The sequence below is a fragment of the Thermolongibacillus altinsuensis genome, assembly GCF_004341205.1.
GTDB classification, from domain to species: domain Bacteria; phylum Bacillota; class Bacilli; order Bacillales; family Anoxybacillaceae; genus Thermolongibacillus; species Thermolongibacillus altinsuensis.
On sequence record NZ_SLUL01000005.1, the window covers coordinates 1 to 56,028 of the forward strand.

66 protein-coding genes and 1 pseudogene (1 of these 67 only partly in view) are annotated in these 56,028 nt (G+C 40.1%); 52 read left to right on the plus strand and 15 right to left on the minus strand.

Annotated features, from left to right (window positions below):
• Positions 1-250: 250 nt before the first annotated feature.
• From EDD69_RS05605 to EDD69_RS05620, 4 genes are all read left to right on the plus strand, one after another.
• Positions 251-706 (plus strand): TlpA family protein disulfide reductase, encoded by a 456-nt coding sequence (locus EDD69_RS05605; RefSeq protein ID WP_132947981.1) that lies wholly within the window; start codon positions 251-253, stop codon positions 704-706.
• Positions 707-961: 255 nt separating this feature from the next.
• The gene (locus EDD69_RS05610; protein ID WP_132947982.1) at positions 962-2,290 is read left to right on the plus strand and encodes a cytochrome ubiquinol oxidase subunit I; all 1,329 of its coding nucleotides are present in this window, start codon (positions 962-964) and stop codon (positions 2,288-2,290) included.
• A gap of 16 nt (positions 2,291-2,306) precedes the next feature.
• Positions 2,307-3,320 (plus strand): cytochrome d ubiquinol oxidase subunit II, encoded by a 1,014-nt coding sequence (locus tag EDD69_RS05615; RefSeq protein WP_132947983.1) that lies wholly within the window; start codon positions 2,307-2,309, stop codon positions 3,318-3,320.
• 54 nt (positions 3,321-3,374) lie between these two features.
• Positions 3,375-4,040, plus strand: coding sequence for a potassium channel family protein (locus EDD69_RS05620; protein WP_132947984.1), 666 nt, complete (start codon positions 3,375-3,377; stop codon positions 4,038-4,040).
• Positions 4,041-4,097: 57 nt separating this feature from the next.
• Here the strand turns inward: EDD69_RS05620 and rnjA are convergent, their stop codons facing one another.
• Together rnjA and EDD69_RS05630 are read right to left on the minus strand one after the other, a co-directional pair.
• Positions 4,098-5,765 carry a ribonuclease J1 gene (gene rnjA, locus EDD69_RS05625; RefSeq protein WP_132947985.1) on the minus strand — a complete coding sequence of 556 codons (1,668 nt, stop codon included), beginning with the start codon at positions 5,763-5,765 and terminating at the stop codon, positions 4,098-4,100.
• Positions 5,766-5,767: 2 nt separating this feature from the next.
• A complete protein-coding gene (locus EDD69_RS05630; protein WP_132947986.1) occupies positions 5,768-5,977 on the minus strand; it encodes a DNA-dependent RNA polymerase subunit epsilon in 210 nt (69 codons plus the stop codon).
• A 444-nt stretch (positions 5,978-6,421) separates the two neighbouring features.
• Here EDD69_RS05630 and EDD69_RS05635 point away from each other — a divergent pair, with 444 nt between their 5' ends.
• Positions 6,422-7,198 (plus strand): Cof-type HAD-IIB family hydrolase, encoded by a 777-nt coding sequence (locus tag EDD69_RS05635; RefSeq protein WP_132947987.1) that lies wholly within the window; start codon positions 6,422-6,424, stop codon positions 7,196-7,198.
• Positions 7,199-7,221: 23 nt separating this feature from the next.
• Here the strand turns inward: EDD69_RS05635 and def are convergent, their stop codons facing one another.
• Entirely contained in the window at positions 7,222-7,776 is a 555-nt protein-coding gene (def, locus tag EDD69_RS05640; protein WP_132947988.1) for a peptide deformylase, read from the minus strand.
• Between the two features lie 49 nt (positions 7,777-7,825).
• Between def and EDD69_RS05645 the strand changes: the two genes are divergently transcribed.
• The 6 genes from EDD69_RS05645 (at position 7,826) to EDD69_RS05670 (ending at position 13,968) form a co-directional block, all read left to right on the plus strand.
• Positions 7,826-8,452: a YkyA family protein gene (locus EDD69_RS05645; protein WP_132947989.1), complete on the plus strand. Its 627-nt coding sequence runs from the start codon at positions 7,826-7,828 to the stop codon at positions 8,450-8,452.
• Positions 8,453-8,760: 308 nt separating this feature from the next.
• Positions 8,761-9,867 carry a pyruvate dehydrogenase (acetyl-transferring) E1 component subunit alpha gene (gene pdhA, locus EDD69_RS05650; protein ID WP_132947990.1) on the plus strand — a complete coding sequence of 369 codons (1,107 nt, stop codon included), beginning with the start codon at positions 8,761-8,763 and terminating at the stop codon, positions 9,865-9,867.
• A gap of 3 nt (positions 9,868-9,870) precedes the next feature.
• A complete protein-coding gene (locus EDD69_RS05655) occupies positions 9,871-10,848 on the plus strand; it encodes an alpha-ketoacid dehydrogenase subunit beta (RefSeq protein WP_132947991.1) in 978 nt (325 codons plus the stop codon).
• Positions 10,849-10,922: 74 nt separating this feature from the next.
• Positions 10,923-12,218 (plus strand): dihydrolipoamide acetyltransferase family protein, encoded by a 1,296-nt coding sequence (locus EDD69_RS05660; protein ID WP_132947992.1) that lies wholly within the window; start codon positions 10,923-10,925, stop codon positions 12,216-12,218.
• A 4-nt stretch (positions 12,219-12,222) separates the two neighbouring features.
• Positions 12,223-13,632: a dihydrolipoyl dehydrogenase gene (lpdA, locus tag EDD69_RS05665; protein ID WP_132947993.1), complete on the plus strand. Its 1,410-nt coding sequence runs from the start codon at positions 12,223-12,225 to the stop codon at positions 13,630-13,632.
• 93 nt (positions 13,633-13,725) lie between these two features.
• Entirely contained in the window at positions 13,726-13,968 is a 243-nt protein-coding gene (locus tag EDD69_RS05670) for a hypothetical protein (RefSeq protein WP_132947994.1), read from the plus strand.
• On the opposite strand, the gene EDD69_RS05675 is transcribed toward EDD69_RS05670, so the two are convergent.
• The gene (locus tag EDD69_RS05675; protein WP_132947995.1) at positions 13,956-14,348 is read right to left on the minus strand and encodes a DUF1885 family protein; all 393 of its coding nucleotides are present in this window, start codon (positions 14,346-14,348) and stop codon (positions 13,956-13,958) included. The two genes, EDD69_RS05670 and EDD69_RS05675, sit on opposite strands and share 13 nt — an antisense overlap.
• A gap of 174 nt (positions 14,349-14,522) precedes the next feature.
• On the opposite strand from EDD69_RS05675, the gene EDD69_RS05680 reads away from it, so the two are divergent.
• The gene (locus EDD69_RS05680; protein WP_132947996.1) at positions 14,523-14,822 is read left to right on the plus strand and encodes a DUF3055 domain-containing protein; all 300 of its coding nucleotides are present in this window, start codon (positions 14,523-14,525) and stop codon (positions 14,820-14,822) included.
• A gap of 142 nt (positions 14,823-14,964) precedes the next feature.
• Positions 14,965-15,084, plus strand: coding sequence for a GapA-binding peptide SR1P (locus EDD69_RS05685; RefSeq protein ID WP_132947997.1), 120 nt, complete (start codon positions 14,965-14,967; stop codon positions 15,082-15,084).
• A 79-nt stretch (positions 15,085-15,163) separates the two neighbouring features.
• Here EDD69_RS05685 and EDD69_RS05690 read toward each other — a convergent pair whose 3' ends face one another.
• Positions 15,164-16,642 carry an aminotransferase class I/II-fold pyridoxal phosphate-dependent enzyme gene (locus tag EDD69_RS05690; protein WP_132947998.1) on the minus strand — a complete coding sequence of 493 codons (1,479 nt, stop codon included), beginning with the start codon at positions 16,640-16,642 and terminating at the stop codon, positions 15,164-15,166.
• 207 nt (positions 16,643-16,849) lie between these two features.
• Here EDD69_RS05690 and EDD69_RS05695 point away from each other — a divergent pair, with 207 nt between their 5' ends.
• From EDD69_RS05695 to EDD69_RS05710, 4 genes are all read left to right on the plus strand, one after another.
• A complete protein-coding gene (locus tag EDD69_RS05695) occupies positions 16,850-17,809 on the plus strand; it encodes an NAD(P)H-dependent flavin oxidoreductase (RefSeq protein WP_132947999.1) in 960 nt (319 codons plus the stop codon).
• Between the two features lie 27 nt (positions 17,810-17,836).
• Positions 17,837-18,112 (plus strand): UPF0223 family protein, encoded by a 276-nt coding sequence (locus tag EDD69_RS05700; RefSeq protein WP_132948000.1) that lies wholly within the window; start codon positions 17,837-17,839, stop codon positions 18,110-18,112.
• A 112-nt stretch (positions 18,113-18,224) separates the two neighbouring features.
• Positions 18,225-18,413 carry a hypothetical protein gene (locus EDD69_RS05705; RefSeq protein ID WP_132948001.1) on the plus strand — a complete coding sequence of 63 codons (189 nt, stop codon included), beginning with the start codon at positions 18,225-18,227 and terminating at the stop codon, positions 18,411-18,413.
• Between the two features lie 100 nt (positions 18,414-18,513).
• Positions 18,514-19,305, plus strand: coding sequence for an inositol monophosphatase family protein (locus EDD69_RS05710; RefSeq protein ID WP_132948200.1), 792 nt, complete (start codon positions 18,514-18,516; stop codon positions 19,303-19,305).
• Positions 19,306-19,327: 22 nt separating this feature from the next.
• On the opposite strand, the gene EDD69_RS05715 is transcribed toward EDD69_RS05710, so the two are convergent.
• On the minus strand, positions 19,328-19,510 hold the full coding sequence (locus tag EDD69_RS05715) for a DUF5325 family protein (protein ID WP_132948002.1): 183 nt from the start codon (positions 19,508-19,510) through the stop codon (positions 19,328-19,330).
• A 247-nt stretch (positions 19,511-19,757) separates the two neighbouring features.
• On the opposite strand from EDD69_RS05715, the gene typA reads away from it, so the two are divergent.
• The 3 genes from typA to EDD69_RS05730 are packed head-to-tail and all read left to right on the plus strand — an operon-like array spanning position 19,758 to position 22,213.
• Positions 19,758-21,599 carry a translational GTPase TypA gene (typA, locus tag EDD69_RS05720; protein WP_132948003.1) on the plus strand — a complete coding sequence of 614 codons (1,842 nt, stop codon included), beginning with the start codon at positions 19,758-19,760 and terminating at the stop codon, positions 21,597-21,599.
• 18 nt (positions 21,600-21,617) lie between these two features.
• Complete coding sequence (locus EDD69_RS05725; RefSeq protein ID WP_132948004.1) at positions 21,618-21,914, plus strand: YlaH-like family protein; 297 nt, start codon at positions 21,618-21,620, stop codon at positions 21,912-21,914.
• Positions 21,915-21,919: 5 nt separating this feature from the next.
• A complete protein-coding gene (locus EDD69_RS05730; protein ID WP_132948201.1) occupies positions 21,920-22,213 on the plus strand; it encodes a hypothetical protein in 294 nt (97 codons plus the stop codon).
• A gap of 15 nt (positions 22,214-22,228) precedes the next feature.
• Here the strand turns inward: EDD69_RS05730 and EDD69_RS05735 are convergent, their stop codons facing one another.
• Complete coding sequence (locus tag EDD69_RS05735) at positions 22,229-22,429, minus strand: YlaI family protein (protein ID WP_132948005.1); 201 nt, start codon at positions 22,427-22,429, stop codon at positions 22,229-22,231.
• Between the two features lie 103 nt (positions 22,430-22,532).
• Between EDD69_RS05735 and EDD69_RS05740 the strand changes: the two genes are divergently transcribed.
• Positions 22,533-22,988 (plus strand): pyridoxamine 5'-phosphate oxidase family protein, encoded by a 456-nt coding sequence (locus EDD69_RS05740; protein WP_132948006.1) that lies wholly within the window; start codon positions 22,533-22,535, stop codon positions 22,986-22,988.
• Between the two features lie 39 nt (positions 22,989-23,027).
• On the opposite strand, the gene EDD69_RS05745 is transcribed toward EDD69_RS05740, so the two are convergent.
• Positions 23,028-23,627, minus strand: a complete 600-nt coding sequence (locus EDD69_RS05745; protein WP_132948007.1) for a YhcN/YlaJ family sporulation lipoprotein — start codon at positions 23,625-23,627, stop codon at positions 23,028-23,030.
• A gap of 127 nt (positions 23,628-23,754) precedes the next feature.
• Between EDD69_RS05745 and EDD69_RS05750 the strand changes: the two genes are divergently transcribed.
• Entirely contained in the window at positions 23,755-25,086 is a 1,332-nt protein-coding gene (locus EDD69_RS05750) for a PhoH family protein (RefSeq protein WP_132948008.1), read from the plus strand.
• Between the two features lie 45 nt (positions 25,087-25,131).
• Here the strand turns inward: EDD69_RS05750 and EDD69_RS05755 are convergent, their stop codons facing one another.
• On the minus strand, positions 25,132-25,632 hold the full coding sequence (locus EDD69_RS05755; protein ID WP_132948009.1) for a peptidyl-prolyl cis-trans isomerase: 501 nt from the start codon (positions 25,630-25,632) through the stop codon (positions 25,132-25,134).
• Positions 25,633-25,885: 253 nt separating this feature from the next.
• On the opposite strand from EDD69_RS05755, the gene EDD69_RS05760 reads away from it, so the two are divergent.
• From EDD69_RS05760 to pyc, 3 genes are all read left to right on the plus strand, one after another.
• Positions 25,886-26,176 carry an Fpa/YlaN family protein gene (locus EDD69_RS05760; protein ID WP_132948010.1) on the plus strand — a complete coding sequence of 97 codons (291 nt, stop codon included), beginning with the start codon at positions 25,886-25,888 and terminating at the stop codon, positions 26,174-26,176.
• A 104-nt stretch (positions 26,177-26,280) separates the two neighbouring features.
• Complete coding sequence (locus tag EDD69_RS05765; protein WP_132948011.1) at positions 26,281-27,492, plus strand: FtsW/RodA/SpoVE family cell cycle protein; 1,212 nt, start codon at positions 26,281-26,283, stop codon at positions 27,490-27,492.
• Between the two features lie 68 nt (positions 27,493-27,560).
• Positions 27,561-31,004 (plus strand): pyruvate carboxylase, encoded by a 3,444-nt coding sequence (gene pyc, locus EDD69_RS05770; RefSeq protein WP_132948012.1) that lies wholly within the window; start codon positions 27,561-27,563, stop codon positions 31,002-31,004.
• Positions 31,005-31,046: 42 nt separating this feature from the next.
• On the opposite strand, the gene EDD69_RS05775 is transcribed toward pyc, so the two are convergent.
• Complete coding sequence (locus tag EDD69_RS05775) at positions 31,047-32,000, minus strand: COX15/CtaA family protein (RefSeq protein ID WP_132948013.1); 954 nt, start codon at positions 31,998-32,000, stop codon at positions 31,047-31,049.
• A 507-nt stretch (positions 32,001-32,507) separates the two neighbouring features.
• On the opposite strand from EDD69_RS05775, the pseudogene cyoE reads away from it, so the two are divergent.
• The 7 genes and pseudogenes from cyoE to EDD69_RS05810 all read left to right on the plus strand — a co-directional run.
• Positions 32,508-33,347, plus strand: a pseudogene (gene cyoE, locus EDD69_RS05780) (heme o synthase); the annotation flags it as partial.
• A 79-nt stretch (positions 33,348-33,426) separates the two neighbouring features.
• Positions 33,427-34,497, plus strand: coding sequence for a cytochrome c oxidase subunit II (gene coxB, locus EDD69_RS05785; RefSeq protein WP_132948015.1), 1,071 nt, complete (start codon positions 33,427-33,429; stop codon positions 34,495-34,497).
• Positions 34,498-34,526: 29 nt separating this feature from the next.
• Complete coding sequence (gene ctaD / locus EDD69_RS05790; RefSeq protein ID WP_132948016.1) at positions 34,527-36,395, plus strand: cytochrome c oxidase subunit I; 1,869 nt, start codon at positions 34,527-34,529, stop codon at positions 36,393-36,395.
• Complete coding sequence (gene ctaE, locus EDD69_RS05795) at positions 36,395-37,015, plus strand: cytochrome c oxidase subunit III (protein WP_132948017.1); 621 nt, start codon at positions 36,395-36,397, stop codon at positions 37,013-37,015. The genes ctaD and ctaE overlap by 1 nt, the downstream gene beginning before the upstream one ends.
• A 4-nt stretch (positions 37,016-37,019) precedes the next feature.
• The gene (ctaF, locus tag EDD69_RS05800; RefSeq protein WP_132948018.1) at positions 37,020-37,352 is read left to right on the plus strand and encodes a cytochrome c oxidase subunit IVB; all 333 of its coding nucleotides are present in this window, start codon (positions 37,020-37,022) and stop codon (positions 37,350-37,352) included.
• Positions 37,353-37,440: 88 nt separating this feature from the next.
• Positions 37,441-38,331 carry a cytochrome c oxidase assembly factor CtaG gene (gene ctaG, locus EDD69_RS05805; RefSeq protein ID WP_132948019.1) on the plus strand — a complete coding sequence of 297 codons (891 nt, stop codon included), beginning with the start codon at positions 37,441-37,443 and terminating at the stop codon, positions 38,329-38,331.
• A gap of 24 nt (positions 38,332-38,355) precedes the next feature.
• Complete coding sequence (locus EDD69_RS05810) at positions 38,356-38,820, plus strand: DUF420 domain-containing protein (protein ID WP_132948020.1); 465 nt, start codon at positions 38,356-38,358, stop codon at positions 38,818-38,820.
• 24 nt (positions 38,821-38,844) lie between these two features.
• On the opposite strand, the gene ytvI is transcribed toward EDD69_RS05810, so the two are convergent.
• On the minus strand, positions 38,845-39,903 hold the full coding sequence (gene ytvI / locus EDD69_RS05815; RefSeq protein ID WP_132948021.1) for a sporulation integral membrane protein YtvI: 1,059 nt from the start codon (positions 39,901-39,903) through the stop codon (positions 38,845-38,847).
• Between the two features lie 43 nt (positions 39,904-39,946).
• On the opposite strand from ytvI, the gene EDD69_RS05820 reads away from it, so the two are divergent.
• Positions 39,947-40,222 carry an Asp23/Gls24 family envelope stress response protein gene (locus EDD69_RS05820; RefSeq protein WP_132948022.1) on the plus strand — a complete coding sequence of 92 codons (276 nt, stop codon included), beginning with the start codon at positions 39,947-39,949 and terminating at the stop codon, positions 40,220-40,222.
• A gap of 6 nt (positions 40,223-40,228) precedes the next feature.
• On the opposite strand, the gene EDD69_RS05825 is transcribed toward EDD69_RS05820, so the two are convergent.
• On the minus strand, positions 40,229-40,591 hold the full coding sequence (locus EDD69_RS05825) for a YugN family protein (protein ID WP_132948023.1): 363 nt from the start codon (positions 40,589-40,591) through the stop codon (positions 40,229-40,231).
• A gap of 174 nt (positions 40,592-40,765) precedes the next feature.
• Here EDD69_RS05825 and safA point away from each other — a divergent pair, with 174 nt between their 5' ends.
• The 8 genes from safA to EDD69_RS05865 all read left to right on the plus strand — a co-directional run bounded on the left by safA (position 40,766) and on the right by EDD69_RS05865 (position 44,905).
• Positions 40,766-41,341 carry a SafA/ExsA family spore coat assembly protein gene (gene safA, locus EDD69_RS05830; protein WP_132948202.1) on the plus strand — a complete coding sequence of 192 codons (576 nt, stop codon included), beginning with the start codon at positions 40,766-40,768 and terminating at the stop codon, positions 41,339-41,341.
• A 12-nt stretch (positions 41,342-41,353) separates the two neighbouring features.
• Positions 41,354-41,770 (plus strand): CBS domain-containing protein, encoded by a 417-nt coding sequence (locus EDD69_RS05835; RefSeq protein ID WP_132948024.1) that lies wholly within the window; start codon positions 41,354-41,356, stop codon positions 41,768-41,770.
• Positions 41,771-41,902: 132 nt separating this feature from the next.
• On the plus strand, positions 41,903-42,922 hold the full coding sequence (locus EDD69_RS05840; protein ID WP_132948025.1) for a CAP domain-containing protein: 1,020 nt from the start codon (positions 41,903-41,905) through the stop codon (positions 42,920-42,922).
• A 75-nt stretch (positions 42,923-42,997) separates the two neighbouring features.
• A complete protein-coding gene (gene ylbD / locus EDD69_RS05845) occupies positions 42,998-43,363 on the plus strand; it encodes a YlbD family protein (protein WP_132948026.1) in 366 nt (121 codons plus the stop codon).
• Positions 43,364-43,374: 11 nt separating this feature from the next.
• Complete coding sequence (locus EDD69_RS05850) at positions 43,375-43,614, plus strand: YlbE-like family protein (RefSeq protein ID WP_132948027.1); 240 nt, start codon at positions 43,375-43,377, stop codon at positions 43,612-43,614.
• Between the two features lie 49 nt (positions 43,615-43,663).
• Positions 43,664-44,083 carry a hypothetical protein gene (locus EDD69_RS05855; protein ID WP_132948028.1) on the plus strand — a complete coding sequence of 140 codons (420 nt, stop codon included), beginning with the start codon at positions 43,664-43,666 and terminating at the stop codon, positions 44,081-44,083.
• A 75-nt stretch (positions 44,084-44,158) separates the two neighbouring features.
• Positions 44,159-44,608, plus strand: coding sequence for a YlbF/YmcA family competence regulator (locus EDD69_RS05860; RefSeq protein ID WP_132948029.1), 450 nt, complete (start codon positions 44,159-44,161; stop codon positions 44,606-44,608).
• A gap of 24 nt (positions 44,609-44,632) precedes the next feature.
• Positions 44,633-44,905 (plus strand): YlbG family protein, encoded by a 273-nt coding sequence (locus EDD69_RS05865; RefSeq protein WP_132948030.1) that lies wholly within the window; start codon positions 44,633-44,635, stop codon positions 44,903-44,905.
• A gap of 79 nt (positions 44,906-44,984) precedes the next feature.
• Here the strand turns inward: EDD69_RS05865 and EDD69_RS05870 are convergent, their stop codons facing one another.
• A complete protein-coding gene (locus tag EDD69_RS05870; protein ID WP_132948031.1) occupies positions 44,985-45,374 on the minus strand; it encodes a DUF7147 family protein in 390 nt (129 codons plus the stop codon).
• 333 nt (positions 45,375-45,707) lie between these two features.
• Between EDD69_RS05870 and EDD69_RS05875 the strand changes: the two genes are divergently transcribed.
• The 4 genes from EDD69_RS05875 to coaD all read left to right on the plus strand — a co-directional run bounded on the left by EDD69_RS05875 (position 45,708) and on the right by coaD (position 48,689).
• Positions 45,708-47,063: a hypothetical protein gene (locus tag EDD69_RS05875; protein ID WP_132948032.1), complete on the plus strand. Its 1,356-nt coding sequence runs from the start codon at positions 45,708-45,710 to the stop codon at positions 47,061-47,063.
• A 321-nt stretch (positions 47,064-47,384) separates the two neighbouring features.
• Positions 47,385-47,540 (plus strand): hypothetical protein, encoded by a 156-nt coding sequence (locus tag EDD69_RS15275; RefSeq protein ID WP_165871735.1) that lies wholly within the window; start codon positions 47,385-47,387, stop codon positions 47,538-47,540.
• A 65-nt stretch (positions 47,541-47,605) separates the two neighbouring features.
• A complete protein-coding gene (gene rsmD, locus EDD69_RS05880) occupies positions 47,606-48,175 on the plus strand; it encodes a 16S rRNA (guanine(966)-N(2))-methyltransferase RsmD (RefSeq protein ID WP_132948033.1) in 570 nt (189 codons plus the stop codon).
• A 4-nt stretch (positions 48,176-48,179) separates the two neighbouring features.
• Positions 48,180-48,689, plus strand: coding sequence for a pantetheine-phosphate adenylyltransferase (coaD, locus tag EDD69_RS05885; RefSeq protein WP_132948034.1), 510 nt, complete (start codon positions 48,180-48,182; stop codon positions 48,687-48,689).
• 10 nt (positions 48,690-48,699) lie between these two features.
• On the opposite strand, the gene ylbJ is transcribed toward coaD, so the two are convergent.
• A complete protein-coding gene (gene ylbJ, locus EDD69_RS05890) occupies positions 48,700-49,926 on the minus strand; it encodes a sporulation integral membrane protein YlbJ (RefSeq protein WP_132948035.1) in 1,227 nt (408 codons plus the stop codon).
• Positions 49,927-50,037: 111 nt separating this feature from the next.
• Here ylbJ and EDD69_RS05895 point away from each other — a divergent pair, with 111 nt between their 5' ends.
• On the plus strand, positions 50,038-50,817 hold the full coding sequence (locus tag EDD69_RS05895) for a patatin-like phospholipase family protein (RefSeq protein WP_132948036.1): 780 nt from the start codon (positions 50,038-50,040) through the stop codon (positions 50,815-50,817).
• Positions 50,818-50,821: 4 nt separating this feature from the next.
• The gene (locus EDD69_RS05900; protein ID WP_132948037.1) at positions 50,822-51,835 is read left to right on the plus strand and encodes a SepM family pheromone-processing serine protease; all 1,014 of its coding nucleotides are present in this window, start codon (positions 50,822-50,824) and stop codon (positions 51,833-51,835) included.
• Here EDD69_RS05900 and EDD69_RS05905 read toward each other — a convergent pair.
• Positions 51,818-53,041 (minus strand): nucleotidyltransferase, encoded by a 1,224-nt coding sequence (locus EDD69_RS05905; RefSeq protein ID WP_132948038.1) that lies wholly within the window; start codon positions 53,039-53,041, stop codon positions 51,818-51,820. The two genes, EDD69_RS05900 and EDD69_RS05905, sit on opposite strands and share 18 nt — an antisense overlap.
• Before the next feature lie 147 nt (positions 53,042-53,188).
• On the opposite strand from EDD69_RS05905, the gene EDD69_RS05910 reads away from it, so the two are divergent.
• From EDD69_RS05910 to EDD69_RS05930, 5 genes are all read left to right on the plus strand, one after another.
• The gene (locus EDD69_RS05910; protein WP_132948039.1) at positions 53,189-53,704 is read left to right on the plus strand and encodes a YceD family protein; all 516 of its coding nucleotides are present in this window, start codon (positions 53,189-53,191) and stop codon (positions 53,702-53,704) included.
• 63 nt (positions 53,705-53,767) lie between these two features.
• The gene (rpmF, locus tag EDD69_RS05915) at positions 53,768-53,941 is read left to right on the plus strand and encodes a 50S ribosomal protein L32 (protein ID WP_132948040.1); all 174 of its coding nucleotides are present in this window, start codon (positions 53,768-53,770) and stop codon (positions 53,939-53,941) included.
• 86 nt (positions 53,942-54,027) lie between these two features.
• Positions 54,028-54,828, plus strand: a complete 801-nt coding sequence (locus tag EDD69_RS05920) for an enoyl-CoA hydratase/isomerase family protein (protein WP_424565337.1) — start codon at positions 54,028-54,030, stop codon at positions 54,826-54,828.
• 59 nt (positions 54,829-54,887) lie between these two features.
• A complete protein-coding gene (locus EDD69_RS05925; RefSeq protein WP_132948042.1) occupies positions 54,888-55,370 on the plus strand; it encodes an RsfA family transcriptional regulator in 483 nt (160 codons plus the stop codon).
• Between the two features lie 304 nt (positions 55,371-55,674).
• A protein-coding gene (locus tag EDD69_RS05930) for a 2-dehydropantoate 2-reductase (protein ID WP_132948043.1) crosses the window boundary here: on the plus strand, positions 55,675-56,028 show its beginning. 543 nt of this gene lie beyond the right edge of the window; 354 of the gene's 897 nt are visible here — the first part of the coding sequence; the start codon lies at positions 55,675-55,677; the stop codon falls past the right edge of the window.

The following is a 56,028-nucleotide window of genomic DNA, read 5'->3' on the forward strand; positions in this document are numbered from 1 at the left end:
TTTCCTATTGCCTTTTTTTGGTCATTAATAGGGTATCCAATTTGATTGTGGGGTATACCGCTTCAGCCATGGTTAATTGATTTTCACAGAAAAAAGGGGGGACACCCCCTTTTTTTGGTTAGAACGGGGAGGATCTGTTTAAGCCTCATTTGTTCCGCTTTCTTCGTCCAAATGCAAGCGTGTCCTCATCGAAAGCTACTACTTTCACGGATGCGTTCTTAATATGTTGAACATCAAGGAGGGATTGACCATGAAATTGCGTGAACCAATGCCAGAATTGACAGGAGCGACGGCATGTCTAAATGGTGAAGTGACGAGGGAACAATTAATTGGCGAGAAACCGACGCTCATCCATTTTTGGTCCGTTAGCTGCCATCTTTGTAAAGAAGCGATGCCGCAAATTAATGAATTTCGCGATCAATATAAAGATCGACTCAATGTAATTTCTGTTCATATACCACGGTCGGAAAACGATTTAAATATTGAGCTTGTGAAAAAAACAGCTGAGGAGCATGGGATTACGCAACCAATTTTAATTGACAATGAACATAAGATCAAAGAAGCTTTTGACAATCAGTATGTTCCAGCTTACTATGTGTTCGATGCGGAAGGAAAGCTACGTCATTATCAAGCGGGCGGAAGCGGAATGAAGATGCTGATCAAACGTGTCAATCGCGTGTTAGAAGAAAGCGAACAAAACGAATAAACGGTGCAAAGAGATCGTCAAGGAGGAGGCGGTCTCTTTTTTATGTGATTTTTGTCATAAAATGTTCACCTTCCTTTTGCGCAAACGCATTATTTTAAGTTTACAATATAAATATAGTGAAAATATAGTTTTGTATGTAACCTACTCTATACGATAATCTTAGCTTTTTGGCAGAAAAGTGGTTTTTTATTCATGATGAGAGATGTCGGAAACTCAACTTGAATTTATATTATTGCCATATATAGGGGGATCGATATGGAACTTGATAGTGTCGTTTTGGCAAGGATGCTAACGACATTGACGTTAGCCTTTCATATTATTTTTGCGACGATTGGCGTTGGTGTACCGATTCTTATTTCCATTGCGGAATATATTGGAATAAAACGAAATGATCCGCATTATTTGCTGTTGGCAAGAAGATGGACGCGCGGCTTCGTGGTGACAGTGGCCGTTGGAGTCGTTACAGGAACATGTATCGGTTTGCAACTATCGCTGTTATGGCCGAGCTTTATGAAAATCGCGGGTCAAGTGATTAGCTTGCCTTTATTTATGGAAACGTTCGCTTTCTTCTTTGAAGCGATTTTTCTTGGCATCTATTTATATACATGGGATCGATTTAAAAAGCCGATTTATCACTGGTTGTTGTCGATTCCAATTATTATTGGCTCAAGCGCTTCGGCGTTTTTTATTACGACCGTTAATGCGTTTATGAATACGCCGCAAGGGTTTACGCTTGAAAACGGAGCCATTGCCGCCATTGATCCGATTACAGCGATGTTTAACCCTGCGACCCCATCGAAAGTATTCCATGTGTTAACTTCTTCGTACGTTTCTTCCGCCTTTATTTTGGCGATGATTGCGGCATTTCACATTTTGCGCGGAAAAACGGACGAGTACTACAAAAAAGCATTGAAATTAACGATGGTGGCAGGATTTATTTTTGCGTTATCGACCGCGATTGCTGGAGATCTTTCCGCGAAGTTTTTAGCTAAATATCAGCCGGAAAAATTAGCGGCAGGAGAATGGCATTTTGAAACGGAAAAAGGTGCGGACCTTTTGCTTTATGGGATTTTAGATGAAAATCATGAAGTCAAGTACGCTCTTCGCTTACCGAACATGTTAAGTTTCTTATCGTTTAATGATTTCAACGCAGAAGTAATCGGATTAAATGATTTTCCGGAAGATGAACGACCGCCGTTATGGATTCATTACATGTTCGACATCATGGTTACGATTGGTGTATATTTAGTCGTTGTTTCTTTTCTCTATCTTCTGTTTGAGCGGATGAAGCGCTTTAATCCGTATCATAAATGGCTTCTTTGGGCGATTGTCGCAGGCGGCCCGCTTTCGCTCGTTGCCATTGAAACAGGCTGGATTTTTGCGGAAGTCGGTCGACAACCATGGATTTTGCGCGGATATATGAAAGTGGCAGAAGGAGCAACGACCGCCGATCATGTCGGCGAAATGTTTTTATTGTTCCTCGCCCTCTATATTGTTTTAGCGATCATTTGTACAACGGTGTTGATCAAAATGTTTAAAAACAAACCAGCGGAAACGGAGTTAGAGTATCGTTTTAACAAATAAAGAGAGGGGGAAAAGGGTGGATATTCAACTTGTCGGCATGACGGTTTTATGGCTTTTTTTGTACGGCTATTTAATCGTTGCTTCGATTGACTTCGGAGCAGGCTTTTTTGCGTATTACTGTAAAATGAAAAAACAAGATCATTTAGTCAATCATTTAATTAGCCGCTACTTATCGCCTGTTTGGGAGGTCACAAATGTTTTTCTCGTCTTTTTCTTCGTCGGTTTAGTCGGCTTTTTCCCTGATACCGCATACTATTATGGAACAGCTCTTCTGATCCCGGGAAGCATTGCGCTCGTTTTGTTGAGTATCCGAGGCTCATTTTATGCGTTTGCGAATTATGGCTCAAAGGAAAATAAAGTTTACTTGTTTTTGTACGGCGTATCAGGATTATTCATTCCTGCCTCTTTTTCGACTGTATTGACCATCTCAGAAGGGGGATTTATTGAAAAGCGCGGGGAAGAAATCATTTTTTTCGCAGACCGCTTGTTTAAAAGCCCGTATTCATGGAGCGTTGTTTTTTTAGCAATCGTGAGCGTTTTATTTATTAGCGCCGCATTCTTAACGTACTATGCGGATCGGGCAAACGATGAACAAGCGCGCGAAATTTTAAGAAAATATGCGCTGTTTTGGAGCCCGCCTACCATCATTGCCAGCTTGCTTGTTTTTGCAGGATTGCGTGAGCATAATATTGCCCATTTTGAAAAAATGTTGATGTATTGGTGGGTGTTTGGTTTTTCATTCATCTGTTTTCTCGTCGCTTCTTCGTTAATTTATCAACGAAAGCGATACGGAACGGCCTTTGTATTCGTCATGTTGCAGTTTTTCTTTGCTTTTTTCGGATACGGGGCCTCGCATTTGCCGTACATTTTAGATCCGTATGTAACGATTTATTCTGCCTATACAAATGAGACGATGGGAATCGCTCTTGTTATTGTTTTTATTGCTGGATTGTTATTGTTAATCCCGTCACTTGTTTTATTAATGCGTCTTTTTCTATTTGATGCTGATTACGTAAAGGGAAAAAAATAAGCAAGTTTCCTCCGTTTTTGTGTTAAAATAAACAGTGAAACGGGGGGACTGTTGGTGAAAAAGAAAGAGTTTGCGGTAATTGGGCTTGGCCGTTTTGGCGGAAGTGTTTGCCGCACATTGAGTGAACAAGGAATGGAAGTATTGGCGATTGATATTAATGAGGATAGGGTCAATGAATACGCATCGATCGCTTCCCATGCGGTTGTTGCAGATTCAACGGATGAAGCGGTATTGAAAAGTTTAGGGATTCGCAACTTTGATCATGTCATTGTTGCTATCGGTGATAACATTCAAGCCAGCATTTTAACAACGCTTATTTTAAAAGAATTAGGGGTCGAAAAAATTACGGTAAAGGCAACGAATGATTACCATGAAAAAGTATTGAAAAAAATAGGGGCTGATCAAATTGTTCACCCAGAACGAGATATGGGTGAGCGCATCGCCCATAACATTATTTCGAATAATGTTCTCGATTATTTGGAGCTTTCTGATCGGCATAGCATCGTCGAAATTGTCGCCAACGATCGTTTGCATGGCCATTCGTTGCTCGAGTTAGATATTCGCGCAAAATACGGAATTAATATTGTTGCCATTAAGCGAGATAACGATATTATTGTTTCACCGCTTGCTTCCGAAATTATTCATAAAGGTGACATTTTAATTGTGATCGGTGCGGATGTGGATATTGATCGTTTCGAAAATCAAGTTGTTGGTGATTAAGAAAAGCGCATAAACATCGCATACGAAAAGCACCCTGTCAGGCGACAGGGTGCTTTTTTATACCTCCATAATAATCGGTAAAATCATCGGTCTTCGTTTTGTTTTTTCATATAAGAAAGGTGCAAGCGTGTCAGTAATTTCGTTTTTAATTTCGGACCATTGATTTGTGCCTTGTTCTAATAATTGCTGCAAATGTTTGGTGATCAAACTTTGCGCATCGTTTATTAAATTGCCTGATTCGCGCATGTAGACAAATCCGCGCGAAATGATGTCTGGTCCTGCGGCAATTTTTAAATCTTTCATATTAATGCTAACGACAACGATCACTAATCCTTCCTCTGACAAAATGCGGCGATCGCGCAACACGATATTGCCGATATCGCCGATACCGCTACCGTCAATATAAACAGAACCGGATGGAATTTTGCCGACAATTCCTGCTTCATTTTCGCTTAATCCTAATACTTCTCCGTTGTCCATAATAAAACAATTTTCCTCTGGAACTCCGCAATCGACTGCCAATTTGACATGCATTTTTTGCATTCGATATTCGCCGTGAATTGGCATGAAATATTTCGGTTTCATTAAGCGGATCATTAATTTTTGCTCTTCTTGACCGCCATGGCCAGATGTATGAATGTCGTTTAGCGGTCCATGGATGACTTCTGCTCCAGCCCGATAAAGCAAATTGATTGTTCGATTGACGCTAACGGTGTTTCCAGGGATTGGAGAAGAAGAAAAGACGACCGTATCCCCAGGAATAATTTGAATTTGTCGGTGTGTTCCATTGGCGATTCGCGATAAGGCAGCCATCGGTTCCCCTTGGCTTCCTGTGCAAAGAATGGTGACGCGATGTGCTGGCAGACGATTGATTTGCGTTGCATCCACAAACGTATCTTTCGGGCATTTAATATAGCCGAGTTGTTGGCCAATTTCGATCGCTGCTTCCATGCTGCGACCAAATACAGCAATTTTTCGGCCGTTTAGTACAGCGGCTTCCGTTACTTGTTGCAGACGATGGATATTGGATGCAAACGTAGCAAAAATGATTCGACCTTGTACTTTACGGAAAATGTCATGAATGCTTTCGCCAACGCGGCGTTCTGACATCGTAAAATGAGGGATTTCGCTATTTGTGCTGTCAGAAAGTAAACAAAGAACGCCTTCTTTCCCGATTTCGGCCATTTTTGTTAAGTTCGCTGGTTCGCCAACAGGAGTGAAGTCAAATTTGAAATCTCCTGTATGAACGATTTGTCCGACCGGTGTTTTTACGACAATTCCATAGCTATCAGGAATGCTATGGGTTGTGCGGAAAAACGTGACGGCTGTTTTTTGGAAACGAATGACATCGTCTTCTTTGATTTCAATTAATTTTGCTTGACTGAGTAAGCCGTGCTCTTCTAATTTGTTTCGAATCAATCCGAGAGCTAATTTTCCACCGTAGATCGGGACATTCACTTGACGAAGCAAATAAGGAATGCCTCCGATATGATCTTCGTGCCCGTGAGTAATAAACAACCCTTTAATTTTTTCAGCGTTTTTGACTAAATAGCTGTAATCGGGTATGACGTAATCAATTCCAAGCAATTCGTCTTCTGGAAACTTAATTCCCGCGTCAATGACGATGATTTCGTCTTGAAATTGTACGCCATATGTATTTTTTCCGATTTCGCCCAGACCGCCAAGAGCGAAAACTCCGACTTGATTTTCTTTTAAAAATTTCATGTTTAAATCTCCAATACCTTAAAATCAGCGTTTTGTTTTTCGTACTCTAAATGAGCACCTTCAAGCGGTTGAATGTATTCGATGTTAATGTTACGGTCTTGTAATTTTCGGCGCACATCTCGTTCACTTTCCGCTTCGATGTAAAGTGTTTTTGTTTTTTCTCTCACAGGCACTTCTTCAGGATTCTCCTGATAAAATACTTTAAAAATCATTCTTTCATCTCTCCTTACCCGTTTGTGATGTAGCTTTCTTTATTATATATAAAAAATGAATCATTTTGAAATAAAATTGAAAAGAAGCCCTTCGTCATAGAAGGGCTATGTCAAAATTAGGCGATCGATTTTTTTCTTAACAATTCCTTCCATTGTTTAAGCAGCTTTTGTTTGAGTTTTTTGAGCATGACTCATCAACTCCTTATCTTTTATTGTAAACAATTTTTGTCCAAAGTAAATGTTCTTCTTAATATTAGTATATAAGTTGATCGACATGTTTTGCATAGGAAAAAATGGAACAAAAACGTGACTGAGTAATTATGGGAAGGATCTCCACAAAAACTTGACTCACACCAAAAACGGAATTTCATTGACAATTTTCATCTGTTCGTTTACGGTAGGTTTGTGAAGTTTTACACGTTTAAATCATGAGGGTGGGAAATGATGGATAAAAAAATTGTTTTCTTTGATATCGATGGAACGCTATTGGATCATGACAAGGAACTGCCAGCATCGACCGCTGCCGCCATTCAAGCATTAAAGCAAGAAGGAATTTATGTGGCGATTGCGACTGGGCGCGCGCCGTTTATGTTTAAGGAATTGCGGGAATCGCTCGGAATTGACTCGTTTGTTAGTTTTAATGGTCAATATGTTGTGTTTGAAGGGGAAGTCATTTATGAAAATCCATTGGATAAAGAACGCCTTCATTCATTAAAAGAAGCGGCTCACGCCAATGAACATCCGCTCGTTTTTATGGATGCGGAAACGATGAAAGCAAGTGTTGAAAATCATCCTCATATTCATGTAAGCATGGGAAGCTTAAAGTTTACTCATCCTGAGTTCGATGAATATTATTACCAACATCAAAATATTTATCAAGCGCTTTTATTTTGTAAACCCGAAGAAGAAGAACTGTATGTTCGTACATATAAAGAATTTCGTTTTGTGCGCTGGCATGCCGTTTCAACGGATGTCCTTCCATCTGGCGGTTCCAAAGCGGAAGGAATCAAAAAAATGATCGAGAGAGTTGGCGTTCGACGCGAAAACGTCTATGCGTTTGGCGATGGGCTAAATGATATCGAAATGCTTCAATTTGTCGGCACGGGGGTCGCGATGGGAAATGCGAAAGAGGAAGTGAAACAAATTGCCGATTTTGTGACCAAACCTGTCGATGAAGATGGAATTTTATTTGGATTAAAAAAGCTAGGTTTATTGAAATAGAAAAGGGGAACAGCCCCCTTTTCTTATCTTTCAATCGGTATAGCATTTTCAGGAATTTTGAAAGGGTTTTCTTTATCGATATGATCGTAAAACATAATGCCGTTCAAATGATCAATTTCATGTTGGAAAACGATGGCAGGGAGTCCTTTTAAACGCAATTTCACCGTTTCTCCTTCTAGCGTCGTTCCGGTAACGGTGATTCGTGCATAGCGCGGAACATAGCCTGGAATGGGACGATCAACGGATAAGCATCCTTCACCGCTTGTTAAATAACATTTTTCAACGGAATGGCTAATAATTTTTGGATTAAACAATGCATAGCTATATAAATTTCCTTTCTCATCCGTAACGTGAACAGCAATCATTCGTTTCGATACATTAATTTGCGGAGCCGCTAACCCAATTCCTGGGCGAAGACCGTATTTTTCTGCTAATTCGGGATCTTGGCTCATTTTTACATATTCTAATAAGCTGGCTAAAATTTTCTTATCTTCGTCAGAAGGAGGAAGAGGCACCTCCTCAGCTACTTTTCGCAACGTTGGATGCCCATCCTTAATAATATCTTTCGCTGTAATCATTGGATCCTCACTCCTTATTTTTTGATTTTCAGTAAAGGGAGATGATTTTATGTCATTTCGACAAACGCTGTTCTTCTCTATTTTACTTATTGTTTTAACAAGTTGCAGTATAAACTCTCCAGAAAGGGAATTAAAATCGTTATTAAATGAAGTGAATCAATTAGAACAATCGTTTGCGAAGCACCAACAGCCACTTATTGAATTAGAGAAAAAGGAAAAAGAAATTTATGAAGAAATTATGTCGTTAGGGCTAAAGCAATTTGATCAAATTCAGCCGTTCGTGAAAGAAGCATTGCAAGTCATTGATCAGCGAAAAAAGCGAATGGATGAAGAGCGAAAAAACATGGTTCGCTTAAAAGATGAGATGGCGAATTTGCAACGATTGATTGATCAGATCGATGATCCGACAATAAAAAGTGAAGCGAGGAACGTTTACGAACTATGGGAGAAGCGTTATCGCTCATATGAACAATTATATCAATATTATCATCAAGCGTTGCAACTTGAGTCCCAATTTTATCATCTATTGCAAGAAAAGGATCTAACGTTTGTTGAACTTGAAGAAAAAATAAACGAGATTAATAAAACATATGAACGATTTCAAAAGATGATCGAGCAGTATAATGATTATACCAATCAGTACAATAAAGCAAAGAAAACACTATATTCCTTATGAAAAACAGAAATAATACAGTTTTTCAAAAAATATTATAACAGATTAATAACAGTTTCAATATTTTCCAATTTTAATATAATGCAAAAGCTTCGAGTCAAAGTAATTGACGATTAATATCGGAACGTGTAAACTTGAATATGTAAAAGAATAGTTGTATTAATGAAAACCACATTTTTTATTAATACAGCTTTAAATAAACAATATTGCTGCTTCGAACATTGAAAACGGTGTCTGTTTACTAAAAATTTTGGGTAAATTAAAGCTGCAATTATTTTACGTCTCGAAAAGGAAAGGATGAGGTGAACAAAATGGGTAAAAAGCCCCTATTTGATGTGAAAAAACAACTTGAAAAAGTGGCTGAGCAATTCCCGACGTTTCAAATTTTAAATGAAGAAGGCGAAGTTGTGAATGAAGCAGCTATGCCAGATTTGACGGATGAGCAATTGAAAGAGTTAATGCGCCGCATGGTGTATACGCGCGTTCTTGATCAACGCTGCATCTCTTTAAACCGTCAAGGTCGTCTAGGTTTCTATGCGCCGACAGCTGGTCAAGAAGCAAGCCAACTTGCAAGCCATTTCGCTCTTGAGAAAGAGGACTTTATTTTACCAGGATATCGTGACATTCCGCAAATGATTTGGCATGGATTACCGCTTTATCAAGCGTTCTTGTTCTCGCGCGGTCACTTCCATGGCAACCAAATTCCTGAAGGTGTAAACGTGTTGCCACCGCAAATTATTATCGGTGCGCAAATCATTCAAGCAGCAGGTGTTGCGCTTGGAATGAAAAAACGCGGTAAAAAAGCGGTAGCGGTTACATACACAGGTGACGGAGGAGCTTCTCAAGGAGACTTCTACGAAGGAATTAACTTTGCAGGCGCGTTTAACGCTCCAGCGATCTTTATCGTTCAAAATAACCGTTTTGCGATTTCTACACCAGTTGAGAAACAATCAGCGGCAAAAACGATTGCACAAAAAGCGGTAGCGGCGGGAATTCCAGGTATTCAAGTAGACGGAATGGACCCATTAGCTGTATACGTAGCTGTGCGCGAAGCTCGCGAGCGTGCGATTAACGGTGAAGGTCCAACTTTAATTGAAACATTATGCTTCCGTTACGGTCCACATACAATGGCGGGCGACGATCCAACTCGCTATCGTTCAAAAGAATTAGAAAGCGAATGGGAGAAAAAAGATCCGCTTATTCGTTTCCGTAAGTTCTTAGAAAACAAAGGCTTGTGGAGCGAAGAGGAAGAAAATCGCGTCATCGAACAAGCGAAAGAAGACATTAAAGAAGCGATTAAGAAAGCTGACGAAACACCAAAACAAAAAGTGACGGATTTAATGTCCATTATGTACGAAGAAATGCCGTTCTTCTTAAAAGAGCAATATGAAATCTATAAAGAAAAGGAGTCGAAATAGACAATGGCGCAAATGACAATGATTCAAGCAATCACTGATGCGTTGCGTATTGAAATGCGAAATGATCCAAACGTGTTGGTGTTTGGTGAAGACGTTGGTCTAAACGGTGGAGTATTCCGTGCGACAGAAGGATTGCAAGCGGAATTTGGTGAAGATCGCGTGTTTGATACACCGCTTGCTGAATCTGGAATTGGTGGTTTAGCAATCGGACTAGCATTGCAAGGATTTCGTCCAGTGGCAGAAATTCAATTCTTCGGTTTCGTTTATGAAGTAATGGATTCCATTTCTGGACAAATGGCACGTATGCGCTATCGTTCTGGCGGGCGCTATCATGCTCCAATTACTATTCGCTCTCCTTTTGGTGGCGGCGTTCATACACCTGAATTGCATGCAGATAGCTTAGAAGGGCTAGTTGCACAACAACCTGGTTTAAAAGTAGTAATTCCTTCTACGCCTTATGATGCAAAAGGATTATTAATTTCAGCGATTCGCGACAATGACCCGGTTATTTTCTTGGAGCATATGAAACTTTATCGTTCGTTCCGCCAAGAAGTTCCGGAAGGAGAATATACGATTCCAATCGGTAAAGCAGACATCAAACGCGAAGGAAAAGATGTATCGATCATCACATATGGTGCAATGGTTCATGAATCATTAAAAGCAGCAGCAGAACTTGAAAAAGAAGGAATTTCCGCGGAAGTTGTTGACTTGCGCACTGTTCAACCATTAGACATTGAAACCATTATCGCTTCTGTCGAAAAAACAGGACGTGCGATTGTCGTTCAAGAAGCGCAAAAACAAGCAGGTATTGCGGCAAACGTTGTTGCTGAAATTAACGAGCGTGCAATTCTTAGCCTTGAAGCGCCTGTGTTGCGCGTAGCGGCTCCTGATACAGTATATCCGTTCTCACAAGCAGAACCTGTATGGTTACCAAACTTCAAAGATGTCATTGAAGCAGCGAAAAAAGTGATGACGTTCTAATAAATAAGAATGAAGGGGAAGAACGATTGATTCGTTCGTTCCCCTAGCCCATATTGAATAGGAGGTAGACGAAAGTGGCATTTGAATTTAAATTACCGGATATCGGTGAAGGTATTCACGAAGGTGAAATTGTCAAATGGTTTGTCAAACCTGGCGACGAAGTGAACGAAGATGATGTGCTTTGCGAAGTGCAAAACGATAAAGCGGTTGTAGAAATTCCATCTCCTGTAAAAGGAAAAGTGTTGGAAATTTTAGTGGAAGAAGGCACCGTTGCAACAGTAGGACAAACATTGATTAAATTCGATGCTCCTGGTTATGAAAATTTGAAATTTAAAGGTGATCATGGCGATGAGCCAAAAGTAGAAGAAGCGAAAGAAGAAGTAAAAGAAGAAACAAAACAAGCAGAAGCTCCAGTGAATCCGAAAAAACGTGTCATTGCGATGCCTTCTGTTCGTAAATATGCACGCGAAAAAGGTGTCGACATCCGTCTTGTTCAAGGAACAGGAAAAAATGGTCGCGTGTTAAAGCAAGATATCGACGCATATTTAGCAGGTAAAACAGCGGCTCCTGCAGAAGAAACAGCGCCTGTTCAAGCACCAACTGCAGAAGAAACAGCGGCTCCAGCTGAAGCAAAAGCAGCGGCTCAACCGGTTGTACTTGAAGGCGAATTCCCTGAAACACGCGAGAAAATGAGCGGTATTCGTCGCGCGATTGCAAAAGCGATGGTCAATTCGAAACATACAGCACCACACGTTACATTGATGGACGAAGTCGACGTAACAAAACTTGTTGCGCATCGTAAGAAATTTAAAGAAATTGCTGCGCAAAAAGGCATTAAGTTAACATTCTTGCCATACGTTGTCAAAGCGTTAACATCAGCATTGCGCGAATTCCCAGCGCTTAACACATCCATTGATGATGCGACTGAAGAAATCATTTATAAACATTATTACAACATCGGTATCGCAGCGGATACAGAAAAAGGCTTGCTTGTGCCGGTCGTGAAACATGCGGATCGCAAATCGATTTTCGCGATTGCAAAAGAAATTAACGAGCTTGCAACAAAAGCGCGCGAAGGCAAATTAATGCCAAATGAAATGAAAGGGGCAACATGCACAATTACAAACATCGGTTCAGCAGGCGGTCAGTGGTTCACACCAGTTATTAACCATCCAGAAGTGGCAATTCTTGGAATCGGTCGCATTTCTGAAAAACCGATTGTGCGCGATGGTGAAATCGTGGTTGCTCCGGTATTAGCGTTATCATTAAGCTTTGATCATCGCATAATCGATGGTGCAACAGCGCAAAATGCGTTGAATCACATTAAACGTTTATTGAATGATCCAGAATTATTATTAATGGAGGCGTAAAGCGATGGTAGTAGGCGATTTTCCAATTGAAACTGAAACTCTCGTCGTCGGTGCAGGTCCTGGTGGATATGTGGCTGCGATTCGTGCAGCCCAATTAGGACAAAAAGTAACGATTGTGGAAAAAGGCAACTTAGGTGGCGTTTGCTTAAACGTTGGATGTATTCCATCAAAAGCGTTAATCTCTGCTGGTCATCGTTACGAAATTGCGACTCATTCAGCAGATATGGGAATCATAGGAGAAAAAGTGACCGTTGATTTCCAAAAAGTACAAGAGTGGAAAGCAAGCGTCGTTAAAAAATTAACGAGCGGTGTCGAAGGACTTTTGAAAGGAAATAAAGTTGAAATTGTGCGCGGTGAGGCATATTTCGTTGATGCGAATACAGTTCGTGTCATGACGGAAAATAGCGCACAAACGTATAAATTTAAAAATGCGATTATTGCAACAGGTTCTCGTCCAATTGAACTTCCAGGATTTAAGTTTTCTAAACGCGTGTTAGATTCAACAGGCGCATTGAACTTGCCTGAAATTCCAAAATCAATGGTTGTCATTGGCGGCGGTTATATCGGTACAGAGTTAGGAACAGCTTATGCGAACTTTGGAACGAAAATTACGATTCTTGAAGGTGCTGACGAAATTCTTTCAGGGTTTGAAAAACAAATGAGCGCGGTTGTTAAACGTCGCTTAAAGAAAAAAGGTGTCGACGTCTTTACAAACGCGCTTGCTAAAGGCGTTGAAGAACGCGAGGATGGCGTAACGGTTACATTTGAAGTAAAAGGAGAAACAAAAACAATCGATGCCGAATATGTTCTTGTAACGGTTGGCCGTCGACCAAATACAGAAGAGCTCGGTCTTGAGCAATTAGGCATTAAAATGACAGAACGCGGTCTGATCGAAATCGATAAACAATGCCGCACAAGCGTTCCAAACATTTATGCGATCGGTGATATTGTTCAAGGTCCGCCGCTTGCTCATAAAGCTTCTTATGAAGGTAAAATTGCGGCAGAAGCGATTGCTGGCCATCCTTCTGAAATCGACTATCTTGCTATTCCGGCTGTTGTCTTCTCTGATCCTGAGTGCGCATCCGTTGGATATTTTGAAAAACAAGCGATTGAAGAAGGTATTGATGTCATTACGGCGAAGTTCCCGTTTGGGGCAAACGGACGCGCGCTTGCGCTTAACGATGCAGAAGGCTTCTTAAAGCTTGTGTTGACGAAAGAAGATGGCGTCATTATTGGAGCTCAAATCGTTGGTCCGAACGCTTCTGATATGATCGCGGAATTAGGTCTTGCGATTGAAGCTGGAATGACAGCGGAAGATATTGCGATGACGATTCATGCTCATCCAACATTAGGCGAAATTGCGATGGAAGCAGCAGAAGTTGCGATGGGTACGCCAATTCATATCTTAAAATAAAAATAAGGAAAAAGAGGATGTTGATCAACATCCTCTTTTTTAGCAATTTTATGTGTAGGAAGACATATGTTTTTTATGTAAGGAGGAGTGGACGTGAAAGAATACGTTGTTTTTTTGTTACATATGTTTATTTGGAATTGTTTTTCAATCGTTGAATGGCTTTCGGCTAGAGATCGGCCGATTTTTAAAGCGATGTTGTTTATCATTTTTGTTTATGTTGCTTTTTTGCTTGCCTTACGGTTTCGCTTGCAACGCAAAAAAGCATTTTGGACAACCATTGCCAGCATTACGATTTATTTTGTTTGTCGGCAAGCGGTTTGGCACTATCTCTTGTAAAAATACATCACTCTGCCGTTAAATAAATGGAGTTCTCCTTCTAATTGTTTAGCGATAAATTTACAAAACTCATTTGCCTTTCCTTTATCTCCATGTGTGGCGTTTTTTGGAAGTGTGATTTGAATAAAACTATGTTCGTTTTCGTGCCCAACGCGGCACTCGATCGTTTGATAACGAGCGTCTTTTCCTTTTAATAAGATGGCTTCAGAAGTTTCATCGTATTCGTAAGGAAAAGCGGAATCGATGTAATTCCAACCTAGCTGCTCCCCTGTTTTTTTGCAAATGCTTCTGTAATGTTCGAATAATTGCTTTAATTCTTCAAGCGTAATGGTTTGTTTTTTTGAAGCTGGGACGAGTTTAATGTATGCAACATGAGCCATAACGAATCACCTCAAATTTTACATTTTCTTTCATTCTATCATTTTGTTGAAATAAAAAACAGATGTGAATCTGATTGGATTTATCAGTAGTACAAAAAGTCAAAATATTTTTTATTGTCAATAAATTATTTTTCCTTTATAATGATACTTAATCTATAAATAAGGAGGGAAACTATGCATTTATTTGAGAAGCTGTATGATGAGCATGAAAAGGTCAAAGTTCGCTTTGTTGGCTTTACCACGAAGGACGTTCGCTATGATTTTGGAATTGTGTATACCAATATGTTTTTTGGTAAACCGCTTGTGATTTGTATGCAAACGGGCCGCTCCGCTCTCCTCGATCCGAAAGATATTGAAGACCACGACTATCTGCAACGTATTTTCCGCATTGACACGAAAGAACAAGCTGCTGATTTAGCGGAATTTTTCTCAGATATTTTGCCAAGTACACCAATAGGGGAACAATATGAGTAAAAGAGACTGATATCAGTCTCTTTTTTATTTTAATGTGTTATACAAATTGTTATTGACAAAGAAAATGTGACATATTATTATTTAATTAGTAAAACATTAAAACGTTTTCAAACACATTCAAAAAGAAAAGGGGTTATTGGGGATGGGCACAATCGTATGTCAAACTTGCAATGCAACGATCGATTATTTTGAAGATGAGAAAGTATCTGTGTTGTACGGTCAATGCAATGAATGCGATTGTAACGAGCATGAGGAAGAGTAAGTGATTAAGTGAGAAGTTTTGGGGGATGAGGAGTCTCATACAACGAAAGGCATGCGCGTACTGCGCATGCCTTTCTTTTTTATCGAAGCGGTTTTGCTGGATATTCTTTAATGACGCGCAATGTTTGCAGCGTATCGTCTTCTGGACCTTGCACAGGCAAGCCAACTTCTAAATTCTTTTTAATGTAGTTTAAATTTTCCTCTGTAATAACCTCTCCAGGAATAAAGATTGGGATTCCCGGAGGATAAACCATCACAAACTCAGCGATAATTCGACCTGCTGACTGTTCAAACGGAACAACTTCTGTTTCTGAATAAAAGGCATCACGTGGCGTCAACGCTAAAACAGGAATGTCGGGAAGCAATACTTTTGGTTTGACACCCACATCGGCTTGATGGCGGAATTGTTCTGCTAAATCGCGCAATGCTTTCACTAAAATACTTGTTTCTCTCTCCGTATCACCCGGTGTAATAATACATAAAATGTTATACAAATCTGATAGCTCAACTTCAATGTTATAATTCTCTCTTAACCATTTTTCTACATCATATCCAGTCAAACCTAATTCTTTTACAGAAATAATCAATTTGGTTGGATCATAATCAAACGTTGCTTTTGTTCCAAGAATTTCTTTACCGACGCAATATAAATGGTCAATTTCGTTGATTTGCTGACGCGTTTTTTCAGCGAGGCGAATGGCTTTTTCAGCTAGCTCATGTCCTTCAGTTGCTAAACGTTTTCGTGCTACATCAAGAGACGCTAATAGCAAATAGGAAGTGGATGTTGTCGTTAGCATGCTTAAAATGGCTTGTACGCGTTTCGGTGAAATAAGTCCTTCACGCACATTTAAAATAGAGCTTTGCGTCATTGAGCCGCCAAGTTTATGAACGCTAGTGGCTGACATGTCTGCCCCTGCCTGCATCGCCGAGAGCGGTAAATCTTCATGGAAATGGATGTGAACGCCGTGCGCTTCATCAACAAGAACAGGAACACCATATGAATGAGCGATTTCGACGATTCGTTTTAAATCGCCGGCGATCCCAAAATATGTTGGATTGATGACGAGTACACCTTTTGCATCTGGATGCTGTCGCAACGCTTCTTCAACAGCTTCAGGCGTGATCCCATGAGAAATGCCTAATTCTTTATCAATTTCTGGGTGGACAAAGATTGGTGTCGCACCCGAAAAAACGATGGCAGACATGACCGATTTATGCACATTGCGTGGTACAATAATTTTATCTCCAGGTCCCGCAACGGACATGACCATTGTCATAATGGCTCCGCTTGTGCCTTGAACAGAAAAGAATGTATAATCAGCACCGAAAGCTTCTGCCGCTAATTCTTGCGCTCTTTTAATGATTCCTTTTGGTTGATGTAAATCATCGAGAGGGCCAATATTGATTAAGTCCATGGCTAGAGCATTTTCACCGATAAATTCACGAAACTGTGCGTCCATTCCTGCTCCTTTTTTATGACCAGGAATGTGAAATTGAATTGGGTTCTTTTTTATATGTTCCAATAAGCCAGTGAACAATGGTGTTTCATACTGTGACAATTTCTCTGTACACCTCTTTATTTTTATAATGTATGATGAATGATTATTGATATCTTTATTATAAAACAAGTGAATTATAGCACTTCTTTACATGTTTGCAAAGAAGGAATTTAAGATGAAAAGATTGTTAATGGATGGAACGTGCATAAATCATGGACAGGAGTTTTTTATCGTTTCGACGAATGATAAAGAAAAGGGGGAATGAAGATGAATTGGGAAACAAGAGTAACGAAGTTGTTAAATATTCGGTATCCAATTATTCAAGGGGGGTTGGCTTATTTAGCTTATTCCGATTTGGCTGCTGCTGTTTCGAATGCAGGGGGGCTTGGACAAATTACCGCCATGTCGTTAGAAACGCCAGAGCAATTACGGGAAGAGATTAGAAAAGTAAGGGAAAAAACCGATCGGCCTTTTGGAGTCAATTTTGCAATCGGACAGCATGGTCGTCCATTTTCTCATATGCTCGAAGTGGCGATTGAAGAAAAGGTTCCTGTTATTTCTATGACAGGAGGGAACCCTGCTCCTATTTTCGATCAATTAAAAGGAGTTCCTGTCAAAAAACTTGTTTTAGTTGCTGCTGTTCGCCAAGCGATTAAGGCTGAAGAGTTGGGAGCGGATGCGGTGATGGTCGTCGGTCAAGAAGGGGGAGGGCATCTCGGCAAGCACGATATCGGCACATTTGTGCTTGTGCCGAAAGTGGTTGATGCTGTTTCCATTCCTGTTATTGCCTCTGGCGGAATTGGCGATGGTCGCGGTTTAATGGCAGCTCTTGCACTAGGGGCGGAAGGAATCGAGATGGGGACGCGCTTCATCGCCACGAAGGAATGTGTTCATGCCAACCCTGTTTATAAAGAAATGTTAGTCAAAGGTTCCGAAAGCGATACGGTTGTAATTAAACGGAGCCTTGGCGCACCCGCTCGAGCGATCGCCAATGAATGGACGAAAAAAATTTTAGAAATTGAACAAAAAGGTGGTGGATATGAAGAACTAAAAGAGTATATTAGCGGTGTGGCAAATAAACGTTTTATTTATGAAGGGAAAACGAATGAAGGCTTCGCTTGGGCAGGCCAAGTGATGGGATTAATCAAAGATATTCCAACCGTTTCTGAACTTTTTGAGCGAATGATTACGGAAGCGGAACAAATTCGTCATCGTTGGGCAAACTAAACTAATGAAAAAGTAGGTGAGACATCGATGAAATATGCATATCCGGTTCATTATGATTGGAGCGCACAAGAAATTATTGACGTAACGAAATTTTTTAAAGGAATTGAACAAGCATATGAGAAAGGAATTGAGCGGCAAGAATTGATGAAACTTTATCGTCGATTTAAGGAGATTGTACCAAGCAAAGTAGAGGAGAAAAAACTTTGTGATGAATTTGAGCAGGTGAGCGGGTATTCTTCTTATCGGACGATTCAAAAAGCAAAGGCATCATCACCAGGAGACATCATTAAAATGGAACGATAAGCGATGAGCAGCGGGACGAAATTTAGTTGCATACACCCCTTTCATTACATAGTATATATAAAAAAATAAATTATCTGAAAATTTAACGGTTGGATGAAAGGGGTGCGAATCGATGAAAAAAGTTGTGAATGGATGGAAACGAGCAGACGGAGAAAGACGAATTACAGCATTAAAATTAGAAGTTGACTACGAATTAGCCACCCTATATGAAGCGATGCTAGAAAATGATGAGGAAAAGAAAAATGAATGTAAGCAAAGATTAGAGAAATTACGCCAAGAGCTAATTCGCCTTTCGATTTAAAGGATTGGGCGGCAAGCATCATCGACTTGCCGCTCATGATCACGCTACATAAAAAACTCATTCGCTTTTACTATATGTAGGAGGAAGAAAAATGGATACAATGTGGAACGAGATCGATCAATATATGCAACATTGGATTAGAGAGGCAGGGGAACGAATTCGTGATACCTTTCAAACAAAACTGACGATCGAGACGAAATCGAATCCTTCTGATTTAGTGACGAATGTGGATCGCGAAATCGAGCAATTTTTTATTGAACGAATTCGCGAAACATTTCCTACCCATCACATTTTAGGTGAAGAGGGATTTGGCGATGAATTGCGCGCTTTAGATGGAATTGTTTGGATTATCGATCCGATTGATGGAACGATGAATTTTATTCACCAACAAAGAAATTTTGCCATTTCTGTCGGCGTGTTTGCTGATGGGGTCGGGATGCTTGGCTATATTTATGACGTCGTACATGACGAACTGTATTATGCTCATAAAGGAAAAGGGGCATTTATGAACGATACACCGCTGCCGAAGTTAAAAGAAACGACGATTTCTGAAGCGGTCATTTCGTTAAATGCGACATGGGTAACAGAAAACAAACGAATTGATCCGAGCGTTCTTGCTCCGCTTGTAAAAAGAGTGCGAGGAACGAGATCGTACGGATCGGCCGCATTAGAGATGGCTTATGTTGCTTCAGGAAAATTGGATGCCTATATTACGATGCGTCTATCACCGTGGGATTTTGCTGCCGGTTTGGTAATCGTTCACGAAGTTGGGGGGATCGTGACAAATTTATATGGCGAACCGCTCAACTTGCTTGAGAAAAGCTCTGTATTTGTATCGAAACCGAGACTGCATCAAGAAATTTTGACAGAATATATTATGAAAGAGCGCTAAGGGACAAGCATGACTCGTCCCATTAGCGCTCATTTTGTTGCATTCGTTTTTTTGTTGCGAAGCCGAATCCCATCACAGCAAACATTGCAATGATGCAAGCGATGATGCCGATGATGTTTCGTTCAGAAATAAAAATGCCAATCCCCATCATTGTTGCGACAGCAAGAAGAGAAAAGATCAAAAAAATCGGTTGAAATCGTTTCATGATTGACTCCCCCTTGTTTTAGACCGTTACTTTCTAGTTTACAAAAAAATGTTTCGCTTTTCTATTCCGTTTATGCTAGTTTAGTTAAATTTCTGACCATATGTAATCATGAAAAGAAGAGCGCTTTTCTGCTACGGTTGGCAATATTTTCCTTGCCGATCCGGCACTAAATATACCTTCCGATAAACATTTGATTCAGTCTATGCTATAATAAACGCGCAATGATAAAAAGTAGGGGTTGACAACGTTGAACATTCGAAAAGATATTCGTAATATTGCGATTATTGCTCATGTCGATCACGGAAAGACGACATTGGTCGATCAATTGCTGCGGCAATCAGGGACATTCCGTGCCAATGAACACGTTGAAGAGCGAGTGCTTGATCGCAATGATTTAGAACGAGAACGTGGGATTACCATTTTAGCCAAAAACACAGCTATTCAATACAAAGGTACGCGCATTAACATTTTAGATACGCCAGGCCATGCTGATTTTGGCGGTGAAGTCGAACGGATTATGCGCTTAGTTGATGGAGTATTGCTTGTTGTGGATGCGTATGAAGGATGTATGCCACAGACGCGTTTCGTATTGAAAAAGGCGCTCGAACAAAAGTTGACGCCGATCGTTGTCGTGAATAAAATCGACCGCGAATTCGCTCGTCCGAAAGAAGTGGTTGATGAAGTGCTCGAATTATTTATTGAATTGGATGCTTCAGAAGAACAGCTTGAATTTCCGGTCGTTTATACATCGGCGATTAACGGAACGGCAAGCCTCGATCCAGAGAAGCAAGATGAAGATATGACGGCGCTTTTTGAAACGATTATTGAGCATATTCCGGCTCCTGTTGACAATAGCGAAGAACCGCTGCAATTCCAAGTCGCTTTATTAGACTACAACGATTATGTTGGTCGAATTGGAATTGGTCGCGTCTTTCGCGGAACGATGAAAGTCGGTCAACAAGTGGCGCTTATGAAGTTAGACGGTTCCGTAAAAACGTTCCGCATTACAAAATTGTTCGGATTTATCGGGTTAAAACGAATTGAAATTGAAGAAGCAAAAGCTGGCGATTTAGTCGCGGTTTCAGGAATGGAAGATATTAACGTTGGTGAAACAGTTTGTCCGATTGATCACCAAGATCCACTCCCGCCTCTGCGCATCGATGAACCAACATTAAAGATGACGTTTCTTGTCAACAATAGTCCGTTTGCCGGAAAAGAAGGGAAGTACGTCACGGCACGAAAAATCGAAGAACGATTGCGAATGCAGCTCGAAACGGATGTTTCATTGCGCGTGGAAAATACGGATTCACCCGATGCATGGATTGTTTCTGGCCGCGGTGAACTACATTTGTCCATTTTAATCGAAAACATGCGCCGTGAAGGATTTGAATTGCAAGTATCAAAACCGGAAGTCATTTTAAAAGAAATCGATGGAGTGATTTGTGAACCGATTGAGCGAGTGCAAATCGATATTCCTGAAGAATATACAGGAGCGATTATGGAATCGCTCGGAGCGCGCAAAGGCGAAATGGTGGATATGATCAATAACGGAAATGGGCAAGTGCGTCTCATTTTCATGGTTCCAGCACGCGGCCTTATCGGCTATCGAACCGAATTTATGTCGTTGACGCGCGGATACGGAATTTTAAATCATTCGTTTGATAGTTATCAGCCGATGCGTCCGGGACAAATCGGTGGCCGTCGTCAAGGTGTGCTTATTTCGATGGAGACGGGAAAGGCGACAGCCTACGGAATCATGCAAGTGGAAGATCGCGGGACCATCTTTGTTGAACCAGGAACGGAAGTATACGAAGGAATGATTGTCGGTGAGCATACACGCGAAAATGATTTAGTGGTCAACATTTGTAAAACAAAACATGTTACAAACATTCGTTCATCGACGAAAGAACAAACGGTCACAATGAAAAAGCCGCGTTTAATGACGTTAGAAGAGGCGCTCGAGTACTTGAATGATGATGAGTATTGTGAAGTGACTCCAACGTCTATTCGTTTGCGGAAGAAAATTTTAGATAAAAACGAACGCGAAAAAATCGCTAAAAAGAAAAAGTTGGCGGAACAAAGCAAATAAAGAAGGGAGTAGGGAGAAGTGGATGTGATCGAGCGTCTTTCGTTCTTTGCTTCGTTGTACCAAGTACATGAACAGCCAATATCAGGTATGTGGTTTCTTTATATTACAGTGCTCATTTTATCGGCCATCGTTTATCGTCTCGGCTTTGCTAAGAAGCTTCCTTTATTAAAGAATGTCATTATTTATGTGTTGCTTGCACTCGGGTGCACCATTTTAACGTTTTTTGCTGTTTTTTTACCTGTCGCAGAAGGATTGTTTGTTGCGGCTATTGTATTGATTGTGTATAAACTGCGCTTAAAGCAGGCAGGGCGGTGAAAATGATGAAGTTGCAAGACGCTGTTTACAATTGGCTGACCATTAAAGTCGTTGCGGATGCAAGAAAAGATGACGAAGCCGCGCAAGAAACCGAGCAATTTTTTGCCTGCATGTTAAAAGAAGACTACAAGGTTGAAGAAATTGCTTTCAAAAAAGAGAATGAAATGTATATGGTTACATTAAAAAACGAGGAAGGTTCGAAACAATTTCGTTTTCCTGCCGAGTTAATCGAAACGATGCTTGAGCAAATCAATCGAGAGCCGGAGAAGTACGTAAATTACAAATCGCACCGAACTTAATTCGGTGCGATTTTTTTACCAATGATCTTCGTTTGTCCTTGAACGATATAATTTAAATTTTCCGGTTGCGAGTCGCGCTTTTGTTTTTTCGGTAATTCGTTCGTTACATTGTTTGCACATATATGTATGAATCGGACGATTTCGGAGCCGTTTTGCCAACAATGATTCATCAGGTAGTTCGTCGATTTGATCACAAAGAATACATTTTACTCTCATACTTTTATAATCCACCTCATTGTTGTTTTTTTCATTATATCATAAGTTTGAAATTTCGATAAAAAAAGGTATGATATAAATAAAACGTTTGGAGGGATTTTTCATGGCGAATGTCGTTGAGCCGAAGCTCATTGATCCGCTTTTTCGCAGCTTACAAAAAGAACGGTTTGTCACGGTTTGTACCATTGACCACGAAACGGGTGAACCAAATGTGAGCGCGATTTCATGGATCTATGCTCCTAGTCCAGAGAAAATTTATTTCGCAGTTGACCAACGTTCGCGCATTGTACAAAACATTCGTGCGAATGGTGCGATTGCCATCACGTTAATTGCGAATGAATCCACTTATTCCATTAGCGGAAAAGCGCATGTAAAAGTTGAAAAAATCGAAAATGTCCCGCTTAAATTAGCGTTGATTCAAGTGGATATTCGTGAAGTGCGCGATGTGATGTTTTACGGTTCGAAAATTTCCGTTGAGCCGAAATATGAAAAAACGTATGATGCTCAAGCGGCTGCGAAATTAGATCAGCAAGTGATGAACGCTTTAAAAAATGCATAAAACCGAGCGTCGTTTTTGGAACGCTCGGTTTTTCTTATTTCATCTGTTCATCTGGTCGTTTGATTGTTTTTGCTGGCGCTGTTTCAGTTGTTGTTGTTCCTCGTTATTGAGTTGCGCATCATTTTGTTTGGTTGAATTTGGATTTCCCGTTTGAATAAAGTCGCTTGGCACTTCCGGCATTACCCGACCGACAATGGCCGCTAATTCGTCCATAAACCCTTGAATTGGTTTGCCATCCGTTACTTGTTTGGAAATTTGTTTTAAGCGAACGTTCAAATCGGGATCAGCGATAATAATCGCATTCGCACCATAAGGATCTTTTTGTAAGCTTTCAGAAACTGAGTATTTGATTGTTCCAACTCTTGACTGGTCAATCTTTGAATTGACATCAATGCCGACAATTGCATATTTTCCTACGACTAACGCCGTTGCATCATTTACGTTTGGAACGCTGCTTGCTAAGGCGGCAAGATGTTTGGCAATTTGTTGACCTGATTTATTCACTATTTTGTTTTCTGTCGTATTTTTTACATGAATGAGCGAATCATTTCCGTTATTTTGCGGTTGTGCGTTCATTTGGCAGCCGCTCATAATGAGCCCCGTTAAGATGAAAAAAACGAATGCAATATAGTTAAACATTTCCTCACTCCTTCCGTCTTTGACTTTATTTTGTAAAAGTTCTTCTATCTTTATGCGCCTTCTCATATATATAAACAACAATCCCGTCCAAAAGGCCGGACAAAATTAATGAGTAGGGGGCGGAACATTGAATAAGAAAATATATGTGTTAGATACAAACGTGCTATTGCAAGACCCTTATTCGATTTTTTCATTTGAGGATAATGAAGTGGTCATTCCTGCTGTTGTTTTAGAAGAAGTCGATTCGAAAAAACGGTACATGGATGAAATTGGGAGAAATGCGCGGCAAGTATCAAAATTAATTGACCGTTTGCGTGAAAATGGGAAACTTCATGAAAAAATTCCGCTTGAAAATGGTGGAGTGTTGCGCATTGAATTAAATCATCGTTCTTTTCAACAATTGCAAGAAATTTTTATTGAAAAAACAAACGATAATCGTATTTTAGCCGTTGCCAAAAATTTATTGCTGGAAGAGCAGACGAAAGAAAACGGACGTCCTGTTATTTTAGTGAGCAAAGATGCGCTTGTGCGCGTGAAAGCGGATGCGATCGGGCTGCAAGCGGAAGATTTTTTAAGCGATCGCGTCGTTGAAATCGATCATATTTATACGGGATTTTTAGATTTGTACATAAGCGTTGAATATTTAACGCGGTTTTATGAGAAGGGAGAACTTCTTCTTTCAGAAATTACGAACCATCCGTTTTATCCCAATCAATTTGTAGTTATGAAAGATGCATTGGGCGGCTCGGCTTCTGCGCTCGGCATCGTTGACCATACGGGAAAGAAAGTAAAAAGGCTTGCCTTTCATTACGAGCATATTTGGGGGATTCGTCCGCGCAATGTTCAACAAACGATGGCATTCGAACTTTTGCTCCGGCAAGATATTTCGTTAGTAACGCTCATCGGGAAAGCAGGAACAGGAAAAACGTTGCTAGCATTAGCAGCGGGATTAATGCAAACAGAAGATTTACATCTATATAAAAAATTACTTGTTGCTCGTCCGATTGTTCCCGTCGGAAAAGACATCGGTTATTTGCCTGGGGAAAAACAAGAGAAGCTTCGGCCGTGGATGCAGCCGATTTTTGATAATTTGCAGTATTTATTTGATACGAAAAAACCTGGGGAATTGGATGCCATTTTAGCGGGAATGGGATCGATTGAAGTTGAAGCGCTCACATATATACGCGGCCGAAGCATTCCTGAACAATTTATTATTATTGATGAAGCGCAAAATTTGACGAAACACGAAGTGAAGACCATTTTAACGCGAGTTGGAGAAAAGAGTAAAATTGTTTTAATGGGGGATCCTGAGCAAATCGATCATCCGTACTTAGATGAGTATAATAATGGTTTAGCGTATGTGGTTGAAAAATTTAAAGAGCAGAAAGTAGCTGGGCATGTTCGTCTTATCAAAGGAGAACGATCTTCGTTAGCCCAATTGGCAGCAGATTTGTTATAAAAAGTGAGGAGGCTGATCCGTTTTTTCTCGGTCAGCCTCTTTTGGTTAATCAACGATAAATTTTTTTACATGAGTAATCGGACGTTCGCGATTGGAGCCGTCGCCATAGTAAATATGAACAGGTCCGTCTTCTTTGAGCGGTTTTCCATCTTTTGAAAAACCTAAAATAAGGTGATAAGCCTCTGAAAGCGGAAGTGATATTTCGTCATTGGCTGTGACAATCTTTAATGAATTGGCTTCTGCAAGCGGTTCAGCGTTGCGTAAAAACGGTTCAAGCGGCATGCCAAATGTCCCTGTTAAGATGCGCTCTTTCTCAAATTGTTTTTCCGTTTTTAACGTCGGCGGAAAAACAGATCCTTCTTGAATTTCGCGCTCCCAATATTGCGAAAGTTTTCTCACTTCGTCTTCTTGTTCGGATTGTTCATTTGATGAAGGATGTGTAAAATAAGTATGTAGGTCCACTTTGCGATCGTCAAAAATCCATACGCTTGGATCGAGTGTAATCGTAAACTTAACTTTACCTGTAATTAAAATAATGTTGTCCATTTCCATCTTCCCCCTATCTCAATCAATTATAGAATGAAAACGTTTTTTTGTAAAATTGTTCATAGTTATTGATGAAGCGACTGAGTAAAATGTTTATGGGAAGGTAATTTTTTGGAAGACCGTGACAGAAAAACGGAAGGGGAAGGATCTCTCACAAAGACTTGATTCACACTTGATAAAGCATGCAACTTGCATTTTTTTCACTTTCACGATAAGATTTAGAGACAGGACTGAACGGAACGGAGGGGTCAAGGTGACGTCTGAGGTGGCGGTTAACTATCGAGAAAGAGCTTATTCGCTTTTGCAAGCGGATGCGGATAAAATTGTGAAGCTTATTCAAGTACAAATGGATCATTTAACGATGCCGCAATGCCCTCTTTACGAAGAAGTGCTCGATACGCAAATGTTTGGTTTATCGAGAGAAATCGACTTTGCTGTTCGTTTAGGACTCGTCGATGAAAAAGACGGAAAGGCGATTTTAGATCGGCTTGAACGCGAGTTATCGGCACTTCACGAAGCGTGTACAAAGAAAAGAGAGAAATGATTTTGCGTTAAACTCAAACGGTTTTCGTTTGAGTTTTTGTATTTTTTACATCGGTTTTGTAGTACAATGAAAGCAGATTGTAAATCAAGTAAGGAAGATGAACGATGGATAAGCAGCTGTTTAAAAAGATTATCAAATCGTATGATTATCCTTTGATCATAGCGGTGTTTCTCCTTTCATTATTTGGATTAATTATGGTGTATAGCGCTAGTATGATCACAGCAGTTGTTCGTTATCATACAGCGAGCGATTACTTTTTTCAAAAACAAAAATGGGCACTCATACTGGGAACGATTGCATTTCTGGTAACAGCTTTCGTCCCATATAAGATATATGCAACAAAAAAAGTGTTGCAATTCATTTTCTTCGCCCTTCCAATTTCTTTAATTCTAGTTATTTTAATCGGTTATACGGCCAACAATGCGACAAGTTGGTTTAAAATAGGTTCGTTCGGAATTCAGCCAGCGGAATTTGCTAAGCTTGGGTTGATTGTTTATTTAAGCGGCGTTTTTGCGAATAAGCAAAAAAAGCTTCATCATTCTGCCAAAGACGCTCTTTTTCCAATCTACTACATGCTGTTTATTTGTATTCTTATCGCCGCCCAGCCTGATTTCGGAACGGCCTTTATTATTTTTGTCATCGCATCAACCATTATTGTCTGCTCTGCAATTAGCAAAAAACTATTGTTTAAACAAATTTTGTTTTTATTATTTCTATGTTTGCTTGCTTCTCCCTTTGTTTTATCAGTGTGGTGGGACGAAATTTTTTCAGAAGAACGCCTTTCGCGAATCGATGGATTTTTACATCCGTTTGAGCATGCGGAAGATGAAGGATTTCAGCTCATTAACTCGTATTTTGCAATTGCCAACGGCGGATTAAAAGGGTTGGGACTTGGACAAAGCATTCAGAAATACGGTTATTTACCAGAGGCGCATACCGATTTCATCATGGCGGTTATTGCAGAGGAACTCGGTTTGTTTGGCGTCATGTTTGTGTTGCTATTGCTATCATTTATTGTGTTGCGTGGGCTTTTGCTCGCTCGTAAATGTCAAGATGCGTTTGGAAGTTTATTGGCGATCGGCATTTCGACGATGATCGCGATTCAATCGTTCGTCAATCTTGGCGGGTTGACGGGATTGATTCCGATCACAGGTGTAACGTTGCCTTTTGTCAGTTACGGAGGTTCTTCGCTTGTTTTGCTTATGCTTTCCGTTGGGGTTCTTGCCAATATTTCAATGTTTGCAAAGTACGAATTAACCTATAAGCGTCCGTCCGCTCGAAAGAATTTTCAAAAAAATCATGTATCTTTTCACTAATCCTATTTACAAATAAAAAAAATCCGTTATAGTTTTAGTATGATTAAATAGGGGGAGGAGCAAGATACATGGAAAAACGTCACATCCGAAAAGTACTTGTAGCTAATCGCGGTGAAATTGCGATTCGCGTTTTTCGTGCATGCAATGAACTTGGCATCCGCACGGTTGCGATTTATTCGAAAGAAGATGTCGGTTCCTATCATCGTTATAAAGCGGATGAAGCGTATTTAGTTGGCGAAGGAAAAAAGCCGATCGATGCCTATCTTGATATTGAGGGGATCATTGAAATCGCCAAGACGCATGATGTCGATGCGATTCATCCCGGATATGGATTTTTATCGGAAAACATTCAATTTGCAAAACGATGCGAAGAAGAAGGGATTATTTTTATCGGACCGAAGCAAGAACATTTGGATATGTTTGGTGACAAAGTGAAGGCGCGCCATCAAGCGCAAAAGGCAGGCATCCCAGTCATTCCAGGAAGCGATGGCCCTGTACAGAGCTTGGAGGATGTCGTTCGCTTTGCTGAGACATACGGTTATCCGATCATTATAAAAGCGGCGTTAGGCGGCGGTGGCCGAGGAATGCGAATCGTTCGCTCGCAATCGGAGCTGAAGGCCGCTTACGAGCGAGCAAAGTCGGAAGCAAAAGCAGCTTTTGGTAGCGATGAAGTATATGTGGAAAAGCTGATTGAAAATCCAAAGCATATCGAAGTCCAAATTTTAGGGGACTACGAAGGGAATATTGTTCATTTATATGAACGCGATTGCTCTGTGCAACGCCGCCATCAAAAAGTAGTGGAAGTGGCTCCAAGCGTTTCTCTTTCGCCTTCATTGCGCGATCAAATTTGTGAAGCGGCCGTTAAGTTAATGAAAAATGTCAATTATGTCAATGCAGGTACGGTCGAATTTCTTGTTTCAGGCGATCAGTTTTATTTCATTGAAGTCAATCCGCGCATTCAAGTGGAACATACCATTACGGAAATGATTACGGGAATTGATATTGTTCAATCGCAAATTTTGATTGCTGAAGGGCATTCGCTACATAGCGGAAAAGTAGGAATTCCGCCGCAAGAAGAAATTCGGATTCATGGCTATGCGATTCAAGCGCGCGTCACAACCGAAGATCCGCTCAATAACTTTATGCCAGATACAGGAAAAATTATGGCGTATCGTTCAGGCGGTGGCTTCGGTGTTCGTTTAGATGCGGGAAACAGCTTCCAAGGAGCGGTGATCACTCCTTACTACGATTCCCTTCTAGTAAAGGTGACAACATGGGCTCTTACATTTGAACAAGCAGCGGCAAAAATGCTTCGCAATTTGCGCGAGTTTCGTATTCGCGGAATTAAAACGAATATTCCGTTTTTAGAAAACGTTGTACAGCATCCGAAATTTTTGACGGGACAGTACGATACGTCGTTTATCGACACAACGCCGGAACTGTTCATCTTTCCGAAGCGGAAAGACCGCGGTACGAAAATGTTGACGTACATCGGAACAGTAACCGTCAATGGTTTTCCGGGCATTGGGAAGAAAAAGAAACCGGTCTTTGATTCTCCGCGCATTCCAAAAGTGAATCATGTTGAGCCAATTCCATCCGGGACAAAGCAAATTTTAGAAGAACGCGGTGTGGATGGACTTGTTCAATGGATTAAAGAGCAAAAACAAGTATTGTTGACAGATACAACATTTCGTGATGGTCATCAATCATTGTTAGCAACGCGCGTACGGACGAACGATCTTGTGCGTATCGCTGAACCGACTGCGCGGCTATTGCCAAACTTATTTTCTCTTGAAATGTGGGGCGGTGCAACGTTTGATGTGGCGTATCGTTTCTTAAAGGAAGATCCATGGGATCGCTTATTGAAACTGCGCGAAAAAATTCCAAACATATTATTTCAAATGCTATTGCGTGCGTCGAATGCCGTTGGCTATAAAAATTATCCTGATAATGTCATTCGTGAATTTGTTGAAAAATCTGCACAAGCAGGCATTGACGTTTTCCGTATTTTTGACAGCTTAAACTGGGTCAAAGGAATGACTGTAGCGATTGATGCCGTTAGACAAACAGGAAAAATTGCCGAAGCCGCCATTTGTTATACCGGTGATATTTTAGATCCAACGCGAACAAAATATAACTTAGATTATTATAAAAACTTAGCGAAAGAGCTTGAACAATCGGGGGCACATATTTTGGCCATTAAAGATATGGCAGGATTGCTCAAGCCTCAAGCGGCATATGTGCTCATTTCTGCTTTAAAAGAAACGGTTGATATTCCGATTCATTTGCATACGCATGATACAAGCGGAAACGGTATTTATACGTATGCGAAAGCGATTGAAGCAGGCGTTGACATCGTTGATGTAGCGGTGAGTGCCATGGCGGGATTGACATCGCAGCCGAGCGCCAACACGCTTTATTATGCGTTAGAAGGAACGGAACGCATGCCAAATGTCGATATTCAATCATTAGAGCAGCTTTCTCGTTATTGGGAAGACGTTCGAAAATATTATCAAGATTTCGAAAGCGGCATGAATGCACCGCATACAGAAGTGTATATGCATGAGATGCCAGGCGGACAATATAGCAACTTACAGCAGCAGGCAAAGGCGGTCGGTTTAGGGGATCGCTGGGATGAAGTAAAAGAAATGTATCGTCGCGTCAATGATTTGTTTGGCGATATTGTGAAAGTCACGCCATCATCCAAAGTCGTTGGCGATATGGCGCTATATATGGTACAAAACAATTTAACGGAAAAAGATATTTACGAGCGAGGAGAAACGCTTGATTTCCCTGATTCGGTTATTGAATTTTTTGAGGGATATCTTGGCCAGCCGTACGGCGGCTTCCCGAAAGAATTGCAACGGATTATTTTAAAAGGTCGCGAGCCGATTACGGTTCGTCCTGGAGAACTGCTTGAGCCAGTGAATTTTGAAAAGCTAAAAGAAGAGCTATTTCAATTGTTAAATCGCCAAGTGACGGATTTTGATGCGATCGCTTATGCGCTATATCCAAAAGTGTTTGTCGAATATGCGAGAACAGTCGAGCAATTTGGCGATCTATCTGTGCTCGATACGCCTACGTTCCTTTATGGAATGCGCCTCGGTGAAGAAATTGAGGTTGAGATTGAAAAAGGAAAAACATTGATCGTCAAACTCGTTTCGATCGGGCAACCGCAAGCGGACGGGACGCGAATCGTTTATTTTGAATTAAATGGTCAGCCGCGTGAAGTGATCATTAAAGATGAAAGCATTAAGACGACGGTTGCTTCTAGAATAAAAGCGGATCGCAACAATCCAAATCACATTGCTGCAACGATGCCAGGAACGGTCGTTAAAGTGCTTGTTGAAAAAGGAGAAAAAGTGAAAAAAGGCGATCATTTAATGATTACGGAAGCAATGAAAATGGAAACAACCGTGCAAGCGCCATTCTCTGGTTTTGTAAAAGATATTTACGTGAAAAACGGCGATGCGATTCAAACGGGAGATTTGCTAATTGAATTAGGAGTATAAGAAAGTTAAAAAATAAAAGAACGAGGAACTATCCTCGTTCTTTTATTTTAAAATGGTGGAAGGGACTGGAGAAGTTTTTGTGGATTGAGTAGCCGTTTGCTCCTTTTTGCTTCGCGTTGCTAATAAAACGAAGTAGCTGAGTACGCCAAATAAACATGAAATAAAAAAGGCATGAGCTAGAGCGATGTACAAATTGAGTTTTGTAAAAACGACAAGTGCACCAGTAAAAATTTGGCAAGAAACAAGGATGAGCGCAATGATCCATCCCCAGTAAATGACGCGTTGCTGTTTGTAATGTTTGATTGCATGAATGGTAGCGAATAAAATCCAAATAAATAATAACCCAGCGGCAAAGCGATGCCCCATTTGTACCCACTCATGAAGCTGCGTTGGAAAGAAGCGAGTATTCGAGCAAAATGGCCAGCTTGGACAAGCTAAGCTTGCTTGTTTATGGCGAACGAGCGCACCGGTATACACGACGATGTAGCAGTAAATAATGATACCGTAAATGTGCCATTTCATCTTTCGTTCAAGGGCGACCGATTGTGCATCAAATTTTTGATCCACTTCGAAAATAAATAGAGTTAGTAGAAAAACAGCAGCGAACGAAATGAGGGAAATTCCGAAATGAAGCGCGAGCACAAAATCGGATTGTCCCCAAACGACAGCGGCTGCGCCGATCAATCCTTGCAAGAAGAGAAATACGAATGAAACGATCGCTAAAAACTTTGTTTCACGAATGTGTCCGATCGTTCGCCAAGACCAAATGGATAAGATGAGCACCATCAATCCGACAACACCCGACACGATGCGATGGCTTAATTCAATGAGCAATTCTGTATTAATGTTGGAAGGAATGAACTCGCCATGACAAAGCGGCCAAGAGCGACCGCATCCCATTCCTGATCCCGTTTTCGTAACAAGCGCTCCACCGATAAGCACAAAAAGCATGCCGATTGTTGTCAACACAGCAAACCATTTTAATGAACGTTGCAAATCGATTCACCTTCTTAGTCCAATATTTTCAAATATCTATTTGTCAGAAATCTAGTAAAAAATGTATAATAAAATAAAAAATGTGAGAAAGGTGTGAAAAAAATCTATCTCCATCTTAACGGAAAAATTAAAAAAGAGCAAAAAATTATGCGACAAACAATAATATTTTATAATATATGAACGGTTAGAAACAAATATTATATTGAAAAAGGTTGAATATTTGATGCGAGTTTGTTAGAAATATAAATGGTAATAGTTTGTTTTCAATTTTTTCATAGTGAAAATAAAGTTTTGACACAATTTTGACACAAATAGGACAAAAAAAATTCACAATTTAGCACGAAAATGTGCTTTAATATACAGAGACAATATATAATTTTCGTTCAAAGATTGGAAACGCCTTCATTGTCGAAAGGCGTAAGAGAGGAGTGACGATCGATGGCGGATGCACTTGAAGAAGTGGCAACAGAAAAACAAACACAATCAATAACTTTGAAAGATGTTTTAGCGGTCGTTAAAATCGGAATCGTCAATTCGAATTTAATTACAACATTTACGGGTTTATGGTTGGCATTACACTTTACTGGAAAAGGATTTTTAGAACATTTGCACGTTGTGTTTTTTGCTTTATTTGGATCAGCGTTAGTGATTGCAGGTTCCTGCAGTTTAAATAATTTTATTGATCGCGATATCGATCATTTGATGGAGCGAACGAAAGAAAGACCGACTGTTACTGGAAAAATGGAACCGAAACGAGTGCTTTGGCTCGGAGTTTTCCTTGTTGCAATTGGCACTCTTAGCTTATTGATGACTACGGTAACAGCGGCAGTGATTGGTTTAATTGGTGTCGTCATATATGTTTTTCTTTATACGATGTGGTCAAAGCGAAACAATACATTAAATACAGTTATTGGAAGTATTTCTGGAGCTGTTCCGCCATTAATCGGTTGGATGGCGGTTGATTCAAGCTTTCATATGGTGCCGATTATCTTGTTTTTGCTTATGTTTTTATGGCAACCGCCACATTTTTTAGCTTTGGCGATGAAGCGGTGTGAAGAATATCGGGCAGCGGGAATTCCGATGTTGCCTGTCGTTCATGGTTTTGCGATCACAAAGCGACAAATTGTCATTTGGGTTGCCTGTTTGTTACCTTTACCGTTTTATTTATTCTCATTAGGAACCCCATTTTTAGTCATTGCGACATTGCTCAACATTGGTTGGCTTGCGCTTGGATTAGCGGGGTTTAAAATGAAAGATGATTTAAAATGGGCGAAATGGATGTTTATTTATTCGCTTAATTACTTGACGATCTTGTTTGTCACTATGGTCATTGTAACAATTGACTAAATGGTGTTTACAATTCTTTCTTCTTGTAAAGAAAGAATTTATATACTTATTTAACATGAAAGAGGGGTTTGATTAGGCTATGAAAAAGTGGCTACTGAATTGGCGCTTGTTTTCACTTTTTTCACTCATGGCGCTTTTGTTAGCTGGCTGTGGCAAACCGTTTTTATCTACGCTGCAACCAGCTGGAGAAGTAGCTGACATGCAGTATAATCTTATGCTGCTCAGCACGGCCATTATGGTGTTTGTCATTGCTGTTGTAACCATTATTTTCGTTTACGTTGTCATTCGTTTCCGTCAACGTAAAGGACAAGAGAACAAAATTCCGAAACAAGTGGAAGGAAGCCATAAGCTTGAAATCATTTGGACGGTCATTCCAATTTTACTTTTAATTATTTTGGCTGTTCCAACTGTTTCGTACACATTCAAGCTTGCGGATGTAAAACCGATGAATAAAGAAAAGCGCGACAAAGACGTTGTTGTTGTCAATGTGCGTGCAAATCTTTATTGGTGGGAGTTTGAATATCCAGATTATGGAGTTGTTACAAGCCAAGATTTAGTCGTTCCAACGGATGAACGCGTCTACTTTAATTTGAAAGCATCCGATGTGAAACACTCATTCTGGATTCCAGCCGTGGGCGGAAAAATGGATACAAATACCGATAACAAAAACCAATTTTGGTTGGAATTTGACAGTAAACGCGCAGAAGAAGCAGGCGGCATTTTCTACGGAAAATGTGCGGAGCTTTGCGGACCATCTCACGCGTTGATGGATTTCAAAGTAAAAGCTGTTTCAAGAGCTGAATTTGATCAATGGATTGAAAAAATGCAAAACGCAAAACCTGTTGCTTCAACTGATCCAGTTGTGAAACAAGGAGAAGAAATTTTTAACAAAAGCTGTATCGGTTGTCATGCCGTTACTCCAGTTGATAAACGTCCAGAGCAGGCGCGCACAGCTCCAAACTTAGCTAACTTTGCAGATCGTGAGCGCATTGCGGGCATTTTGGAACATAATGAAGAGAACTTAAAAGAATGGTTAAGAGATCCAGAAAAAATTAAACCAGGAAACAAAATGACAGATACGTATGGAAAGTTAACGGAAGAACAAATCGATGCGTTAACAAAATACTTAATGACATTAAAAGTGGAATAAGGGGATTACGATATAAGGGAGGTTAAATCGTGAGTACGTTAGCTCGGAAAAAAGGTGTCGGCGCAGTCATTTGGGACTACCTAACGACGGTTGACCATAAAAAGATTGCGATTTTGTACTTGATCGCCGGCGGTATTTTCTTCCTATTGGGCGGTTTGGAAGCGCTGGTTATTCGTATTCAGCTTGCTGTTCCGAATAACGATTTCATTAGCGCTGGCTTTTACAACGAAGTGTTAACGATGCACGGAACAACAATGATTTTCTTGGCAGCGATGCCGCTTGTATTTGCGATGATGAACGCGGTTGTGCCGATTCAAATCGGTGCGCGCGACGTTGCGTTTCCGTTTTTAAACGCGTTAGGATTTTGGTTGTTTTTCTTTGGTGGTGTGTTTTTAAACTTATCATGGTTTTTAGGTGGGGCGCCTGATGCCGGTTGGACGTCCTACGCATCATTATCTTTAGCGTCTCCAACACACGGAATTGATTTTTACGTGTTAGGTTTGCAAATTTCAGGTTTAGGAACATTAATCGGTGGAATTAACTTCCTTGTGACAATTATTAATATGCGTGCGCCTGGAATGACATACATGCGTATGCCAATGTTCACTTGGGCGACATTCGTCACATCTGCATTAATTTTGTTTGCTTTTCCACCGTTAACAGTCGGATTAATTTTCATGATGATGGATCGCTTATTCGGCGGTAACTTCTTCGATCCAGCTTTAGGCGGTAACACGATTATTTGGGAGCATTTATTCTGGATTTTCGGTCACCCAGAAGTATACATTTTAGTATTGCCGGCATTCGGTATTTTCTCGGAAATTTTCGCGACATTCTCTCGCAAGCGTTTGTTTGGATATTCTTCAATGGTGTTTGCGACAGTCTTGATCGGATTTTTAGGATTCATGGTATGGGCGCATCATATGTTTACAGTCGGTTTAGGACCAATTGCCAACGCCATTTTCGCTGTTGCAACAATGGCGATTGCCGTTCCAACTGGTGTGAAAATTTTCAACTGGCTCTTTACAATGTGGGGCGGAAACATTCGCTTTACTACGCCAATGATGTATGCAGTAGCGTTCATTCCTTCGTTTGTCATCGGCGGTGTGACAGGGGTTATGAACGCGACAGCTGCAGCAGACTATCAATATCATGATAGCTATTTCGTTGTTGCGCATTTCCACTACGTCATCGTTGGTGGGGTTGTCTTTGCGCTTCTCGCTGGAGCGCATTATTGGTGGCCAAAAATGTTTGGCAAAATGTTAGACGAAAAGCTTGGAAAAGTTACATTCTGGTTATTCTTTATCGGATTCCATTTAACGTTCTTTATTCAACATTTCCTTGGCTTAATGGGAATGCCACGTCGCGTATTCACATTCTTACCTGGCCAAGGATTTGAAACAGGAAACTTAATTAGTACAGTTGGTGCCTTCTTCATGGCTGCTGCTACAGTTGTTCTTTTAGCGAACGTTGTCATTACGACAGTAAAAGGAAAACGAGTAGGTGCAGATCCTTGGGGCGATGGACGTACGCTCGAATGGGCGGTTTCTTCGCCAGCTCCAGAGTATAACTTTGCGCAAATTCCACTCGTTCGTGGCTTAGATGCGTACTGGATTGAAAAAATGGAAGGTAAAAAAGGCTTAACTCCAGCAGAACCGCTTGGGGATATTCATATGCCAAATCCTTCATTCTTACCGTTTGTCATTTCGCTCGGCTTGTTTATCGCAGCGCTCGGATTTTTATACAACCAAGATTACGCTTGGGGTAAATGGGTTGGTATTGTTGGTCTACTTGTTACGCTAGGTGCGATGTTCTTACGTTCAGTTATTGACGATCACGGCTTCCATATTCATAAAGAAGAAATTATGGAAGCAGAGAAAAAGGGGGCTGGGGCATAATGCATATCGAGGAAAAATTAACGCCGGAAACATTTCCGGCAGAGCCTGAAAAAGCGACCCTTGAAGGGAAAAATAAGTTTTTAGGTTTCTGGTTTTTCCTAGGGGGAGAAACGGTGCTGTTCGCCTCCCTCTTCGCTACGTATTTAGCATTAAAGGATTCGGTAGCAGGCGGTCCAACATCTGAAGAACTTTTTAAAATGCCGCTCGTTTTTGTGGCAACGATGCTGTTATTAACAAGCAGCTTAACGAGCGTTTATGCGATGTACCATATGAAAAACTTTGATTTTAAAAAGATGCAGCTCTGGCTTGGCGTTACTGTGTTGCTTGGCGCAGCGTTTTTAGCGCTTGAAATTTACGAGTTCAATGAATACGTGCATGAAGGATTTAAATTTTCGACTAGCGCGTTTTCATCTGCTTTCTATACATTAGTCGGCACGCATGGCGCTCACGTTACGTTCGGTCTATTGTGGATTTTGACGCTCATGATTCGCAATGCAAAACGCGGTTTAAACCTATATAACGCACCGAAGTTTTATGTGGCTAGCCTTTATTGGCACTTCATTGACGTGGTTTGGGTGTTCATTTTCACTGTTGTATACTTAATGGGAATGGTGGGGTGAGTGTATGGCGAATCATACAAATTCAGGAAACCCAAATGTCGATTTAGCGTATCGCCGCAAAAAAAATGCGGAAGAAATGAAATTTCAAGTGATTTCATTTATTTTAATGATTTTCTTAACCATTGTCGCTTTCTTTGCGGTTGGATATGAAGGATTTTCACATTGGTTTTCTGTGCCGTTTATCCTTTTGCTTGCAACTGTCCAAGTTGCTTTCCAGTTATATTATTTCATGCATATGAGCCATAAAGGGCATGAATTTCCAGCTCTTTTCCTTTACAGCGGTGTTTTCGTTGCGTTCTTGACGGTGCTTGCGTTTGTAACGATTGTATGGGTATAAGAAGCCAGCAAAATGCTGGCTTCTTTTCTTTCATTGACGATTGCGTTTATAGTATAATGAAATCGGAAAAAAGAGAGGTGAGAGAGGCATGTCTTTAAGTATCTTTGGTTTTCAAGCGATGTGGAGTCCTTATTTCTTCTTGTTTTTAGTTTTTTTGACGGTTCTTTATTTTATGATCGTTGGCCCGTGGAGAACAAAGTTTGCACAAAGCGAAGAGGTACCGACAAAACAAAAAGTCGCGTTTATTACGGCAATGGTCTTACTTTACATTTGCAAAGGTTCGCCTATTGATTTACTAGGACATTTAATGTTTAGCGCTCACATGACGCAAATGGCTGTTCTTTATTTGATCATACCGCCTTTGTTCATCATCGGTATTCCGTCTTGGTTATTTACAGCTTTGTTTCGCATTTCACCTATTCGCATGGTAGTAAAATTTTTAACAAAACCGCTTATCTCACTTATTTTATTTAACGGTCTTTTCTCGTTCTATCATGTTCCGCTTATTTTTGACGTTGTCAAAACAAACATGTGGTTACACGCACTCATGACAACGGTTATTTTTATTACTGCCTTAATGATGTGGTGGCCAGTTATGAATCAAGTGCCTGGATGGGAAACGCTTTCAGGTATTAAAAAGGTAGGGTATATTTTTGCCGATGGTGTGCTTTTAACTCCAGCTTGTGCGTTAATTATTTTTGCGGATACGCCTCTTTATGCGACGTATTACGACCCTGAAGCATGGTTGAATGCTCTTTCCCTTTGCGTACCTGCTGGAACATTAGCATCCCTACATTTAACGGGACCAGAAATGTTTAGCTCCATGTCGCTCCTTCATGATCAACAGCTTGGTGGCGTGCTTATGAAGATCATTCAAGAAATTGTATATGGAACCGTTTTATTCTATATTTTTATTCAGTGGTATCGAAAAGAAAGAGAAGGAGAACATGGGGTTAAGATGCCACAACCAACAGAATAAAAAATGTAATGGAGAGGGGAAATTATGAATTCGCTACCGATTTTACCAACAATTAGTACAGGTTTTATTGTTCTTAGCGCTATTTTTGTAGCCATTGGTTGGTATCTCGTTCGTCGCGGAAAAGTTGCACAACATCAGAAGGTTATGTTGTTAGCTGCGATTTTTGCATTAGCATTTTTTCTTATTTATCTATCACGGACCATTTTTATCGGAAATACGAGTTTTGGTGGTCCGGATGATGTAAAGATTTACTATACCATTTTCCTGTTTTTCCATATTTTCTTAGCCACTGCAGGAGCGGTGTTTGGAATTGTAACGCTTTTAACGGGGTTCAAAAAGAATTTAATTAAACATAAAAAACTTGGACCGATTACGAGCATTGTTTGGTTTTTTACAGCGATCACGGGAGTAGCGGTGTACTTATTGCTGTACGTCTTTTACCGAGGTGGAGAAACAACATCGGTGATTAAAGCCATTTTAGGGTTTTAAAAAAGAGGGTGTTTCACACCCTCTTTATAATTTAAATTGAAATTTAATGATTCCTGCTTCTTTCGCCGATTTAAAAGCGATCAAAAGAAGCGGAAAAAGAATCATACCAACAATGCCAAGAATTTTTACTCCTAAGTACATGGAAATTAATGTCGATAAAGGTGACAGACCGATATGAGCGCCCATGACTTGCGGCTCAATGATTCGGCGTAAAATAATAAGAATGATGCCCAAAATAGACAGCTTTGTCGCTAATACCGTGTTACCTGTAACAAAGTGAAAGGTAGCCCAAGGAGCGATAATGACAATCGACCCGATAATTGGAATAATGTCAACGATCCAAATAAGGAAAGAAGTAAACAAAGCAACGTTTGGTGAAATAAACAATAAACCGATTAATGAGGCAGCAAAAATAATTAAGCTAAGTAGAAATTGGGCTTTCCAAAAGCCGAATGCGACATAGGATAGACGCGACATCATAAAATGTACTTTTTCTTTTGTTTCTTCTTTTAAATGGGAAAAGAAAGCTTCACGTATTTTTGGAAGATCATGCATAAATAAGAACAAGGCGATCAAATAAACGAGAAAGTTAATCACGAACTTTGGAATATTTGCAAATACTGCACTCACTTTGTTTAAGTTAAAAGAAGAAGCGAGTTGTAGTTTTAATTTGTTTAAAAACAAACCAACTTGATGACTTAATTCAGCGACAACAGCTGGTGGCAATTTTTCCGTTTGTTTGTACCATCTTTCCACTAAATGATTCCAAGCAGCCGTCATTTCATTCACATAAAGAGGCGAGTTTTTCAGAAAATGAAATGCTTCTGTCACAATTTTTGTAACAACGAAATACCCTCCTAAGAAAATAAACAGTGTAAACAAACCAAACACAAGTAAAGTAGCGTATTGGCGTTTTAACGTTAGGCGTTTTTGTGCTGCTTTTACTGCTGGTTCTAAAAAGATCGCCGTTACGAAAGCGAACAGTAAAGGAACGGAGATCGGTATAATCCAATATGTTAGTAAGATGATAGCGATGATTGCAAAAAAAATGTAGAGCGATCGTTTCGAGATTTTTTCAAACAATGAGTACACACCTGCTTTCGTTTGTTAATAAGGAGGGAAAAGAATGAAAGAAGTTCATGAACCAATTATAACGATTGTCATGATGTGTTTACAACCATTTGAAGAAGTTGTTTTAGAAGAAACGATCATCAAAGTTGATCAAGATGACCAAGGAATTGTTATTTTTTTAACGATCACATTATTATCTTGTGAAAATATTGTCGCTTTATGTGAAAGGTTGCAACAATATATAATTGAAGAAATATTCACAATGACCGAGCTCATTGTAAGGGCAGTTCATATTAAAGTACGGCGGCTTGTTTACGCAAAAAACGCATGAGTGCACTCATGCGTTTTGGATTTTTGCAAGTCCTTCTTTTACTTGCGCCAAAATGGTTTGGCACTGGTTCACTAAAGATGGTGGAAAGTTCTCGTCTTCTCCATACTCGACTCCGTGCGGATAATAATGTTTTCCAAGAATCGGTTTTAACAATTTGATAACCGCATAACGTGAGCCGACATCTCCTTCAATCGCATAACCTTGGACGCGTAAATAATAAACATCGTTTTTAATCTCAAATTTACGATCGTATGTAACACGTTCATAATCCCATTGACTCGCCCGGACAAATCCAAGACTTTCCATTAAGTCATCCAAATGGGACAATTCAGCCGTTTGGTTTTCGATTCCTGTATTTTCAAATCGCACCGTTTATTCCCTCCTTGCTAAAAAAATAAACATTCCTCCATTAATAATAGTATGAAAGCGGTAAACTTTCAATCCATACTTCATAATTATGATGATTTTGGTCAAACTAAAAAAACGAAAGGAGGGAAAAGTGTGAAACGAATATGGACAATCGCTTTGTTTTTTGTTTTATGGATGGCGATTCCTCAAATGACGCACGGTCAAGGAACGACTACATACACCGTTCAGCCAGGGGATTCGCTATGGAAAATTGCCGTTCGTTATCAAGTTGGACTTTCTGAAATTATTCAGGCAAACCCGCAATTTTCAAATCCACATTTAATTTATCCGGGACAAAAAGTATACATTCCAGTGCTGGATAATATTAAAAGCATTGAAAATGAGGTTGTACGATTGACAAATAATGAGCGTGCGAAATATGGTTTGCCTGCTTTGAAGTTAGATTGGGAACTGGCTCGCGTTGCTCGATATAAATCGACGGATATGCGAGATAAAAATTATTTTTCCCATAACTCGCCAACTTACGGTTCTCCATTTACAATGATGAGAAATTTTGGAATTTCGTATCGAACAGCAGCTGAAAATATTGCCGCAGGTCAACGTACTCCGCAAGAGGTTGTTCGAGCATGGATGAATAGCCCGGGACACCGTGCCAATATTTTGAAACGAGACGTTACACATATCGGCGTCGGCTATGCGAGGGGCGGTTCGTACGGGCATTATTGGACACAAATGTTTATCGGCAAGTAAAGGAGAGATTCGATGCAAACTGCTCAAGACATTATGACAAAAGATGTACAATATTGCACTCCGCTCGACAATGTATATGAAGTAGCGGTCAAAATGCGCGATTTAAATGTTGGCGCGATTCCAATTGTCGATAACGGCCGTTTAATAGGGATGATTACAGATCGTGATTTAGTGATTCGTGGCATTGCTGAAAGGCGTCCAGGTTCCAACTCGGTAATGGATGTGATGAGTAAAGATATCATTACTGTTTCTCCGAGTACGTCCATCCATGAAGCGGCAGAGTTAATGGCGAAACATCAAATTCGTCGTTTGCCTGTTGTGGAAGATGACAAGTTAGTCGGAATGGTTTCGCTTGGAGATTTGGCAACGAATCGTTATTCTGATGAAAAAGCAGGAGAAGCTTTAAGCGAAATATCACAACTTCATTAAATGGGGTAACAAGGTTGTGGGATGAAGCACAACCTTGTTTTTTTTATAACAAAAATGTAAATAGGTTTTTATGGAATCGTGAACAGTATATAATGATAGAAAAAGGGAAATAGAATAAAGGGAGAATGACGAATGAAATGGATGATGGCTATTTTTGTTTTATTCATTGGCTTTTTTTACTTTTTCTTAGACACCCCCTACGTATCAGAACAACAATCTTTCGTTGAGAAAAAAGAAGCAAATGAGCAAATAACTGCGCAAGGGCTTGGAGCTTTGATTGGTGCGACAGAAGAAATGATCGAGAAGCAATTTGGAAAACCTGCGCGAATTGACCGTTCAGCTTATGATTATGTTTGGTGGATTTATAATGGTCATTCATCTTCTTATATGCAAATCGGCTTTTTGAACGGTCGAGTCGTTACTGCTTATGCGTGTGGTGATGAAGTGAATATTGCGCCATTCAAAGTGAACGCTTCGATCAGTGAATTGTTCCAAAAGATCCCTATTCGTGATGAAATTACTGTCCAACTTGATGAAGGAATTTATCGATTCGAACTTTCTGAAGAAGATTTAACCTTTCAACCTGTTGTTCAACTAGGTCATGTTTATGCCCAATTATATATTGATCGCTTTACAGGAAAACTATCAAGCGTTCGATTTATGGATGGAGAAACGTTTGTAAAGTTAAGACCATACGAGCTTGTTTATCGCGGCGAACTTCCTGTTTCGTCAAATGCGAATGGAAGTTTTCAGGCAGAGATTGAACAAGCGAATGCACGACAAATTTTTGATATTACGAATGTAATTAGACAGAGGCACGGGATTCGTTCTTTACAGTGGGATGAACATATTGCCAAAATCGCTTATGAACATAGTAAAGATATGAAGAAAAACGGATATTTTGCTCACGAATCGCCAAAGTATGGAGATCTCAAGGAGCGACTTACAAATGGTGATGTACGTTTTCAAATGGCTGGTGAAAATATTGCAGCTGAATACGTAGATGGAATTGCGGCTGTGGAGGCATGGTTGAATAGTAAAAGCCATCGAGAAACGTTATTAAATGAAGAATTCACTCATTTGGGAGTAGGAGTGTTTGAACGATATTATACGCAAGATTTTATCAAAGTTTTAAGCGATATGCCGCATTAAAAATAGGCGCACGAATTGAATGGAATGTCGTAATATATGGTAGGCAGATGAATGAACAAGAGGAGTGGTATAAAAATGGCGGCGAACAATATCCATCCTTCTGTCGAACAGTTTAAGCAATTTATTAAAAAACATCCAAAATTAGTTCGTGAAGTGCGCAGCGGCAAAAAAACATGGAAAGAGTTATATAATGATTGGTATCTATTTGGTGAAGAAGATGAAATATGGAATGAATATAAAGAGGAAATAGAAACAGAAAGCAGTGCCGCACTTATGCAGAAGCTTGCTACGTATTTGCAAAAAATTGATATCAATCATTTGCAACAACACATTTCCACTGTTCAACAAGCAATTACATCCATTCAAAATATTGTTCGACAGATGCAAGAAACCAATTCAACGAAATCGTCCATCCATCCATTTTCGTTTCGAAAAGATTAAGGGGAAAAAGAATGAGAAAAGACGTTTATGAATATGTAAAGACAAAACCGATTTTACAAAAATTTTTACGCGAACAGCCTTATTGGTATCGACATTTATCGCGAAATCCGACCGATGTAACGAAGCTAGAACGGACAGCATTAAGCTATTATAAACAAACATTTCCGGATAAAGTAGAGAAAGTAGCTTATTCATTGGAAATGGCGGCGATGATGCTTTCGATGATGCAGGCGATGCGTAAAAGCGATTAATAATTGCTGAAAGAAACGCAAAGACTATCCTTTGAAAGGAGTGGTGTCTTTGCGAAACTTTTTTTTGGTCATTAGCGGTTTATTATTTTTTTATACACCCTGCCATGTGTCGTTAGCAAAGAGTGAAACGATTGAGATTGTTCCGGTTTCTGAGTTATCCGATCGTCCTGCTCTAGCTGAGGATGGAAAAAAACGGACGTTAGCGGTGAAGCATTATGTAAGAGGAAAAGATGTGCTCATCGAATGCGTTGTTGACCGTTTTTCGTTTGTAAAAGGAAAAAAAATTAAAAAAGACGGAGAAGGTCATATTGACGTATATTTAAATGGACAAAAAGTGAAAGAAGTTTCGACTGCTGCATTTATTGTGAAAGGATTGCCATCAGGAAAACATTCGATTCGTCTCGAATTTGTTCATAACGATTCGAGCAAATATGATCTTTTTCATGAGTTTGAAGTGAATATTCCATAAAAAGTCTGACGACTCAGTCAGACTTATTTGTTTTGTTTTTTTGTTCGTGTTATCATAAAATCGGAGGTGTTGCTGTTGATTGTAGCAACGTTAGAAAGATTAACGATTTTGGATGCTGCAGAAGACCTCGCGAAGATGATTGTGCAATCGGAATTAGCAGACGAATATCGGCGCTGTTTAGATAAATTAAAAAATGATTCATCCGCTCAAGAAATTATTTCGCGTTTCGTTCAGTTAAGAGAGCGGTATGAAGAAGTGCAGCGATTCGGCAAATATCATCCTGATTATAAAACGGTGACGAGGACGATACGTGATGTCAAACGTGAACTTGATTTACATGAAACGGTTGCTGCATTTAAAAAAGCGGAAAATGCATTGCAAGAGTTGTTAGATGAAATCAGTGTCATCATTGGAAAAGCTGTTTCAGAACATGTAAAAGTACCGACGGGCAATCCTTATTTCGATTCACTGTCTTCTTGCGGCGGTTGCGGCTCGGGTGGACGCTGCGGCTGTCGAACAAATTGATTGATGATAAAAGGGGAATGGGGTATGTTTCCAAAACGTCAAGGAATTATTGTTTGGTTGCATTCATTGAAGCACAGTAAACAAATGAGGAAATATGGAAATGTTCACTATGTATCAAAACGATTAAAGTATGTAGTTTTATACTGCAACATGGACGAAGCGGAAACAATCATGAAAAAGCTTTTGGCTTTACCGTTTGTGAAACGTGTCGAACCGTCTTACCGACCTTATGTAAAAGTGGAATTTGAATCAAAGGCGGATAAGGCAAAAGAATATGATTATAAACTAGGATTTTAAAATAGCTTGTCGATCAAATCGACAAGCTATTTTTGTTAGGATAATTTTCGGTGGATTTTCTTGGTATTCGCCAAGAATCTTATTGCAATGGTGGAATAAACCGATTCATTCGCATAATTCCGATTAAATGTTGATAATAAAGTTGAAGATCAGCGAAAAAGTTCGAAGGTTTTACATCTAGATGAATAATTTCTTGATTTAATTCTTTTGCTAGTTCCAAAAATAGTTCGTATCGTTTCGTTATTTTTACAGATGGGTGTGGAATTCCTTCGCGGCAAATATACAAAGGTTGGAAATCCCCAGGATCAGTCGGTTTTAACACAACGACGAATGATGTTACAGCTTTCCCATCTTTAACGGTGTGAAAAGCAAACAGCCCTGATAGACGATGGCGATTTGCTTTGGCAATCTCGATTAATTCGTAGAGATCTGAGTATCCTTCTCCTAATTCGATAAAACGTTGAATCATTTGTTCATCCCCTCGTTATAAGTTCCATTTTATTTTCCGACATGCTTTAGAAGATTTTAGACATCTTCTATCATAATGACTTTAGCGTTGTATTGCAAAGACGAAAATGAGTAAAAGAGAGATCCTCTCCATCTGTTTTTCTTCCAATCCGAACGAAGAACAAATATATTTGTTCGATGGCGTTCTCGTTCGGAAAAAGCGGCAGAAAACTACCTTTCCATAAACATTTTACTCAGTCAAATTTTTTCAATAATTAGTGAAAATGATGTATGACATCATAGGCAAATTTTGATATTGTTAAATATATAAAAATAGCTTTAAAGGAGTATTTCTATGCTCAGAGTTGCAATCATTTCAACTTTTCTTTTTCTCAGTGTGAGCACGGGAATTTTGTACTATCAGTGGGATCACTATGAAAAACAAGAGAAGGCGAACACGGTGCTTGAGCATGAAATTGATGCTCAATTTTTAGGAAAAGAACTTGTGCTGGAGCACCGAGTGAAAGGTGCTTCTTTAGAAAAATATACCATTCATCTTCCCGATCGATTAAAGCAATTCACATGCGGAAAGAAAAAAGAATGTGTCGTTCGTCATGAAAATGGGAAAACGATTATTCAATTCAATAAAATGGGCGAAGCCGTTTTATCTTATCGTATTTCGATTGGAAAACGAATCGATCCGCTTTGGCTCGAAAAATGGTTTATTACATTTGATACGGTACAGCCGCAACATATATATGTTCAACTAACAGATGGCGCACATCAAAGGGGGACATGGGTCGCAGGAGCCTCATTAATTGGGCAAGTACAAAAAAAGACTTTTTCTTTTTATATGTGGGAGCAAAAAAGCGGAAACGCCTTTCCTTTATACTTTCAGTCTGTTCCACTTCAACGAAAGCACGAAAACGGAATAGACCTTTACACAACCAAACAAAATCAATTGGATCGTTCACTTCTTTCGTTTTTACAAGCAAGAGCTGACATTCAAACGATCGTGGTTACTCCTTTTTCTGTTGAATATGTAACGCCGACATTTCTTGTTATTTCAGAAAACGTTTCGCATTCATCGCTTAAAACAAAGTATGCGAACGTTTATTTACGTGAACGTTTTCCAAACAGTTCATTAGACGAATGGATTTGGGAGTTGTTAGCTTCATTGATGACAAAGCAGCTTCCAGCATCCGCAAAAGCAAAAGCAGCATTCAATGAACTGCAAACAACATTAACGGCAGAGGAGCTTCATTCTTTCTGGAAAGAAATCGAAAATAAACAAGGACAATCTCTTTCAAAAGAAAAGCTCGATCACATATTGGGAGATGTATACGGCGGAAACACGACTTTCTTTGTGGAAAATGGACAAGAGCTGGTATTTACGGAAGAAAAAGCGTTGTTCGTCAACAATCATAAGCTTGAAAATGCGAAAGTGCTCATGAAAAATGGAGAACAGCTCATCCCTTTCACCGAGGTGATGAAGACGCTTGGATATACGTTAAAACGTTCAGGGAATGCGTTATTTATTGAAAAGAACGGGCAACGTTGGCGCTTTTTTATTGAACCGATTGAACCTAACAACAATGCTGTCATCCGTCAATGGAATGGGAAGTTATACATTGAACGAACGACATTTCCGAAATGGTTTGATGTGTACGTGAGTGAAACAAGCAAGGAAATTCATGTGATTGGTCAATAAAAAAGCCCTGCAGATGATCTGCAGGGTCCTTCTATTCTTTTGAGACATGCTCAAAAGGAGAAGGGCAAAAAGGGAGAGGAGAAACCGGAGGAAGAACTTATGGGGAAACGTAAGTCTTCTCCGTGGTTGGCAACAACATCGCCATCGATGTTGTTACTATCATTATGACCATTATGTTTCGTTCTATACATTTGCTTAATATTTTTTCCAACGTCCTTTTTTTGATTGTTTCATTTGTATGTATATAGATTCAAGTTGAGTTTCCGACATATTTCATCATGAATAGAAGACCGCTTTTCTGCCTAGGCGGCAAGAAAAATCTTGCCGCCTAGGCATGCTAGAAGCATGCCCATTCCGAACGTAAAACGCATGACAGACAAATTCATTTGTCTGATGGCGTTTTCGTTCGGAGAGGTGACAGAAAAGCTTGTTTATGTCGGAAAATTAAGCTTATCATATATAGGTGCTGTAAAGTAGTTTCTTTTTTAAGAATGTGGTAGGATAATGTTTGTAAAAATTTATGTTGAATGTGGTGAACGGAAATGAGAGTGATATCTGGAAAGTGCAAAGGAAAAAAGCTACAAGCCGTTCCAGGAATGTCAACAAGACCGACAACCGATAAAGTGAAAGAAGCCATATTTAATATAATTGGGCCTTATTTTTCTGAAGGAGTTGGGCTTGATCTGTTTGGGGGAAGCGGGGGGCTAGGAATTGAAGCGTTAAGCCGTGGATTAGACAAGGTTATTTTTGTTGACCATGACCCGAAGGCGGTACAAACGATTCGCAAAAACGTAGAAGCTTGCCGATTGACAGAACAGGCTGAAGTTTATCGCAACGATGCAGAGCGAGCGTTAAAGGCGATCATTAAAAGAGGGTTGACGTTTCGCCTGATTTTTCTTGACCCGCCTTATAAAAGCACAAAGCTTGCATCCATCATTGCGATGATAGACGATTATCAATTGCTACGACATGATGGATATATTGTCGCGGAACATTCTGAGGAAACCATTCTTCCAGAGCAGATCGGCCGTTTGCAAAAAATAAAAAGCGAAACATATGGGATAACGACTGTATCCATTTATGGTTATGTCGATGATGAGAAAGGGGAATAAATGAATGGCGAGCATTGCGGTATGTCCGGGTAGTTTTGACCCAGTTACATATGGACATTTAGACATTATTCGCCGAGGGGCGAAAGTATTTGATCAAGTGTATGTGGTCGTTTTAAATAATTCTTCAAAAAAGCCTCTTTTTTCCACTGAGGAGCGAATGGAATTATTAAGGGAAGTGACGAAAGATTTATCAAACGTCATTGTTGATTCGTATCACGGATTGCTTGTTGACTATGCACGAAGTAAAAACGCAAGCGCGATCTTGCGCGGATTAAGAGCTGTTTCCGATTTTGAATATGAAATGCAAATTACGTCTATGAATCGCGTACTTAATGAGCAAATTGAAACATTTTTTATGATGACAAACAATCAATATGCGTTTTTAAGCTCAAGCATTGTTAAAGAAGTCGCCAAATACAATGGAAATGTTTCTGAACTTGTACCAAAAATAGTTGAAGAAGCATTGCGAAAGAAATTTTCGCAAAACCAAAACAGCGAAAAACCACCTCGTTAAACGGGTGGTTTTACTGTATGTTTTTTTTCCGCTGGGCAACAATTAAAATCATAACGTAACACGTTAACGAGATGATTGTAAGGAGCGAACCGTACTTACTTAACAGTTCCCAATAACGAATCGACCATTCAGCCGGAACGATTGGTAAGAATACAGGCATCGCGTTCGGGTCATTTTCCAATGAATGAAGGTGAATGTATAACGGCTTCCAAAGGACATAAGCAAAGAAAGCGGCAAAAAAACCGTGAAAAATCCGGGCGATCAAGAAAGGTTGAAAGCGAATATTCGCATCAGCCAAAATGCTCGCAACCTGTGCTTGAACGGAAAAACCTCCGAACGCAAGAATAAAACTCGTCACAATTACCTTTTCTAATAAACTTGCTTCTGTCACTTGGCTCGTCATTTGACTGCCAAGCGTAATTTCAAATAACCCAGCAATTAATGGAACACTTAATTGGTTCGGCAGTTGAAATATTTGAAGGAGATATTGAAAAAAATAAGCGATCCATTGTGTAACATGCGTAATATGTAGCAGCTTATTTAAAACCGAAAACAAAATGATAAATCCACCAATCATTAGTAACGTCTGAATTGAAGAGCGTACAGCGTCCCCCAACAATTTACCGATAGCTTGGTCATTTTTTAGGCGTGCTTGGTGCATCGCTCGCAACGCTTCGTGGAACGATATTTTTCGGTATTCATTTTTGGATTGCGATACTTGTTCATTGCGACCGTAAAAACGCATCATCAATCCGACACAAATATTTCCAAGATAATGGGATACAGCTAAAACAATACCGATGTTTGGATTATGAAAAAAACCAACGGAAATCGCTCCGAAAATAAAAAGAGGATTGGATGAATTGGTAAACGATACAAGTCGTTCCGCTTCAATCGCTGAAATTTGTTTTTCTTGGCGGAGTCGAGCTGTTAGTTTTGCTCCTGCTGGATAGCCAGAGGCCATTCCCATTGCCCAAACGAATCCTCCAATTCCCGGGACTTTAAATAACGGGCGCATGAACGGTTCAAGCAAAACGCCGATAAAGTGGACGATTCCGACGCCGATTAAAAGTTCCGAAACAATAAAAAAAGGGAGTAACGATGGAAAGACGACCTCCCACCACATATGTAAACCGCGAACAGCTGCTTCAAATGATGGTTGAGGATAGCGAATTAAAGCGATACATAAAAACGTGATCGCGAATCCGAGCAAGAGTGTTTTCAGTTTTTGGCTCATGAATGGTCGGCCTCCTCGTTTGCTTATGTTGATAGTTTAATATACGAGTATAGGTGCATATTTTAGACCATAGTATTTATTTATTACTTAAAGGAAGGAAAGGGGAAAAACGTGCGACCGAAGATCGGCTTAGCGTTAGGTTCTGGTGGAGCAAGAGGATTCGCCCATTTAGGTGTGATCAAAGTGCTTGAAGAAGAAAACATTCCGATTGATTTTATTGCTGGAAGCAGCATGGGAGCGCTTGTCGCAGCTTTATATGCTTCAGGGATCGGTACGGATCGTTTACATCGTTTAGCAAAAGCATTTCGACGAAATGATTATCTTGATTTTACCGTTCCTAAAATGGGGCTTATTTCTGGGCAGCGAATTAAAGAGTTTGTTCGTGTTGTCACAAAAGGAAAACGAATCGAGGAACTGTCCATTCCGATTGCGATTGTGGCAACCGATTTGCAAAAGGGAGAAAAAGTGGTTTTTCGTCAGGGAAACATTGCCGATGCCGTTCGTGCAAGCATTTCCATTCCGGGGATTTTTGTTCCTGAAAAGTGGAACGGTCGTCTTCTTGTCGATGGAGGGGTGATTGATCGAATCCCGGTTTCTGTCGTTCGAGAAATGGGAGCAGACTTTGTCATTGCTGTCGATGTTGCTCATGTGAAAACGAATGATCGAATTTCCTCTATTTTTGATGTCATTTTACAAAGTTTAGATATTCTCCAAGCTGAGCTTGTGCACCATCGAGCGTTTGCCTCCGATGTGATGATTCGCCCGCGAGTAGAGCAGTACAGTTCACATGCTTTTACACATGTCGATGAAATCATTCGAATTGGTGAAGAAGAAACGAGAAAACAATTGCCAAACATTTACGAAGCGCTTGAAAATTGGAAGGGGTCTTAACATCATGAAAAAGAAAATGTATGTGAAAACGTTTATGGCAGGAGTGATCTTGGCGCTTGTTGTTACGTTTGTTAAACTTCCTTATTACGTTACAATGCCTGGAAGTGCAGAGGCGCTAGCTCCGCTTGTCGAAGTGAAGGGCGGATATGATGAAAAAGGCGACTTTATGTTAACGACTGTTCGGATGGGGAGAGCGAATTTGTTTTCATATGGCCTTGCCCACATTCGCGACTATTACGAACTGCATCCAATTGAAGAAATTCGTCAAGAAGGAGAAACGGATGAAGAATATACGTATCGTCAGCTGCAAATGATGGAAAACTCGAAAGAAACAGCGATTGCCGTGGCATATAAAAAAGCAAATAAGCCATTTTCTTATAAAAATAAAGGGGTGTATGTACTTTCTGTTTTAAAAGATATGCCGGCATTCGGAAAGTTAAAAAGCGGCGACCAAATTATAGCGGTCAACGGGAAAAAAATCGAGAGTGCAGAACAGTTTATTCGCTATGTAAGCGAAAAGAAAAAAGGGGATCAAGTGCATATCACATATAAACGCGAAAAGGACAAGAAAACCGTCACATTATCTCTTGCGCCGTTTCCAAAAGAACCGAATCGTGTCGGCATCGGTATTTCGCTTATAACCGATCGCGAAATGGTGACCGATCCGCCAGTGAAGATTAATTCTGAGAAAATTGGCGGACCGTCTGCAGGATTAATGTTTTCGCTTGAGATTTATAACCAGCTTGTTCCAGAAGATTTGACAAAAGGGTACAAAATTGCTGGTACAGGAACGATTAACTTAAATGGAGAAGTAGGACCGATTGGCGGCATTTCGCAAAAAGTGATCGCTGCTCATAAAGCGGGAGCGCATATCTTCTTTGCGCCAAATGAACGAGGTGCCAAACATTCGAACTACAAAGAAGCGCTAAAAACAGCGAAAGAAATCGGAACAGATATGAAAATTGTTCCGGTTGATACGTTTGATGATGCGTTGCGTTATTTACGTCAACTTCCTTAATGGCGGGGTCGCATATTCCATTTGTAAAGCTTCTGTTAATAGCGGTTCAGGCAGTATGGAAACATAAGCTTGAGCCGCTTTTTGTTCAAGTTTATAGATGGGATCGTTTTGCAATGTTGCTACCTTGGTGATGAGCGGTAATTTGAGTTTCTTTTTCATTTTTCTTAAGTAGCGTTGACCGTTTTCATTCATGCCGAGAAGGCGAATATAAGTAGCTTTTTTATAAGCACGAATGAAATTCATTTCCTTTTTTGTTGTATTTGTTAAAATGTGAGTGCAAACGCGTTGCAATCGCGTCCATGTATATCGTTTTGTTTTTACGCATGTCAGAAATTCACGAAAGCTTTTCGCTTGCTGAATGGCTTTTTTTAAGCGATGTTCAAGTCCCTCTTCTACTTCAGCGATTTGATGCAGCTCCTCAAGATTGATCGTTAAAAGACGATATTTCAATAGAGGAAAGTAGTGTTCCCAATAATGAAATGTTCCGTATACTGTATAGTAGCGCTGTAATTCTTCTTTTGTTGTCGGCGGAACATAAGAAGAAATGGATTGTAGTCCATCGGTTTGTAAATGATGGCGAATGCTTGTTGCGCTGGCGATTGTTTCTTCGTTCGGAAGGTGTGAATCATGGTAATGAGCGACTATTCTTTGAATCGTTTTTGGTGTCATATTGCTTTGTTGTTCAACAATCGCTTTTACGTAATGAAAACTAAGAATGTTATTTGGTTTTGACAAATCGAGGGTTGATTGTTCATTTTGAAGCTGCCCTAGCGCAGTTGCATAGGCTTTTGCATAGCTCATTCCGCTTTCGAGTAATTGCTTTAATCGTTGATTATGCTCTTGCTCATATTGTTTTAAAAGATGGACGGCTTCTAAAAAATGATCGATATTGCCATGTTCGCTGCCGAAACAAATTTCTTGGCAATGAAGAGCATCGAGAATCGAGATGGCTCCATGAGCGAACATGTCGGCGGTTTGAACGGCAAACGGATAAGGAAGTTCAACGACAAGATCGACACCACCAGCGAGTGCCATTTTTGTGCGCGCCCATTTGGAAACGAGTGCAGGTTCTCCGCGTTGAACGAAATGACTGCTCATTACCGCGATCAGACATTCGGCATTCGTTTCTTTTTTCGTTTGCTGCAGGTGGTACAGATGACCGTTATGAAAAGGGTTATACTCCACGACCATTCCAACTGCTTTCATTAGTATGCCCTCCTTTCTTTTTGTTTCAAAACGTGATAAAGTGGATATGAATTGATTACATTATAGTATAAGTGGTGTAAAGAAAGAATATTGACAAAACTAATATCGAAAAGTATAATTTTCTTTGTTGCCTTGAGGTGATTACAATTGAAATGGTCTATTCATCAACTTCATCAGTTACAGCATAAAGGATTAACGATTGATGAAACTGCAGATGTATCTGAATTAAAACAATTGGATTCATCGATTCGAGATATTTCGCCTGTACGTGTTCACGGAAGGGCGGATGTAAGCGCGAAAAAATTTACGTTTCACTTAACCATTGAAGGAACGATGGTTTTGCCTTGTTCGCGCACGTTAGTCGATGTGTCCTATCCTTTCTCCATTGAAAGTACAGAGACGTTTTTATTGAACGATTATGATGTGGCTGATGAAGATTCGCATTACGTTCAAGGAGAAACGATTGATTTATTACCAATTGTAAAAGAATTAATTCTTCTTGAAATTCCGATGCAAATTTTTAGCGACAAAGTGGATCATGAAGATGCTGTGCCGCAATCGGGAAAAGGTTGGGAAGTTATTTCCGAAGAGCAGCATCAGAATAAAATCGATCCACGTCTTGCGGGGTTAGCCAAATTTTTTGAGAAAAAAGATCGATCGTAAGGGAAGACCCGGAACAACCCGGCCTTCATATTTGCCTAAATCTCTTTAAGGAGGTGGAAACAAATGGCAGTACCTTTTAGAAGAACATCTAAAATGAAAAAAAGACTACGTCGTACGCACTTCAAATTACGCGTACCTGGCATGGTAGAATGCCCAAACTGCGGTGAAATGAAGCTATCTCATCGCGTATGCAAAGTTTGTGGAACATACAAAGGAAAAGAAGTTGTAAACAAATAAGAAAAGCGCAAGGGGCGATTCCTCTTGCGCTTTTCTTGTCGAATGGTAGAAAAGGAATAGAGTTTATTCATGTCGAAGAGTTCATCGTGAGCGAAATCGTAACAAAGGGGAGAAAGAGATTGAGCGTTACAGTAGAACAAGAAAAAAACGGAATCGTTTGGTTTACCATTTGCCGCCCGGAGAAGCGAAACGCCATTCATTATGAAGTGATGGACCGATTACAGGAAACGATTGAAATGGTTGAAAAAAGCGAGACAGCGAAAGTGCTAGTCATTACGGGAGAAGGAGAGGAGGCGTTTTGCTCTGGAGGGGATTTAAGTGTTTTTCACCAGTTAACGACAAAAGAAGAAGCCTATTCGATGTTAGCGAAGATGGGAAATATTTTATATTCTCTCCTTACTTTATCTAAACCAACGGTTGCCCTCATCAACGGAACAGCCATTGGGGGCGGTTGCGAATTGGCAACTGCTTGCGACTTTCGTTATGCAAAAAAAGGGGTTCGCATCGGTTTTGTTCAAGCGAATTTAGCGATTACGACCGGATGGGGCGGAGCAACGATGTTGTTTGAAAAGATGCCTTATGATGAAGCGCTCCATTTGTTGCTATGTGCAAACATGATTTGTGCCGAAGAGGCAGAGAAAAGAGGATGGATTCATCGCTGTTTGTCTTCATCGGATCTAAAAGAAGAGTGCAGGCAACTGTTAATGCCATATTTGGAAAAGTCATCTTCCGTTCTTTCAGCGTATAAGCAAGCAGCAACAGCTAAATGGAAAACGAAAGAGTTTTATGAGCGATTTTTTGCTGAAATTGAACGGTGCGCAACTTTATGGGAAGGACCTGAACATGAGCAAGCTGTTCAAGCTTTTTTAACGAAAAAACGTAACTAGCCTTCTATCTTCTCTATTAGCTGCATATAATGAAGCGAGCGCAGCAAGGAGGGATGGGTATGTCGGCTATTCGTCAAGATGCATGGACGGAAGAAGAAGATTTATTGCTGGCAGAAATCGTATTGCGTTTCATTCGCGAAGGAGGGACACAGCTGCAAGCTTTTGCGGAAGCGAGCCGTCAATTATCGAGAACGGCAGCAGCCTGCGGTTTTCGCTGGAATGCTTACGTTCGCAAACAGTATAGGGAAGCGATTGAATTTGCTAAGCAGCAACGGAAAAAGCAAAAAACGGTAGAGAAAAAAGAAATTGTGCGTGACAAAGAAATCGATCTTCATGATGTGATTACTTTCTTACAAGCATTTCAGCCCGATCAACAGTTACAAGAAAATAAAAAGTTAAAAAGAGAGATCGAACAGTTGAAAGAACGCATCGAGAAACTACAAAATGAAAAAGAGGTTCTTGAAAAGCAACTGCAAACCATGCAGCAAGACTATAAATCATTGATCAACATTCTTGAGCGTGCAAGACAATTGTCAGTATAAGTAGCTGATAGACTTCAGCTGCTTTTTTCATTAAAATAAAATAAATGGTATAAATTCCAATTGAGTTTCCGACATATCCCATTATCAATACATAAATAGAAGACCGCTTTTCTGACATAGGCGGCAAGAAAAACCTTGCCGCCCCGGCATGCCTTAGCATGCCGATCCCAAACTGAAACGCCTGGCGGACAAATTTATTTGTCCGATGGCGTTTTCGTTCGAGGGAAGTGGCAGAAAAGCTTGTTCATGTCGGAAAATGAAGCTTATCATATATAGCTTTTCGAATAGAAAGAGGGGAAGTGCGGTGCGGATCGGAATTGTTGGTGGCGGTGCCATTGGATTATTGACTGCTGCTTATTTAAGCAAACAGCACCATGTTACGGTTTATACCAATCGAAAAGAACAAGCGCAATGGCTCATGAGCGAAGGGCTTAAGCTCGTGAGAAATGGAGAACAAGAGACGATTTTTGTCCAAGCAAAGCCATTGCAAGAAAGAATGGATGAAGAAGAAATTTTATTTATTGCTGTCAAACAATATCATTTACCAACACTGTTTGATCAATTTGCTCATTTGTTAAGAAGCCGAACCATTGTGTTTTTGCAAAACGGAATGGCGCACATTGATCAATTGCGCGATTTACCGCACGATCATATTATT

Excerpts from the sequence above, each read along its gene's own strand:
- EDD69_RS05685 (WP_132947997.1), top strand. The coding sequence starts at position 14,965 with ATGGGCACAATCGTATGTCAAACTTGCAATGCAACGATCGATTATTTT.
- EDD69_RS05680 (WP_132947996.1), top strand. The coding sequence starts at position 14,523 with ATGCATTTATTTGAGAAGCTGTATGATGAGCATGAAAAGGTCAAAGTT.
- EDD69_RS05705 (WP_132948001.1), top strand. The coding sequence starts at position 18,225 with ATGAAAAAAGTTGTGAATGGATGGAAACGAGCAGACGGAGAAAGACGA.
- coaD (WP_132948034.1), top strand. The coding sequence starts at position 48,180 with ATGGCGAGCATTGCGGTATGTCCGGGTAGTTTTGACCCAGTTACATAT.
- pyc (WP_132948012.1), top strand. The coding sequence starts at position 27,561 with ATGGAAAAACGTCACATCCGAAAAGTACTTGTAGCTAATCGCGGTGAA.
- EDD69_RS05710 (WP_132948200.1), top strand. The coding sequence starts at position 18,514 with ATGTGGAACGAGATCGATCAATATATGCAACATTGGATTAGAGAGGCA.
- EDD69_RS05630 (WP_132947986.1), bottom strand. The coding sequence starts at position 5,977 with ATGATTTTTAAAGTATTTTATCAGGAGAATCCTGAAGAAGTGCCTGTG.
- EDD69_RS05715 (WP_132948002.1), bottom strand. The coding sequence starts at position 19,510 with ATGAAACGATTTCAACCGATTTTTTTGATCTTTTCTCTTCTTGCTGTC.
- EDD69_RS05870 (WP_132948031.1), bottom strand. The coding sequence starts at position 45,374 with ATGATTCAACGTTTTATCGAATTAGGAGAAGGATACTCAGATCTCTAC.
- EDD69_RS05850 (WP_132948027.1), top strand. The coding sequence starts at position 43,375 with ATGAGAAAAGACGTTTATGAATATGTAAAGACAAAACCGATTTTACAA.
- ctaE (WP_132948017.1), top strand. The coding sequence starts at position 36,395 with ATGCATATCGAGGAAAAATTAACGCCGGAAACATTTCCGGCAGAGCCT.
- pdhA (WP_132947990.1), top strand. The coding sequence starts at position 8,761 with ATGGGTAAAAAGCCCCTATTTGATGTGAAAAAACAACTTGAAAAAGTG.
- EDD69_RS05635 (WP_132947987.1), top strand. The coding sequence starts at position 6,422 with ATGGATAAAAAAATTGTTTTCTTTGATATCGATGGAACGCTATTGGAT.
- rsmD (WP_132948033.1), top strand. The coding sequence starts at position 47,606 with ATGAGAGTGATATCTGGAAAGTGCAAAGGAAAAAAGCTACAAGCCGTT.
- EDD69_RS05755 (WP_132948009.1), bottom strand. The coding sequence starts at position 25,632 with ATGGACAACATTATTTTAATTACAGGTAAAGTTAAGTTTACGATTACA.
- EDD69_RS05655 (WP_132947991.1), top strand. The coding sequence starts at position 9,871 with ATGGCGCAAATGACAATGATTCAAGCAATCACTGATGCGTTGCGTATT.
- EDD69_RS05605 (WP_132947981.1), top strand. The coding sequence starts at position 251 with ATGAAATTGCGTGAACCAATGCCAGAATTGACAGGAGCGACGGCATGT.
- EDD69_RS05735 (WP_132948005.1), bottom strand. The coding sequence starts at position 22,429 with ATGAGAGTAAAATGTATTCTTTGTGATCAAATCGACGAACTACCTGAT.
- EDD69_RS05840 (WP_132948025.1), top strand. The coding sequence starts at position 41,903 with ATGAAATGGATGATGGCTATTTTTGTTTTATTCATTGGCTTTTTTTAC.
- EDD69_RS05695 (WP_132947999.1), top strand. The coding sequence starts at position 16,850 with ATGAATTGGGAAACAAGAGTAACGAAGTTGTTAAATATTCGGTATCCA.
- def (WP_132947988.1), bottom strand. The coding sequence starts at position 7,776 with ATGATTACAGCGAAAGATATTATTAAGGATGGGCATCCAACGTTGCGA.
- ylbJ (WP_132948035.1), bottom strand. The coding sequence starts at position 49,926 with ATGAGCCAAAAACTGAAAACACTCTTGCTCGGATTCGCGATCACGTTT.
- EDD69_RS05925 (WP_132948042.1), top strand. The coding sequence starts at position 54,888 with ATGTCGGCTATTCGTCAAGATGCATGGACGGAAGAAGAAGATTTATTG.
- ylbD (WP_132948026.1), top strand. The coding sequence starts at position 42,998 with ATGGCGGCGAACAATATCCATCCTTCTGTCGAACAGTTTAAGCAATTT.
- EDD69_RS05700 (WP_132948000.1), top strand. The coding sequence starts at position 17,837 with ATGAAATATGCATATCCGGTTCATTATGATTGGAGCGCACAAGAAATT.
- ctaF (WP_132948018.1), top strand. The coding sequence starts at position 37,020 with ATGGCGAATCATACAAATTCAGGAAACCCAAATGTCGATTTAGCGTAT.
- EDD69_RS05865 (WP_132948030.1), top strand. The coding sequence starts at position 44,633 with ATGTTTCCAAAACGTCAAGGAATTATTGTTTGGTTGCATTCATTGAAG.
- coxB (WP_132948015.1), top strand. The coding sequence starts at position 33,427 with ATGAAAAAGTGGCTACTGAATTGGCGCTTGTTTTCACTTTTTTCACTC.
- EDD69_RS05645 (WP_132947989.1), top strand. The coding sequence starts at position 7,826 with ATGTCATTTCGACAAACGCTGTTCTTCTCTATTTTACTTATTGTTTTA.
- EDD69_RS05820 (WP_132948022.1), top strand. The coding sequence starts at position 39,947 with ATGAAAGAAGTTCATGAACCAATTATAACGATTGTCATGATGTGTTTA.
- ctaG (WP_132948019.1), top strand. The coding sequence starts at position 37,441 with ATGTCTTTAAGTATCTTTGGTTTTCAAGCGATGTGGAGTCCTTATTTC.
- EDD69_RS05900 (WP_132948037.1), top strand. The coding sequence starts at position 50,822 with ATGAAAAAGAAAATGTATGTGAAAACGTTTATGGCAGGAGTGATCTTG.
- safA (WP_132948202.1), top strand. The coding sequence starts at position 40,766 with ATGGCGATTCCTCAAATGACGCACGGTCAAGGAACGACTACATACACC.
- EDD69_RS05810 (WP_132948020.1), top strand. The coding sequence starts at position 38,356 with ATGAATTCGCTACCGATTTTACCAACAATTAGTACAGGTTTTATTGTT.
- lpdA (WP_132947993.1), top strand. The coding sequence starts at position 12,223 with ATGGTAGTAGGCGATTTTCCAATTGAAACTGAAACTCTCGTCGTCGGT.
- rnjA (WP_132947985.1), bottom strand. The coding sequence starts at position 5,765 with ATGAAATTTTTAAAAGAAAATCAAGTCGGAGTTTTCGCTCTTGGCGGT.
- EDD69_RS05765 (WP_132948011.1), top strand. The coding sequence starts at position 26,281 with ATGGATAAGCAGCTGTTTAAAAAGATTATCAAATCGTATGATTATCCT.
- EDD69_RS05745 (WP_132948007.1), bottom strand. The coding sequence starts at position 23,627 with ATGTTTAACTATATTGCATTCGTTTTTTTCATCTTAACGGGGCTCATT.
- rpmF (WP_132948040.1), top strand. The coding sequence starts at position 53,768 with ATGGCAGTACCTTTTAGAAGAACATCTAAAATGAAAAAAAGACTACGT.
- EDD69_RS05610 (WP_132947982.1), top strand. The coding sequence starts at position 962 with ATGGAACTTGATAGTGTCGTTTTGGCAAGGATGCTAACGACATTGACG.
- EDD69_RS05740 (WP_132948006.1), top strand. The coding sequence starts at position 22,533 with ATGGCGAATGTCGTTGAGCCGAAGCTCATTGATCCGCTTTTTCGCAGC.
- EDD69_RS05835 (WP_132948024.1), top strand. The coding sequence starts at position 41,354 with ATGCAAACTGCTCAAGACATTATGACAAAAGATGTACAATATTGCACT.
- EDD69_RS05730 (WP_132948201.1), top strand. The coding sequence starts at position 21,920 with ATGAAGTTGCAAGACGCTGTTTACAATTGGCTGACCATTAAAGTCGTT.
- EDD69_RS05675 (WP_132947995.1), bottom strand. The coding sequence starts at position 14,348 with ATGGCTCATGTTGCATACATTAAACTCGTCCCAGCTTCAAAAAAACAA.
- EDD69_RS05875 (WP_132948032.1), top strand. The coding sequence starts at position 45,708 with ATGCTCAGAGTTGCAATCATTTCAACTTTTCTTTTTCTCAGTGTGAGC.
- EDD69_RS05905 (WP_132948038.1), bottom strand. The coding sequence starts at position 53,041 with ATGAAAGCAGTTGGAATGGTCGTGGAGTATAACCCTTTTCATAACGGT.